This is a genomic window from Lysobacter sp. CFH 32150, from assembly GCF_022758295.1.
Classification (GTDB): domain Bacteria; phylum Pseudomonadota; class Gammaproteobacteria; order Xanthomonadales; family Xanthomonadaceae; genus CFH-32150.
The window spans coordinates 280,246-330,970 of record NZ_JALDWJ010000007.1 but is presented as its reverse complement, the minus strand read 5'-3'; the positions used below and the strand labels follow the sequence as shown (position 1 = coordinate 330,970).

Below are 50,725 nucleotides of genomic sequence, written 5' to 3'. Positions count from 1 at the left end.
CAACCCGGAGGGCCGGGCCTGAGGACGCGCGATGCCGCGTCATCGCTCGGTTGCGTATCGACATACGCGCCCTCGCTCTTCCTTGCCTCGCACACCCTCAGGCCCGGCGCGACCTGCTCGGAGAGCGTTAACAGGCCTTGGTTTCGGCCGTAACCGCTCGCGCCACGGCGGCAACGGTGCGCTACGCTGCGGCCATGAACATCGCAGCCGAGCCCCTGCGCACAGTCGACCTCGCTCCCACCGACGCCTTGCTGCGCGAGGACGTCAACATGCTCGGTGCGCTGGTTGGCGAAATCCTCGCCGAGCAACGCGGGCCGGAATTCCTGGTCGAGGTCGAAAGCCTGCGCCGCGCCGCGATCCGCCGGCGCGAGGCGCAAGCGCCGGTGGCGGAACTTGCTGCCGCCCTCGCCGGCATCGAACTCGACCAGGCAAGCGACCTGGTGCGCGCGTTCGCCACCTATTTCCAGGCGGTGAACCTGGCTGAGCGCGTGCATCGCATCCGCCGCCGCCGCGATTACGAACGCCAGGGTGCGGGTGCGCAGCCCGGCGGCCTGCGCGATGTGATCGGTGCGCTGGTGGAGCAGGGCGTAGGCGCCGACGAACTCGCGGCACTGCTGCCGCGCCTGCGCATCGAGCCGGTATTCACCGCGCATCCGACCGAAGCGGTGCGTCGCGTGCTGTTGAAGAAGGAGCGCGAGATCGTGCGCGGACTGGTCGCCGACATCGACCGCAGCCGCACGCCGGCCGAGCGTCGCGCCGATCGCGAACGCATCCGCCAGACCTTGTCCACGAGCTGGCAGACCGCCGAGGCACCACCGGCCAAGCCGAGCGTGGCCGATGAGTTCAGCCACGTCGGCTACTACCTGTCGGACGTGCTGTATCGCGTGTTGCCGGTGTTCTACGAAGTGTTCGAAGAGGCGCTGCGCGAACACTGCGTCGACGCGCCGGCGTTGCCGGATGTGCTGGGATTCGGCAGTTGGGTGGGCGGTGACATGGACGGCAACCCGAACGTGGGTGCCGACACCATTGCCGCCACGCTCGCCGGTCAACGCAAGCTTGTGCTGGCCGCGTATCAGCGCGATCTGGTGGCGCTCGGTGAAGTGTTGAGCCAGTCCTTGACGCGGGTTGGCGTCTCCGAAGCCTTGCTCGCGCGCATCGATGCCTATCGCAAGCTGTTGCCGGAGGCGGCGGAGAAACTGCGGCCGCGCCACGCCGACATGCCGTATCGCAACCTGCTCAGCCTGATGTGGGGGCGCTTGACGGCGACCACGGACGAGATGCCTGGCGGGTATGCCGATGCCGCTGAGTTCTGCGCTGATCTCACCCTGATCGAGGACAGCCTGCGCGCGCATCGTGGCGCGCGCGCGGGCGGTTTCGCCGTGCAGCGCTTGCGGCGACGCGCGGCGTGTTTTGGTTTTCACCTGGCGAGCCTCGACCTGCGCCAGGATTCGGCTTCCCACGATGCGGCCCTGGCGGCGGTGTTCGATGACGCGCGCTGGTCGCAGCGCAGCGTGGACGAACGCGCAGCGCGACTACATCGGCTGCTCGACGGCAGCGAACCTGCCGCCGTGCCCGATCACGCCGCTGCACGTGCCACGCTGGATGTGTTCCGAACGGTCGCGACTGCGCGACAGCGCTACGGTGCGCGTGCGTTCGGTCCGTACATCATCAGCATGAGTCGCAGCGCTGCCGATGCGTTGGCGGTATTGGCGCTGGCCCGGATTGCCGGGTGCATGGATGCCGACAACCGCGTGCCACTGGATGTCGCGCCGCTGTTCGAGACCGTGGACGATCTCGATGCCGCCGCCGACACCTTGCACGCCTTGTTCGCCGATCCGATTTACCGCGCGCATCTGGCAGCACGCGGCGATCGGCAGGTGGTGATGCTGGGTTATTCCGATAGTGCAAAGGATGGCGGCATCGTCGCTTCGCGCTGGGCGCTGCAACAGACGCAGGTCGCGTTGACTGCCTTGGCGCAGGAGAGCGGGGTGCGCATCGCTTTCTTCCACGGTCGCGGCGGTTCGATCAGCCGCGGCGGCGGCAAGACCGAGCGCGCGGTGATCGCCGCACCACGCGGGTCGGTCGACGGGTTCCTGCGCGTGACCGAGCAGGGCGAGGTGATCCATCGCAAGTACGGCATCCGCGCACTCGCGTTGCGCAACCTGGAACAGACCACGGGCGCGGTGCTGCGCGCGACACTGCGGCCGCGGCCGCCGGAACCTCGCGAGGTGCCGTGGCGCGGCATCGCTACCGAACTGGCCCGCGATGCACGCGCGCACTACCGCGCACTCGTGCACGAGGACCCGGACTTCCCCGCGTATTTCCGCGCGGCGACCCCGATCGACGTGATCGAGCGCCTGCGCATCGGTTCGCGTCCGAGCAAGCGTGCCGGTAGCGGTGATGTCGGGTCGCTGCGTGCCATCCCGTGGGTCTTCGCGTGGTCGCAGAACCGTTCCGGGCTCACCGCCTGGTACGGCGTCGGCACCGCGCTGGAACTCGCATTGCAGCGCCATGGCCGCGAGGCCCTGGCGGAAATGGCGCGCGACTGGCCGTTCTTCGACACGCTGATCGACGACGTCGAGATGGTGCTGGCGAAATCCGACCCGGGCATCTTCGAGCGTTACTCACTGTTGGCCAGCCGGCTGTTGGCCAGCCAGCCGTCACCGGTCGATCTGCACGCGCGCTTCCATCCCGGGATCGCCGCCGAGTTCGAGCGCACGCGCACGGCGGTGCTTGCGATCAAGGGCAGCGACGAATTGCTGGCTGGCGACCTGCGGCTGCGCCAGTCGATCCGCCTGCGCAATCCCTACGTCGATCCGATCAGCCTGCTGCAGGTCGAGTTGCTCGCGCGCTGGCGCGCCGCTGATCGCCCCGACGGTGCCTTGCAGCAGGCGTTGATCGCCACCGTCAACGGCATCGCGGCGGGCATCCAGAACACGGGTTGAGCACGCGGTGGAATGGAGTGCGCCAATTTAGGCGCCTAGCACACGGATACGGTCGATGGTGCAGCGTCGACAGGGGAATTTTCATAGTGCGAACCAGTGCACGTTTCACGGTTGTGAGGGCGCCGTGAACTGAGAGCCAGTCATCGGTTCGGCTCCGGATCGATCCGGATGATGGCCCCCGTCGGATACGCCAGGTCTTTTGGAAGGTGCGCATCCGCTGACGATGCAAGGAGGTGTCGGAACGGATCCCCCCGGATCCAGCCCGGAATGCGCGCAGGCGCACCCGGCGCCGGCCTGGATGGCCGACGGCCCCGTCCCTCCATTACCTGGTAGCCCCGCCAATGCACTACTTGTCCCGCGCGTTCCGCCACGTTGGTCGCTCTACTGCAACCGTGTTGCTTGTTTCCGGCCTGGTCGCCGGCGTCTCGACCGGCGCCAGCGCCGCAGCACCCGCCCATGCCGCCAAAGTCGCGCTGGAAGGCGAACTGGATGTGCTGGTTGAGGACTATGCCGACGGCCACAGCGTCACCCGCCATTTCCTGAAGACCGAACACGGCCGCGTCGAGCTGAAGTTCAGCCGCAAGCCGACCACGCTGCACAGCGGAACCCGCGTGCGCGTGCGTGGCCAGGTGCAGGGTGAGGTGCTCGCATTGGATGGTGCCGAAGCCGGCAGCGTCGAAGCGCTCGTGACCGTGCTGCCCAACACCATGGGCGAACAGAAGGTCGCGGTGATCCTGGTCAACTTCCAGGACGACACCACGCAGCCGAAGGCGGTGGCGGATGTGAACACCCTCGTGTTCACCACCCTCAACAATCACTACAAGGAAAGCTCGTTCGGACAGACCTGGTTCAACGGCCAGGTGTTCGGCTACTACACGATCGCGATGAGCAAGACGGTGTGCGATCCGAGCGGCCTTGCCGCCAAGGCGGATGCGGCCGCGACTGCCGCCGGTGCCAACATCACCAGTTTCAACCGCAGGGTCTACATGTTCCCGCGCAACGCCTGCACGTGGGCCGGTCTTGGCAACGTCGGCGGTAGTTCAACCCGGGCCTGGGCCAACGGCTCGTTCGCGACGCTCACCGTCGGGCACGAAATCGGCCACAACTTCGGCCTGCACCACGCGCACGCCTATGACTGCGACGTGGCCCCGTTGGGCAACACCTGCACCTCGCTGCCGTACGGCGATGGCGCGGACATGATGGGCAACAACAAGGCCGGTCATTTCAGCCCGTTCGCGAAGGAAATGCTGGGCTGGCTCAATGACGGCATTTCGCCGCCGATCCACACCGCCAGCACCAGCGGCCGTTATTCGATCGAACCGTATTCGAGCAGCAGCGTCGGTCCGAAGGCGATCAAGATCCCGCGCGGCACCGATGCCAGCGGCCGGCCGATGTTCTACTACGTCGAATACCGCCAGCCGATCGGCGCGGACGCCACGCTCGGCACCACCGGCAACCTGACCAAAGGCGTGATCATCCGTACCGCCACCGAAGGCGACGGCGAGTCCAGCTACCAGCTCGACATGACGCCGGGTACGTCCACCAGCACCTACACCGAACTCGGCGACGGCGCCCTCGCGGTCGGCCGCAGCTACACGGACGCGACGGCCAAGGTTTCGATCACGCTTGCTTCGGCCGACACCACTGGCGCCACCGTCGACGTCGCCTTGAGCGGCACCACGCCCCCGCCGACCTGCACCCGTGCCGCCCCGACGCTGACGCTGAGCGGCCCGACGGCCGCGGTTGCCGCCGGCAGCCTGGTCACCTACACGCTGAGCCTCACCAACCGGGACAGCAGCGCGTGTGCGGCGACGACGTTCAACCTCGCCCGGAGCGTGCCCACGGGCTGGACCGGCACCTTGACCGCCACCACGCTGAGCCTGAGCCCCGGTACCACCGGCAGCACCACGTTGAAGGTGACGTCGCCGAGCACCGCCACGGCCGCTGGCTATGGCATCGGCGCCGGCAGCAGCAGCACCGTGGGGAGCACCCATACCGCCAATGCCGCGGCCACGTACACCGTCGCTGCAGCGAGCAGCGGCACGCTGACCGGGATCGTCGGCACCAACAAGGCCAGCTACGTGCGGGCCGAGATCGTGTCGTTGATCGCGCTGGTGAAGAACAACGGCGTGCCGGTCAACGGCGCGAGCGTGAAGTTCTCGGTGACCTTGCCGAATGGCAGCATCGCGGTGATCAATGCGACCAGCGGCAGCGATGGTTACGCCCGCAGCAGCTACACCCTGGGCAAGGGCAAGAGCGCGATCGGCAGCTATAAGCTGCGCGCCGACGCCACCAGCGGTAGCAACACCGCGACGGCAAGCACGACATTCAGCGTGCTCTGAAAAAACAGGCAATAAGAACAGGGGCGGTGGAGGCAACTCCATCGCCCTTTTTCTTTGTCGGCGTCAGTGCGCTGCCAGGCTGAAGTCGGTGTAAGCGAAGCGCGCGTCGCGCAACACGCGTTCGCCGGCGGTGAGGGCAAGCGGTTGCGCGAACATCGGCCCGGCATGGACGCAGGTGTGGAATTCGCCGCTCTCGCCGCAAGGATCGACGCCTGTTGGCAAGTCCGCGAGGAGTGCGGCATCGAATTCGCGCCCGCTGAAAGACGCGTCCAGCTGCTGCGTATCGACGCAGCACAGCGTTGCGCGCAGACCGCCAGCAATCATCTCGTGTGCGAGCGCCGTCGTATCGCTGCCGAACAACGGGAACAGCGGCGTCCAGCCGAGCCGCGCGCACAACGCTTCGCGCCATGCGCGCACGTCGGCGAGGAACAGGTCGCCGAACGCGATGCGGTCCAGCGCTGGCCAGCGTTGCCGTGCCGTGCCCAACGCCGCGGCGAATGCAGCTTCATAGGTCGCGTTGTCGCATTGCGGTGGGATCACGGCTTCGATGACCGGAACGCCGGCGGCTTGTGCCTGTGCCTGCAGGATCTCGCGGCGGATGCCGTGCATCGCGATGCGCTCGTATTCAGCCGTGACCGTGGTGAGCAGGCCGACCACGTCGACATCGTCGCGCTGGCGCAGCGCATTCAGCGTCCACGCCGCGTCCTTGCCGCCGCTCCAGGACAGTAGAACCGGTGTACGCATGACGTCCTCAGTGATGGAAATAACCGATTGTGCCGTGTCGGCGTGAACCTGACGGAATGCCAAACGACGCACGGTTTGCAGTTGTGAGGGTGACCCGAACTGGGAACCAGGCCTCGGTCCGGCACCGGGGTGATCGCGATCATGCCCCCGTCGGATGCGCGCGGTTTTTGGGGAGGTGCGCATCCGCTGACGATGCAAGGAGGTATCGGAACGGATCCCCCCGGATCCAGTCCGGAACGCGGTAGCGGTCCGGCACCGGCCTGGATGGCTGGCGTCCTGATCCCTCCACATCGGTAGTGCCGCCAATGCATTTGTCCCGCGCGTTTCGCCACGCAGGTCGTTTTACTGCAAACCTGTTGCTCCTCTCCGGCCTGATGGCCGGTGCCGCCCACGCTGCCAAGCCTGTTGCGCTGGAAGGCGAACTCGACGTACTGGTCGAGGATTACGCCGACGGCCACAGCGTCACCCGCCATTTCCTCAAGACCGAGCACGGTCGCGTCGAACTGAAGTTCAGCCGCAAGCCGACGACGCTGCTCAGCGGCACGCGCGTGCGTGTGCGCGGTGAGGTGCAAGGCGAATATCTCACGCTGGACAGCGCCCAGGCCGGCAGCGTCGAAGCACTCACTACTGTCCTGCCGAACACCTTGGGTGAACAGAAAGTCGCGGTGATCCTGGTCAATTTCCAGGACGACACCACGCAACCGATCACGCCGGCCGCCGCGAACACACTCGTCCTGTCGACCGTCAGTGAACACTATCGTGAAAGCTCGTTCGGCCAGACCTGGTTCAGTGGCCAGACGTTCGGCTACTACACATTGCCGCTGAGTAAGGCCGTGTGCGATCCCGTGAAGTGGTACACCGAAGCCGACAAGGCGGTGGTCGCCGCCGGAGGCGACCTGTCCAGCTACACCCGCCGGATTTATTTCTTCCCGAGAGTCGACACCTGCGGCTGGGATGGGTTGGCCACACAAGGGTTCGGCGGCGTGACCAAGACCTACATCAACGGTGCAGCTGCGGCGACGCTGCGGGTGGTGGGTCATGAGATCGGCCACAACTACGGCCTGAACCACGCACATTCACTGGATTGCGATCTGAGTCCGCTCGGCGACACCTGCCGCGAGTCGTCGTATGGCGACGTCGCCGACATGATGGGCGGCTACCGGTCCGGGCATTTCAGCGCGTTTGCCAAGGAGCAATTGGGCTGGCTCAACGATGGCATTTCGCCGCCGATCCTCACTGCATCCGCCAGCGGCCGCTTTGCCATCGAACCGTATTCTTCTTCCAGCGTCGGGGCGAAGGCGGTCAAGGTGCCGGGTGGTGTCGACAGCCTCGGTAGAACGCGCTGGTATTACCTTGAATACCGCCAGCCGACGGGCTTCGATGTCGTACTCGCGGATGCGGGCAACCTCACCAGTGGTGTGATGGTGCGAGTGGCGAGCGAGGGCGATCGCGATTCGATGTACCAGCTCGACATGCATCCAGGCCTCAGCAATACCACCTCTACCGACATGCTGGATGGCGCGTTGGCCGTCGGTCAGACCTATGTGGATGCGGTGGCCAATGTTTCCTTCACCGTGGTGTCCCTTTCCAGCAGTGCGGCTACCATCGATGTCACCGTTGGCGGTGCGCCGCCTCCGGTCTGCACGCGCGCCGCTCCGTCCCTGTCACTGGCAGGGCCGACCAGTGGCGCGGCGGGCACGACGTTGAACTATTCGATCAGTCTGACCAATCGGGACAGCAGCGGGTGTTCTGCCACGACGTTCAATCTGGCTCGCAGCTTGCCGAGCGGCTGGACTGGCAACCTGTCGGTCAGCAACCTCAGCCTGAGCCCGGGCACCAGCGGCACCGCAACACTGACCGTGACCTCGCCCGCCACGGCCGCGGCTGGCAGTTATGGCCTGGCCGTGGGCACCAGCAGTCCGGCGGGAGCCACGCATACGGCCAGCGCGTCAACCACATACACCGTTGCGGCTCCGGTGATATTGAGCGCGACGATCGGCACCGACAAGACGAGCTATCTGCGCGCGGAGACCGTGTACATGAGTGCACTAGTCCGCAATGGCAGCGGGCCGGTCAGCGGTGCCAGCGTCAAGTTCACCCTAAGTCTGCCGGGCGGCGCTACGACAGTGCTGAATGCCGTTTCCGGTCTCGATGGCTATGCCCGTAGCACCTACAAGCTGGGCAAAGGCAAGGCGGCGATTGGCACCTATCAAGTGCGCGCGGACGCCACCAGCAGCGGGGCTTCCGCCACCGCCAGCACGAGCTTCGGCGTTCGCTGAGCATTCGCCAAAAAAAGCGGGCGATGGGGAGACCCATCGCCCGCGTGATTCCCGGTAAGCGTGCCGGGGTTACATAGCGGTTACGGCTGCGGGCACAGCGGACAATCAGCTTCGTCCGAATCTTGCGCGCTCGTGCCGCTAAGGAAGCCGACGGCTTCAGCCGCTGCCAAGTTGAGGAACGAAGCGGAACCCGGAGTGGTCTGGCCGCCGTTCGTGGTGGTCGGAACGTAGCAATGCGTCACGGTGAAGTCATCGTTAGGCTCCAGGGTCGTTGGCACAGGGTCGTGTGTGATGGAGTCCTCAGTGACCTGCACTGCCGGGTTGGTGCCTTGTGGATCGTCGAACACCTTGAGACTAACCAGCAGTTCGTTGCCGTTGTTCTTCACATTGATCTTGTTGCACACCTTGGGCTGCACGGTCTCGCCATCCACGACCAGTTCCACCGTGTCGCATTCCTTGGTGACGTCGAGCATCGGAGTCGTAGTCAGGCCGCACTCCACGCCGATCACGCTGTCTTCGAGCGGATCGATACCGTTGGATGCACGGGCCGTCGCGCTGTTCAACATCTTGTTACCGGTGTGATCGCACTGGATCGATGCGGTGGCGGTTTGATCCTTGGCCAGGGTTGCGCCAAGGGACACCAGTTGATCCGTGGCCAACCACGTGGCGGAACCAGCCAGCTTGCAGCGCGGGAAGCCACTGCCATTGGCGGAGAGCGTGATGTCCTCCTCGAAGCCCGGGTTACTGACCGTGCCACCCTTCGCCGTCACTCCGATGGTGTACGTGCTGGTGATGAAGGCGCCGCTTGGATGGACAACCGATGCTTCACAGATCTTGGCGATTTCGATATCGCAACCGCCGAATGGCGCGAGCACCAGATCCTTGAGCTGGGCGGTGGTGGACGCGGACGTACGGGTCATGGCCAGCACCGTGGAGAAGCAGGTGTCGACGGGCAGGCCGAGCGCACCCAGGTCGATACCGCCCTCGAGGAAGGTACCGATCGGGAACTTGCCATCCGCCGGGAAGACGTTCGCACCGCCCTGCTTGAAGCGGTAGTCGAGCAGGTTGGCGGGAATCGTCTGGGGCGATGTGTTGGCCGATGCGCAGGCACTGTTGTTTGACGAAGCGACGCCTACATCGCAGAACACCTGTGCTGGATCCCCGGCGCTACTCTTGACCAGTGTCAGTGGGTAGCTCAGGGTCACGCCCGGAATCACCGGATCGGTGGCGTCCGCGACGCCAGTCCATACGAAGATATTGAGGTCCCTGACACCGGCGGTGCCGAAATCGCCGGTGATCAGGATGTCGCCATCCGTATGCTTGCCGGTGAAATTGGGCGCGGAGCCAAAGGCGACGGCTTTTTTCAGGAACCAGAAGCCGATGGCCGAGTCGCCGTTGTTCGCTGCGCGGGTGGCGCCGAAGTAAAGGAGCTTGGTGCCATTGGTCACGTATTCCTTGGCCAGCACATGGACCAGGTCATCCTTGTCGGGGACGGAAGCGTCGCCCCAGCGCCAGTACTGGCTGGTGATGCCGGCCGAGCTGATGTCGCGCTCGTCCTTGGAACCGCCCTGGATGAACGCGGTTTCGGGACCGGCTTCGCCGCTGATGTGGTCTTTCTGAATGATCGGGTTGTTGACGTCCCAGTCTTCACCACCCAGCGGGTCATCGATGGCATTGCCGTCGACTTCGAGCGGGGTGCTGGGACTCAGAGCGATGGCTGACAGTGCGGCCATGACAGCGCCGACCGCGAGGGTCAGGACGAGGAACCGACGCACCGGTCCCGTCGGGGTCTTTGTTGTGGAAGACATGCGAGTACTCCCTAATTCCGCTGCTGTTGAGGGGATGGCGCAGCGCTTCTACAGGCGAGCTGCGGCGCCGGCAGCGTGCGCCGCCGGCCGCCGGTAAAAAATCGCGGTATCGGGTGATGGCAGATGTGGCCGGTTCCCCAGAGCGATGGCGTTCTGGGGGTATCCGGCGAATTAGGGGCGACGGAATCCTCCAATCGCGAGGTCCCGGATATGGCAGCGATGCCGGTACTGGTGATCGGGTTCGACCCGGTCTGGCGCGCGCGAATGCAGCGTTTGCTGGCTACGCGCGGCGAGCTGGACTGGCTGGGCGCGTACGCGCCGAAGCAGCCACGGCGCAGCGGCAACAGCGCGCCGGCGCTGTTGCTGCTGGACGGCGACGACCCGCTGATCGAGCGCGAACGCCGACGCCCGTTGTTGCCGGCGCCGCGACGGCTGTACTTCTATCGCCACCCCAATGTGACGGCGCTGCAGCACTGCATCAGCAGCGAAGCCAATGCCTGCCTGGACAAGCACGCGTCGCCGGATACGGTGATCCGGGCGATCCGCGCCGCCGAGTCAGGCCTGTTCGTGGTCGCGCCGGAGCTGTTGCTGCGGGCCCTGCACGACGGCGGCGACGTACCGATGCCAGCCCCGGCCGATCCGCCGGGCGACTGGTCCGGGCTGACCGAGCGCCAGCGCGAGATCGTGCGCTGGGCCGCGCGCGGGATGAGCAACAAGCAAATCGCGCGCCAACTCGGGATCAGTCCGGAAACGGTGAAAACCCACTTGCACCATGTGTTCGAGCGCGAAGGCATCAGCGGCCGCGTCGCCTTGCTGGCCGCACATCTCGACGACATCGATCTGGTGCCCACTACGTAACGCATTTACCTGTGGGAGCGACGTAAGTCGCGATAAATGGGCGCGCCGATCGCGACTTACGTCGCTCCCACAAAAAGCAAGCGCTATACAAATTCAGGCGGCGGTGACGTCGCGCAGCTCCCACCCGCTGCCGGCGAGCAAGCGCAGCCGGTGCTTGAACACGCTGCCGGGAAGCGACGTGGTGACGATCAGGTCGATGCGCAGGTCGCGCTGGCTGCCGCTGACGCTGGCCTGCGGATCGCTGGCGCCGAGCGCGGCATCAACCTCATCCGGATCCTCCTGCGCCGCGCGCCAGCGCTTGAATAACGCATCGCTCTGCAATGCGGCCTGCAGTTGCGCGGCGAACTCGTCGGCGCCATGCGCGCTGAAGGCGAACGCGGTATCGCTGCCGCGCGCGCGTTGCGGGTCAGGCAGAGTGAGGTAATAGCGAGTGGCCATGCGTTGCTCCTTGCGGGCTCGTGTCCTGTGCCAGCGTAAACGCGACGCGCGTTAGCGTTGCGTCATGGCTGCAGCGGTCAGGTGTCGAACGGCTGAGACTCCGCGGCATAACCTGCCGCCAGGCCACCTTTGCCGATATTGACCGTCGAGGTCAGGCTCATCACGCTTTCGAACAATTCGATGTTGTAGCTCCCGCAAGTCACGCGGAGGTCGTCGTAACCAGGCAGTGCGCGCATCTCCTCAAGTTCGCCGCCGTAGCTCAGGCACACGGTCGGTGTCATCAGGCCATCGCGGACACGCTTGGTCACATGCGCGAACAGTTTCTGCGCCGCCTGATCGAAGCCGCGGACCTTCGCCACCGGGCCTGTGTCGCCGCGATTGCAGTGCAGGATCGGCTTGATGTCGAGTGCGGTACCGAGCGTGGCGCTTAGGAAACTAACGCTGCGGTCGCCGCGCTTGCGGGTGCGTACGCGCAAATAATTCAAGTCGCGCGGAACCAGGAAGCCCTGGGTATGCAGCGCCAGGTGCTCAAGGCGTGCGCGGATCTTTGCCGTGCCTTCGCCGGCATCGCGCAGGCGTACCGCTTCCACCGCGGTGATGCCTTGCGCGGCAAACAGGTTTTGAGTATCGACCACGCGCAATGCGAACGGTGTGTCGTGGCCGGCCTTTGCCCGGATCGCCTTGTATTCGTTGAGGATGGCGAAACTGGCCTGCTGCGTGTTGTCGAAGATGCCACTGCGCGTCTTGGTCGTTGTCATGCAGAACACGTAGTCGTAATCGATCACCAGCCGGCTCAGGAATAGCTCGCGAATTTCCTGCACCGAAAACGGACTGCTCTCGGCATCGGCCAGTGCCTCGTCGTGCGTCCGCAGGAACTGCGCAGTGGCGATGGGATCGCGGAAGTCGGCCATCGAATCGCCGCCCGCGCGGACGGTGGTCGGCAGGATGGTGATGTTGTGCTTGCGCAGATACGACTGCGGCAGATCGCAGGGCGAGTCGACGACGATTCCGATACGCATGGCGGTGTCTCCCTTGCGGCGACCCAGGCGCAGGCGCGCCCGGATGGCATGTGATTACGGTGCGGCTTTCGGCGCCGGCTGGGGCTCGCGCTGGTACAGCAGGTTCATGCGTTCGACCCAGCCGGTTGCGGTCTTTTCGCTGGTGACGACCCGGTAGGCCGTGTCGCCTTCGCGCTGATAACGGGTTTCCATCTCGGTCACGGTGCCATCCTCGCCGACGTGGCGCTCCGGGATCAGCACACCTTTGGCATCGTTGGCGAAATGGCCTTCGGCGACCGCGCCGGTGCTGGTGAAGTAGTGGAAACGCAGGCGCTTGTTCGTCGCGTCCCAGCTGAAGATCGATACGCCCTCGTAGCGCGGCTGCGAACCTTCCACCACATGCGTGGCTTCCACCAGTTTGCCGCCGTACAACGCGCGGTAGCACTGCACGTCCTGCTGCCCGTTCTTGAACTTCGCGCGCCAGCAATGCCCGATCATGTATTCCAGTGGTGCGAAATACGGTTCGAGCGTGATCGCCGGCTGCGCCGCGGCGGCGTTGCTGGCGACCACGGCAACCAGGAGCAGCAGCGATGGAATGCGCATGACAACCTCCTGCTTCAGTGCCACAGACCGAGGATCAACCCGTACAGCACGAACTGTACCGTGTGGTAACCACCGTCGATCAGCCACAACTTGAGACTGCGCTGGGCGAAGGCATAGTTGATGGCGAAACTGGTGGCGACGAACGCTACGCCCACTGCCAAACCCGCATGCAGCGCGACAGGCAACGCCGGCGCCGGCCCGAGATAGACAGCAAACCCGGCGGCGGCGAGCAGGCTGGCGATGAACGCGGTGCCGAACACGCGCGCCGGATGCTTCGGTGCGGCGTTCGGGTCGATGCCGGCTTCGAGGCACCAGGCGTTCTTGAACAACGGGCCATACCAGAGGCCGCCGAGTACGAAGGCGGATACGGCAGCGGCAACGACGGCGAACCAGTTGAGTGCAGGCATCGGTGCCCTCTGTCATGGGCCGCTGTCGCGGCCGGCGATGCGAGCATACGCCTGCCCGCTGGGCTCCCTCCCTTTCGCCAAAGGCGAAGGGGAGGGCTGGGGAGGGGTGCTTTTGACGTTGTAGTTACACCAACATCAAAAGGTTAGTTACACCAACATCAAAAGCACCCCCTCCCAACCTCCCCCTGCGCTGCGCGCAAGGGGAGGGGAAACCAGCGTTCGATCAACGCGCGCCCGATGGATATGCGCGCGGCAGTCCGTTCTCGCCACGCAGGTAACGATCACGCAATTCGCTCTGGCGCGAACGCATCGGCATCGCGTGTCCGTCCATCCAGACCTGTTCGGCGACAGTGCTGACTTCCAACGGATCGCCGCTCCACAGCACCAGGTCGGCGCGCTTGCCCGGCGCGATCGTGCCAATTTCGCCGCCAACGCCGAATGTTTCCGCCGGCACGCGCGTGAGCGCCGCCAGGCCGTCTTCCCACGGCATGCCGTTGGCGACCGCGTTGCCGGCGAGCTGGCGGATCTTGCGCGCGTAGTGCGACGCCTGGTCGAACTGCATGAAGCCGACCTGCACGCCCGCCGCACGCAAGCGCGCCGCGTTCTGCAACGTCGCGCCAAGCTGGTCGAAATCACCCGGCAGGTTGGCGAGCGGATCGACGAACACCGGCACCTTGGCCGCGGCGAGCCGTGACGCGACTTTCCAGGCCTCGGCACCACCGGCAACCACGATGCGCACGTTGTGGCGCTGGCTCCACTTCAGCAACTGGTGGATGTCGGCGGCGCGATGCACGCCGACGACGATCCGGCCCTGTCCATTGAGGTATTTCGCCAGTGCGGCGCGTCCGGCCGGCGTCAGCAGGGCATGCTTCGAATCGCTGGACATGCGACCGCGCGCTTCGGCGACGAGCTGGTCGAGGATCATCCACTGCGCCGCCCGCGACTTGCCGGTCAGGTCGGCCGCACCGGCGCCGATTTGCACGAACAGTGCACGCGGGCCGATCGGATCGATGCTGCCATCGAGCCGCACCACGCCGCCCTGGCCACCGACGATGGAACCGCCCTGCGCGCTACCAGCCGACAGCAACGTGAAACCGATGCCTTCGACCCGCGCGATCGGTACCAGCACCGATTCCGGATTGTAGGCCAGGGTGACATCGAACTCCGGCCGCACCGTCATTTCCTTGCTTTCGGCGCCGAGGGTTTGCGTCCCATCGGTGGTCGCATCTTCCAGCGACACTTCTTCCAGCCCGATATCGGCGATGCCGCCGAACAACGCCGGCGTCAACGCGCGGCCATTGGCTTCGACGACTTGCGCATTGCCCGCCGCCAGGCCACTCCCGACCGCGCTGATGCGGCCGTTGCGCACCAGCACGTCGGCGTTGTGCAGCGTGCCGTGCGCACCTGCGGTGTGGACGGTGGCGTTGCGGATGAGGATGTCTTGTGCGGAGGCGTTTGCGGCCAAGCCGATCAGTAACGCGGCGATGACGCTCTTGCTCGTCATGCCAGCGAAAGCTGGGATCCACTTTGACTTTGATTGTTTGGCGCTCGATGGAGCAAGATCAAAATGGATTCCTGCTTTCGCAGGAATGACGGCGCGGAAGCGGTTCATCGCACACCTCCCTGCAGATCGCCTTGTCCCAGCATGAAATCCGACTTCGGCTGCCGCGACGGATCATTGCGGTCGTACACGCGCGCACCGTCCACGTAGACCTGCTCGGCATGCGCGTACACGCTGAACGGATTGCCGCTCCACAGGACCACGTCGGCCATCTTGCCGGGCTCCAGCGTGCCGGTCTGGTCGAGGATGCCCATCGACTTGGCCGGGTTTGCTGTCACCCAGCGAATCGCGCGTTCCGGCGGGATGTCGATGCCGACCTGGTGCGCATGCGCCATCACCTTCGCAGCTTCCTGATTCAAACGCTGGATGCCTTCGGCCGAATCCGAATGCACGATCGCGCAACTGTTCTGCGGGCGATCGACCAGGGCGATGTTCTCCTGGATACCGTCGAAGGCTTCCATCTTGAAGCCCCACCAGTCGGCCCACAGCGCGCCGCACACGCCTTCGGCGGCCAGCCGGTCGGCGACCTTGTAAGCCTCCACGCCGTGGTGGAACGCGGCGATCTTGAAGCCGAATTCCTTGGCCAGGTCGAGCATGGTCGTCATCTCGTCGGCGCGGTAGCAGTGGATGTGCACCTGGATGTCGCCCTTGATCGCGCCGGCCAGCGTGTCGAGCTTGAGGTCGCGCTTGCCGCCGGTATCGGCGTCGCTGTCGACCGCATCCGACGCGCTTTGCCACCAACGCTTCTTCTTCGGCGCCGCCTTCGCGTCACCATTTTTCTTCATGTACTCGGCGGCATCGATGAACGCGGCGCGATAGCCGGCGATGTTGCCCATGCGCGTCGAAGGGCCGCCTTTCTGGCCGTACACGCGCTTCGGGTTCTCGCCGCAGGCCATCTTCAGGCCCCACGGCGCGCCCGGGAATTTCATCGCCTGGTAGGTCGTCGCCGGTACGTTCTTCAACGTCACGCCGCGGCCGCCGATCAGGTTCGCCGAACCCGGCAGCACCTGCATCGTGGTGATGCCGCCGGCCATCGCGGCGGCGAAACCTGGATCCTGCGGCCACACCGAATGCTCGGCCCACACGTTCGGCGTGGTCGGCGCGGTGGCTTCGTTGCCGTCGCTGTGCGCGCCCATGCCCGGGCTCGGGTACACGCCGAGGTGCGAATGCACGTCGATCAGTCCGGGTGTCACCCACTTGCCGCGGCCATCGACGCGCTGCGCATCGACGGGTGCTTCGAGGGCGCTGCCGATCGCGACGATCCTGCCGTCGCGCAGCAGCACGTCGGCATCGTCGAGGCGCGTGCCGGTGCCGGTCAGCACGGTGGCGTGTTCGATCAGCACCGGCCCGGAGGCCAGCGGCCGATAGGTGCTGGGGTACGGGTCCTGGACGAAGCGGGATTTGGAAGCGGGCGTGCCTGGCGTCGCGGCCTGCGCACTGCCGAACAGCAGCGTCACACCGAGCGCGACGGCGATGGGTCGAAGCATGGAATTCCCCTGGAAACTGGCGGACAACCGCTGCACCGTAGCCCCGTGCCGGGCCGGTGCCAAGCCTGACTTTGGTCATGCCCTATCGTGACAAAATGCGCAAAAGGCGGGACACATGAGGAAAGGCAGCCGATGAAGGACAAGGAACAGATCGTCAACAACTGGCTGCCGCGCTACACCGGCGTGCCGCTGGATGGCTTCGGCGAACACATCCTGCTGACCAACTTCGGTGGCTACCTCGGCCATTTCAGCCGCCTGACCGGCGCTGAGATCGTCGGCCTCGACCGGCCGATGCCCAGCGCCACCTTCGACGGCATCTCCATGATCAACTTCGGCATGGGCAGCCCGAACGCGGCAACACTGATGGACCTGCTCTCCGCGATCATGCCCAAGGCCGTGCTGTTCCTCGGCAAGTGCGGCGGGCTCAAGCGCAAGAATGAACTGGGCGACCTGATCCTGCCGATCGCCGCGATCCGTGGCGAGGGCACCAGCAACGACTACCTGCCGCCGGAGGTCCCGGCGCTGCCTGCGTTCGCGCTGCAGCGCGCCGTCTCGACCATGATCCGCGACCTCGGTCACGACTACTGGACCGGCACCGTCTACACCACCAATCGCCGCGTCTGGGAACACGACGAGAACTTCAAGGAAAAACTGCGGCTGATGCGCTGCATGGCGATCGACATGGAAACCGCCACCGTGTTTTCCGCCGGCTTCGCCAACCACATCCCCTGCGGCGCGCTGCTGCTGGTGTCGGATCAGCCGATGATTCCGGAAGGCATCAAGACCGAGGCGAGCGACGCGAAGGTCAGTGCGGACTTCGTCGAACGGCACATCCAGATCGGGATCGAGGCGCTGCGCTTGATTCGCCGGCATGGGAAGTCGGTAAGGCATCTCAGGTTCGACGAGTAAATTCGAGCAGGAACTGGCTCCAAAAAACCCGCAGAAGCGGAGAGCCATTTGCGTGAAGCCGGAGTCTCGAAATCTGCGATACGCCGGGCGTATCCTCATCGCCTTCCCCCGCACCAGGAGCAGGCATGGCGATCAAGACCTATACCGGCAGCTGCCATTGCGGCAATGTCCGCTTCGAGGCCGACATCGACCTCAGCGCCGGCACCGGCAAGTGCAATTGCTCGATCTGCACCAAGACCCGCAACTGGGGCACCACCGTGAAGCCGGAGGCGTTCCGCCTGCTCAGCGGCGAGAGCGCGACGACGGACTACCAGTTCGGTACCAACAGCATGCATTGGCTGTTCTGCAAGACCTGCGGCGTGCGGCCGTACGGCCAGGGCGACATTCCGGAAGTGGGAGGCGCGTTCTATTCGATCAACGTCGCCTGCCTCGACGACGCCGAACCGCACGAACTGCTCGCAGGGCCGATCCAATACTGCGACGGCCGCAACAACAACTGGGCCGAAGCACCGGCGGAAACCCGCCACCTGTGATGCGCTGAAGCGATGGCCGCCACCACGCTGCTGCAGACCGAGGCGCTGACGGTATACGACTACCGCTGCAGCGCCGGGCCGGACGATGTTCCGTTCGTCGAACGGCACCAGCGGCATTCGGTGTCGTACGTGCGTCGCGGCACGTTCGGCTATCGCTATCGCGGGCAGACGCATGAGCTGGTGGCCGGCGCGGTGCTGGTCGGCCACCGTGGCGACGAGTACATGTGCACGCACGAGCATCACGCCTGCGGCGACGAATGCCTGTCGTTCCAGCTGGCGCCAGCTCTGGTCGAAAGTGAACTGGTCGACAGCATCGACGACCGCGACGAAGCCTGGCGCATCGGCAGCCTGCCGCCGCTGCCGGAGCTGATGGTGCTGGGCGAATTGGCGCAGGCCGTTGCCGATGGCGACAGCGATGTCGGCGTCGACGAGATCGGCCTGTTGTTCGCGGCGCGTTTCCTCGAAGTCGCGTCCGGGCGCAAGCGTGCGCCGCTACGGGCGAGTCCGCGCGATCGCCGGCGAGCGGTCGATGCGGCATTGCGGATCGATGCGAATTCGCACGAGGCGAACGACCTCGACGGCGCCGCGCGTCACGCCGATCTCAGCCCGTTCCATTTCCTGCGCCTGTTCGGCAACGTCGTGGGCGTGACCCCACACCAGTACCTGGTGCGCTCGCGGCTGCGGCATGCCGCGCGGTTGCTCGCCGATCCCGCGCGTCCCATTACCGATATCGCCTTCGAAGTCGGATTCGGCGACCTGTCCAATTTCGTACGCACCTTCCATCGCGCCGCCGGCGTCTCGCCGCGCCGCTTCCGCCAGCTCGCGCAGGGCGACCGCAAGATTCTCCAAGACCGGTTGAACGCGGTGTCCTAACCTCGCTGCGAGCTGGCCGTGATGGCCTGCGCTTCCCATCGAAGGAGACACCATGTACGACCATATCGGTTTGAAAGTGAAAGATCTCGACGCGAGCGTGCGCTTCTACGAAGCCGCGCTCGCGCCGCTTGGCCACGTGCTCGACTCGCGCGACGACAGCGGTGCGGGTTTTGGTCCGCCCGGCGCACCAGCGTTGTGGCTGTATGCGGACAAGAACGCGAAGGGCGCGGCCCACGTCGCTTTCCGTGCCGCCGACCACGCCGCGGTCGATCGTTTCCATACGGCTGGCATCAAGGCCGGCGGAAAGGACAACGGTGCAGCGGGCCCGCGTGCGGATTACAGCCCGACGTATTACGCCGCATTCCTGATCGACCCGGACGGCAACAACGTGGAAGCCGTGCATCTCTGATTTATCGTGCGTGCGTGGCATGCTGCTGTCCTCGCGCGATACGGAGGACAGCAGTCAATGACGATGCGCAAGGAGTTGCTCGATTTCTGGCGCGAAGCCGGTTACGAGAAATGGTTCGGCGGTGGCGCGCCGTTCGATCGCGCGTGCGAATCCCGCTTCCTCGACGCGCACTACCAGGCCGCACGGCGCGAGTTGGAGCACTGGATGGACGGCGCCGACGGTGCGTTGGCGCTGTTGCTGCTGCTCGACCAGATCCCCCGCAACGTGTTCCGCGGCAATGCGCACAGCTACGCGACCGATCCGCTCGCGCGGCATTACGCCGCACGCGCGCTCGATGCGGGTTTCGATCAGCAGGTCGATCCGGTCTTGCGGCTCTTTTTCTATATGCCGCTTGAGCATTCCGAAGACGTCGCAGACCAGGAACGCTCGGTTGCATTGCATCGCTCGTTGCCGGGCGAGGGCGCCGACCAGTGGGCGGTGAAGCACTTCAACGTGATCAAACGCTTCGGCCGGTTTCCGCACCGCAACGCCGCGCTCGGTCGCGCGAATACGCCGGAAGAGCAGGCCTATCTCGACGCCGGCGGCGGCTTCGGCTGACACCCTTCGGGCCCTTCGGCCCTCCGCCCTTCGTAGGAGCGCGCCGGAGCGCACCAAGGGTGGCTCAATATTTCGGGATGGCCGGGTCGGTATCGGACCACGCATCGATGCCGCCGACGATGTTATAGACCTCGCCGAAACCCAGCTGGCGGAAATGCTCCGCCGCCTGCTGGCTGCGGCCACCGTGATGGCAGAGGAACGCCAGGGGCGTTGTTTTCGGCAGCGATTCGAACGGGGCGAGCCCGTCGTCGAAAGTCGCGAACGGGGCATTGACCGATGCCTGCGCGCGTTCTTCGCCCGGACGCACGTCGATCAGCGTCAGCGTGCCCGCCTTCAGGCGCGCGTCGGCTTCGGCCGGCGACAGCGCGCGTACCGGTGCAGGCGCGTTCGGGTTCTCGATCACCAGGCCACGGCCGCGTGCGTCGTCGACCCAGTCGATGGTCAAGCCTTCGGCACGGCGCGCACCGGCGAGGTCGAACTGCACGCGGATGCCTGCGGCTTCGGCGGTGATCGCGCCGCCGTCTTCATGCGCCAGCTGCAGGCGGGTGCGGTACTGCGGATCGATGTCGACCTTGACGAGGACATCGCCGCCCGCGTCTTCGATGGCCTTGCGCAACATCTCGGCCGCGGCCGGCGTGATCGCGATCCGCGGCGGCGTGCGATCCGGTGCCGGCAGGCCGAGGGCGGCATGCAGTTCGCCGGAGTTCGACATCTGTTCGATGATGTCGCTGCCGCCGACCAGTTCGCCAGCGATGTAGAGCTGCGGAATCGTCGGCCAATCGCCGTATTCCTTGATGCCTTCGCGGATTTCCGGATCCGACAGTACGTCGACGTGCGCGTAGTCGACGCCGAGCGCATTCAGCGTGCCCGATGCCTTCGCCGAAAAACCGCATTGCGGTGCGCCTGGTTGCCCCTTCATGAACAGCACGACGTGGTTCGCCGCGAGCAGGGATTCGATGCGGGTGCGTAGGGCGGGGTCGAGCGACATGGGCATATCCGGACAGCGGTAGAGAAGCTGATTTTACGCCCCGTGGCATCATGCAGCGCATGTCGAGCCTGCCCCTGCACCGTCCTCCGCATCGCCCCCATGGCTGGGCCTGGTGGCTGTTGGTCGTGCTACTGGCGGTAGCAGCGGTGTGGTGGCGTTATGGCTGGGAGGTCGGCCTGCCGGTGTTCCTGCTCTCGTTGGCGCCGTTCTGGTGGGCGACGCTGGTGCCGGACTCGCGCCTGTTCAGCCCGGTGCTGCGACGTTTACCGGGCGATGCGCGGCACGTATGGCTGACCATCGACGATGGCCCTTCCACCGACACGCAGGCCATGCTCGACCTGCTCGACGCGCATGCGGCCAAGGCGACGTTCTTCGTCGTCGGTGCCCGCGCACAGGCGCGCCCGGAACTGCTGCGCGAGATCGTGCGACGCGGGCACGGCGTCGGCAACCACAGTGAAACCCACCCGCAGGCCTGGTTCTGGGCGCTGCCGCCGTGGCGCATGCGGACGGAGATCGCGCAGGCACAGGCGATCCTGCGCCAGATCACCGGCGTCACGCCGCGCTGGTTCCGCGCCGTGGTCGGCATGGCCAATCCGTTCGTTGCCGTCGCGTTGAAGGAACATCAGCTCGCGCGCGTGGCTTGGAGTGCGCGTGGGTTCGATGCGATCAGCGCCGATCCGCAGAGCGTGGCCGCGCGCATCGAATCGCAACTCAAGCCCGGGGCGATCGTGTTGCTGCACGAGGGCGCGAAGCACGGGCGCAACGTCGAGGCGTTGGCGTTGCTGTTGCAGCGGCTGGATGCGTTGGGGTATCGCTGCGTGTTGCCGGAAACACTCGAAGGCGACCCTGCCGAGCCTGCCCCTGTAGGAGCGGCTTACAGCCGCGAGCCTCTTGGGGGATGAGCGACAAGCTCGCGGCTGTAAGCCGCTCCTACGAAATCGTGGATTGCGCGGATGCCGTCGGTTTCGTCGCCACGACACGCCAATTGTTGAACGGTGTCCTGCCGTAGAGCGGTGTGAATTCCGATTGCAATCCAGCGGCATCGAACTTCGCCCGTAGCGCGTCGGCGTCCGGATAACGCTTCGGCCCGCTGTTCATCCAGCCGAGCATGCGTGAGAACGCATCGATGCCACGGGTGATCCGCGCGCGCTGGTTGCCGTCGTCGAGGCCGGTGCGGATAACGAGCTTCGCACCGGGTGCGAGCATGGCGATGGCGGCGTCGAGGATCGCGTCCTGCGCCTGCGGTGGTACGAACTGCAGCACGTCGAGGATGGCGACGCTGCCGCGATGCGCGGGCAGGCCGGCGGCTAGGTCGACCACCTCGAACGTGGCATCGCGCAGCCCGGCATTGCGTGCGGCGCGCTGCGCCTGCGCGATCTTGCCGGTGTCGTTGTCGATACCGCGGTAGGGCACGTCCAGGCCGGAGGCGCGCAACGCATGCGCGAGCAGGCCGATGCCGCACCCCAGGTCGAGCAACGGCGCCGCGCTGCCACGCAGTGCATCGACCACGCCCGGATACAGCGGGTCGCTGCGGAGCTTGGCCTTGGCGTAGTAGTAATGCCAGCGGCTGCCGTACCAGCGCAGTGGCAGGAAGGCGTGGGCGATGTGCGCGGCGCTGACGCGATCGAGTGCGCGCGTGGTGCTGTTCATGCCGCGAGCAGCCGCCGTGCGATCGGCAATGCCAATCGTGTCCATTCGGTATACATCGCGGCCGACGGATGCAGGCCATCCGCGGCCAGCATCTCCGGTTCCGCGCCGCGTGTGCGCGAGACCGGGGTGACATCGACGAAAGCAACCGCGTGTTGCGCGCAGATGGCGTGCGCGGCGGCGTTGTGGGCGTCGATCTCGGCGGCGATGTTGGTCCGGTTGCCGGCCTCGAAGCGCGCGAACGGGGTCACGCCCCAATCGGGGATGCTCAGTACCAGCACGCGGTCCGCGCGGCCGTCGGCGAAGCCGATCGCGCGTTCGAGCAGGGTCGCGAATTCGCGCGCATAGTCGTCGACATCGCGGCCGCGGTACTGGTTGTTGACGCCGATCAGCAGCGAAACGAAGCCGTAGGCGCCGAGCGGCTCGGCTCCATCGATCGCCGCGGACAGCTCATCGGTGGTCCAGCCGGTGGTGGCGATGATGCGCGGATCGGAGAGGGGGATGCCTTCCTCGCGCAATGCATGCGCGAGCTGCAGCGGCCAGCGGCCGTCTTCCGCGACGTCTTCGCCGATGGTGTAGCTGTCGCCGAGCGCGAGATACGCGATCTGCGCGCGCGGCAACGGCGACATCTTAGGGCCTGTTAACCCACATGGAGCAGGCCGCGCCGGGCCTGAGGCGGTGCGAGGCAAGGAAGAGCGAGGACGCGTATGTCGATACGCAACCGAGCGATGACGCAGCATCGCGCCGCCTCAGGCCCGGCCCTTCGGGTTGCTCCGCAGTGGCTGCCATGCGGCGCCGCGCGGCTTGACCTTGCAGGCAGCAAGGCGCGGCGCCACGCGACACCACCTGGCAGCCACTGCGGAGCAACGCGACCTGTTCCATGTGGGTTAACAGGCCCTAGGCGACCGCGGAACGGCGGGCGGAATGCGCCTCGGCGCGGCGCGACAGCACGCGATCGATGCGCGTGAACACTTCGCGCAACACCGGCGCTTCCGGCAGCAGGGTGACGCGGAAGTGGTTGCGGTAGGGCACGTTGAAACTGGAGCCGGGCACCAGCAGCACGTCCTCGGTCTCCAGCATCTCCAGCGCGAAGGCGTGGTCGTCGAAGCCGTGTGCGGCATCGCCGACCACAGCCGGGAAGCCGTACAGCGCACCGCTCGGCGCGACCAGCGACAGGTGCTCGCTGGCTTCGCAGCATTCGATCAACGCGCGCCGGGTTTCGTACAGGCGGCCGCCGGGGGTGGTCAACGGGGTGATCGTGTCGGCGCCGTGCAATGCGGCCTCGATCGCGAACTGCCCCGGCACGTTGGCGCACAGGCGCAGCGCTCCGAGCAGGTCCATGGCGTGGTGCAGGTCCCCGCTGGCGAGCGGGTCGCCGCTGAGCACCGCCCAGCCGACGCGCCAGCCGCAGGCGCGGTGCACTTTCGACAAGCCGCCGAAAGTCAGGCAGGGCAGATCACTGGCGAGCGGTGCGATCGGCTGGAACTGCGCGTCGTCGTACAGGACTTCGTCGTAGATCTCGTCGCACATCAGCAGCAGCTTGTGGCGTAGCGCAATCGCGACGATGCGTTCGAGCACGGCGCGCGGATACGTCGCGCCGGTTGGATTGTTCGGATTGATCAGCACGATGGCGCGTGTGCGGCTCGAGACCAGCGCTTCGATTTCGTCCGGATCGGGGACGAAGCCATGGCTCGGCTTGCACTGGTAATACACCGGGCGGCCGTCGTTGAGGATGGTCGCCGCCGACCACAGCGGATAGTCGGGCGAAGGCAGCAGCACTTCGTCGCCGGGATTGAGCAGTGCGCGCAGCGACAGGTCGATCAGTTCGCTGACGCCGTTGCCGACGAACACGCGCTCCGGCGACGCATTCGGCGTACCGCGGGCCTTGTGGAACGCGGCGATGGCTTCGCGCGCGGCCGGCAGGCCCTGCTGGTGGGTATAGGGGTCGGTGCTGGCGATGTGGTCCGCGATCGCGCGCTGCAGGTGTTCGGGCGCGCGGAAACCGAAGGCGCCCGGATTGCCGATGTTGAGCTTGATCTGCCTGCGACCCTGGGCTTCGAGCTCCCGGGCTCGGCGTGCCAGCTCTCCGCGGATTTCGTAGCGGACTTCGGACAGGCGTTCGCGGGTCTTGAGGCTCGGAAAGGACATCGGCGTAGCGCAGGACGTGAATGGCTCGCCAGACTAGCGGAAATCGGCCGGATTTTCCGTGTTTTTGAGCCCGATCCAGACGGGAAAACTGCTCGGGGCGGGGCAACGGAGCGTCATGGCCGGGCTTCCGTCGAAAAAGCAGGGCTAGAATGCGGCCATGACGGCATTCCACCTCGCATGACACCCCTGCGCGCGATCGGCTGGCCCTTTGCGGGCGAGCCGGACGACGAGGCTTGGCGCGAAGCCATTGCAGCGCACCCGCAGGCGCGGTTGGCCCGGGTCACCGAGCAGCACCGCTCCGGCTATATCGTCGCTGAAGGTCCGGATGAGGGTTACGCCGCCGAATCGCCGCCGGAATGGCAGCGCGCCCCCAGTTACAAGAAGGGGATGATCCCGACTGAGCAACGCGCCGCGGTCGGCGACTGGGTGCTGGTGGAAGGCCAACCGCCCAGGAGCGCGCGCATCGTCGCGCTGCTGCCACGCCGCAGTGCGATCAAGCGCGGCGCCGCCGGCGAGCACTACAAGCAGCAGCTGATCGCCGCCAACATCGACAATGTGTTCGTGGTCTGCGGCCTCGATGCCGACTTCAATCCGCGCCGGATCGAGCGTTATCTCCTGCTCGTGCGTGGCGGTGGCGTCGAGCCGGTGGTGGTACTGACCAAAGCCGACAAGGCGAACGATGTCGACGATGCACTCGCGGCGCTGGCCGAGATCGCCACCCAAGGCGTCGCTGTCGTCGCAGTGAACGCCAAGGACCGCGCCAGCGTGGCCGCGCTCGAGCCCTGGCTCGCGCCCGGCCGCAGCATCGTGCTGGTCGGTTCTTCCGGCGCCGGCAAATCGACGCTGACCAACACCCTGCTCGGCACCGAGAAGATGAAGATCGGCGAAGTGCGCGCCAGCGACGAGCGCGGCCGCCACACCACGACCCATCGCGCGCTGATCCCGCTGCCGAGCGGCGCCTGCATGATCGACACGCCGGGCATGCGCGAGCTCAAGCCCACCGGCGAGGAAGACGTCGCCGAGAACTTCAGCGACATCGAAGCCTTGGCCGAGCAGTGCAAGTTCCGTGATTGCAAGCACGAACGCGAACCCGGCTGCGCGGTGCGTGCCGCGATCGCAGCCGGCACACTGGCGCCCGAGCGCTATGCCAACTACCTGAAGCTCCGCGACGAAGTCGCCGGCGCCGCCAACAAGCTCGCGACGCGGCTTGCGCAGAAGGCGGAGGAGAAGGTCGGGGGCAAGGCGCTCAATAAACGGCTGGATGAGAAATATGGGCGGCATTGAACTTGTCTCCTCCCCCTGCTTGCAGGGGGAGGCTGGGGTGAGACGGCATGCTTGCGAACCACTGGTTCGCATGCCGTCGAACGCCCGACGGCTATGCCGGCGGGCCGGGGAAGGGTGTGAGGCGCGTAGCGCCGAGCATTCGTCGATGACGATTCAACCCCTCACCAACCCGTCCGGCCTCGCGCAAAGCGCGAGGCGTTCGTCGCCTCACGACCTGCCAATAAGGCAGGTCGTAAGCGAGGCTCCTCACCCCCTCCGTTCGGAGGGGAGGGAGTAACAGCCATGCCCGACCTCGCGCCCGACATCCTCCATCACGCCGCACTCGACGCGCGCATGGTCAGGGCGGTGCGCGGACTCAGGCTGCTCAACCTGGTGAGCTGGCCGGCCAGCGAGCAGCAGCGGTTCCTCGCCGACTACGCACGTGGCGAACTGGCGCTGCCACAACACGAATACCCCAAGCACGATTTTTCCGCCGCCCGGCGCGAACTCGACGCGATCATCGCCGCCGCCGATGCCGAGCATCCGCTGGGCCGTTACGTCGGCGAAACCGCGCGCAGCTGGTCGATCGCGGCCGAGTTGCTGGAGGCGCTCGGTACGCCGGAGGTCACCACGCATTCGGTGCGCCTGTTCGGTCGCCCCGATGAGCCGCTTCCCGGCAACGGCCCGACCACGCGCGAGGCCGCGCGCCATTTCATCGACATCGCCGGCGAGCTCGATCGCGAACTGCTGGCGCCATCGGAATGCGTGGCGATCTCGGCGACTGCGCTCAAGCTGCAACTGCAATCCGATCTCGACGACTTCTTCGACGCGCGCGTCATAGAAGTCGTGCTCGACCCCGACCTGATCGCGAAAGCCGCGGCCGGCGCCACCCGCATCCGCCTGCGCTCGGGTGCGGCATTCAGCGATTACGACCGCCACCAGCTGGTGCAGCACGAGGCCTTCGTGCATTCGCTGACCGCGCTCAACGGCCGCGAGCAGCCGCAGTTGCAGAGCCTGTCGCTGTCCTCGCCGCGCACCACCGCCACGCAGGAAGGACTGGCGACCTTCGCCGAACAGATCACCGGCAGCATCGACATCGAACGCATGAAGCGCATCAGCCTGCGCATCGAGGCGGTGGCGATGGCGCTAAACGGTGCCGACTTCATCGAGGTGTTCCGTTATTTCATCGATGCCGGACAGAGCGCGACCGACAGCTTCACGTCCGCGCAGCGCGTGTTCCGTGGCGTACCGACGACGGGCGGTTCCGCGTTCACCAAGGATGCGGTGTACCTGCGCGGCCTGATCAGCGTGCACACCTTCTTCCGCTGGGCGCTGCGCCAGCGCAAGTTGCGACTGTGCCGTTTGCTGTTCGCCGGCAAGATGACGCTCGGCGATGTGCAGCGGTTCGAACCGCTCTATGACGCCGGCGTGATCGTGCCGCCGCGCTGGTTGCCGCACTGGGTGCAGCGCGCGAATGGCCTGGCGGGGATGCTGGCGTTCTCGCTGTTCGCCAACCGCATCCGCCTCGACCAGATCGTTTCGTCCGAAGCCGCGTTCGAGCTTTAGCGCAACGCTTGCAGGTGGCCGTCGGCAAGGATCACGTAATCCGCCGGTTCCCCTGCACCGACCAACTGCACCCGATCACCGATCGGTATGCCGCGATAGCTCGGAATCTCATGGGTCAGGCGCTGGAAGATCCATTCCTTGGCTCCCGGGACGGGGCGCAGGCGCACCACGCCGTCGTGGTCGCGCACAGCAGCTGCGAGTGCGGGTGAAAACACGGCCTGCACCTCGCCCACATGGCGCATCAGCCGCATTACGTTGGCCCCGTGCAGCACGCTCAACAGCGCGAAGGCGCCGATGGCGACGCGTCCCCAGCGCGTGGTGCGGGGCCAGGCCGCAGCGATGCACATCGCTCCCACTGCGGCGAAGGCATAGGCGTAGTGGGTCCAGCTACGTCCCATCGGCAGGACCGGCAACAACGCGGCCACGCCGCCGAGCACGAACACGGCGGCATAGCGGCGGCCCGCTTTCCAAAGCGCGGCAAACAAGCCGAGCCACAGCACCGTCGCGATGACGATGTGCGCACCGATGCCATGCAGGAACGTGGTGAAGGCTTCGAGCAGCGGGATGATGGGTGGGAAAAGTTGGTACTCGACCCATCGCAGCGGCGCATTCGCCAGGCTCAGCGTGTATTGCACGCCTTCGCGCGGCGCATGCAGCAACGCATTCCAGCGCAGCGCGAGGTAGGCCGCAGCGATGGCACCCGCTGCCAGCGTCGCTGCCGCCCAGGTCGGCTTGCGGCCATCGAACCACCAGGCCACCGCCAGCAACGGCGGAATCGCGAACGCAGCTTCCTTGCCCAGCAAACCGATGGCCGTCAGCGTCGCAGCCACCAGGGCAGCGATCACGACACTGCGCGTGTGCATCGTCAGCAACCCGATCAGCAGGGCGCAACTCAACCAGGCCAGATCCCCCAGCGTGCCGACCCAGCCGTGCACGTACACCGCGTACGGACTCAGCGCGAAAGCCAGCGCGCCCGCGACCGCCGGCCGAGTGCCGACGCCGAAGCCACGCCCGACCGCGTACAGCAGCGCGACATTGCCGGCGCCCCAGGCCGCCAGAACGGCATGGAAGGCCTGTGGCTGTGCGAACAGGTGCCGCGACAGCCACGCCCACAGGTTGAAGGTGAGCGGGCGGTACTGGAACGCGTCGATACCGAGCCACGGGAACGCCTGACCGCGTTCGGCGAAGACCGCCCATTGCAACTCATCGTGGCTGAAATAACCCGGATTGAGGATCAGCGGCAGCGATGCCAGCAGTGCCATGGCGAAAACCAGCACGGCTTGCACCGGTACAGCGCCGGGCAACGTCGCCAGGCGACGCGAAGATGGTTGCATGCGGAACCTCCGAGTACCCGCCATTCTCTGCGATTTCCCACAATCCAGTGGCGCCTGCGCGCTGTCATGGCCGCGCCGGTACAATCGACGACCCACCCGCACCCGTGCCGACGATGTCCGATAACTCGCCGACCAGCGACGATCTCAAACAGGCCGCGCTCGACTATCACCGCCTGGAACCCAAGGGCAAGATCAGGGTCACCGCGACCAAGCCGATGGTGACTCAGCGCGACCTCGCCCTGGCGTATTCGCCGGGCGTGGCGTATGCCTGCGAAGCGATCGCCCGGGACCCGAACCTGGCCAGCGAGTACACCGCGCGCGGCAACCTGGTCGCGGTGATCAGCAACGGCACCGCGGTGCTGGGACTCGGCGACATCGGCCCGCTCGCCGGCAAGCCGGTCATGGAAGGCAAGGGTGTGCTGTTCCAGAAGTTCGCCGGCATCGACGTGTTCGACATCGAGATCAACGAGCACGATCCGGACAAGCTGGTCGAGATCATCGCCTCGCTCGAACCGACCTTCGGCGGCATCAACCTCGAGGACATCAAGGCGCCTGAGTGCTTCATCGTCGAGCGCAAGCTGCGCGAGCGGATGAAGATCCCGGTGTTCCACGACGACCAGCATGGCACCGCGATCATCGTCGGTGCCGCCGTGCTCAACGCGCTGGAAGTCGCCGGCAAGAAGATCGACGAAGTGAAGCTGGCCACCTCGGGCGCAGGTGCCGCCGGCATCGCCTGCCTCGACATGCTGGTCGCACTCGGCATGAAGGCGGAGAACATCCTCGCGGTCGATCGCGAAGGCGTGTTGTACACCGGTCGCGCGCACCTGGATCCCGACAAGGCACGTTATGCGCGCGATACGAACAAGCGCACGCTGGCCGACATCGTCGACGGCGCCGACATCTTCCTCGGCCTGTCCGCCGGCGGCGTGCTGAAGAAAGAAATGGTCGCCTCGATGGCGCCCAATCCGATCATCCTCGCGCTCGCCAATCCGTATCCCGAGATCCTGCCCGAAGACGCAAAGGCAGTGCGGCCCGACTGCATCATCGCCACCGGCCGTTCGGACTATCCGAACCAGGTCAACAACGCGTTGTGCTTCCCCTACATCTTCCGCGGCGCGCTCGACGTCGGTGCCACCGGCATCAACGAAGCGATGAAACTCGCCTGCGTGCGCGCGATCGCGACGCTGGCCAAGCGCGAAGCCAGCGACCTCGGCAGCGCGTACAGCGGCGACGCGCCGAAGTTCGGCCCCGAGTACCTGATCCCACGCCCGTTCGATCCGCGTTTGCTGGTGATGCTGGCGCCTGCGGTGGCGAAAGCCGCGATGGAATCGGGCATCGCCACGCGCCCGATCGATGACTTCGCCGCGTACGAAGAGAAGCTCGGCCAGTACATCTACCGCACCAGCCTGATCATGAAGCCGGTCTACGACCGCGCCCGCAGCGACCGCAAGCGCGTGGTCTATGCCGAAGGTGAGGAAGAAACTGTGCTGCGCGCGGTGCAGACCGTGGTCGACGAGCAACTGGCGTACCCGATCCTGATCGGTCGCCCGGACGTCATCGAGACGCGCATCCACCGTCTCGGTCTGCGCATGCGTGCCGGTGAAGATTTCGAGTTGACCAACATCAACGACGACCCGCGCTTCAACGATTACTGGCAGCAATACCACGCGCTCACCGAGCGGCGCGGCGTGACGCCTGCGGCCGCCAAGAACCTGCTGCGTTCGCGGCCGACGCTGATCGCCGCGCTGATGGTCGAACGCGGCGAAGCCGACGCGATGATCTGCGGCCTGGTCGGGCGCTTCCACAAGAAGCTCGGCTACCTGCGCAGCGTGTTCGACTTCGATCGCGGCGTGCACGGCACCGCGGCGATGAGCTGCGTGATCAACGACCAGGGTGCATGGTTCTTCCTTGACACCCACGTCCAGGTCGATCCCAGCGCCGAGCAGATCGCCGAGGCGACGATGCAGGCGACCTATCGCCTGAAATTGTTCGGTGTCGAGCCGAAGGTCGCGCTGCTGTCGCATTCCAACTTCGGCAGCCACGACAACGCCTCGGCGGCGAAGATGCGCAAGGTGCGCGAGATCATCCAGGCGCGCGTGCCCAAGCTCGAAATGGATGGCGAGATGCAGGCCGACACTGCCTGGGACGATGAACTGCGCCACCGCATCTTCCCCAACACCACGCTCAAGGGCCGCGCGAATTTGTACGTGCTGCCCAACCTCGATGCCGCCAACATCACCTACAACATGGTGCGGGTGATGACCGACGGCGTCGCCATCGGCCCGATCCTGATGGGCCTGGACCAGCCCGCGCACATCCTCACGCCGGCATCGACGCCGCGCCGCGTGGTCAATATGACCGCGCTCGCTGCGGTGGATGCGCAGATCCGCAAGGCGCAGAAGAAGGCGCGCGAATGATGCGCGCCGGGTCGCGATGAACACCGAAGCACTGCCAACCCGCCTGCCCACCGTGAACCTGATCGTCTGGGACAACGGCGTCGGCCTGTCCCGCGACCTGCGCCTGCTGGCGGCTGCGTTGCGGGCCGCCGGTTTCGACGTGCACCTCAGTCCGATCGGCCGCGGCAAGCTGCGCAAGTGGTTCCGGCCGTTGTGGATGCGCGGCAAGCTGCTGTCGCAGCGCCTGCGCGATGGCGGCGCATTGCGTTTCGACGCCAACATCATGCTCGAGCACGTGCGCCCCGAGGACATGCCGGCGGCCACGCGCAACTTCTTCATCCCGAACCCGGAATGGTGCCTGCCCACGGACGTCGCGTTGCTCGATCGCGTCGATGCGGTGCTGACCAAGACCGCGCACGCCGCGGACATCTTCGCCGCGCGCGGGTGCCGGGTCGCGCCGATCGGGTTCACCAGCGAAGATCGCCACGATCCCGCCACCCCGCGCGAACGCACGTTCTTCCACCTCGCCGGGCGCAGCAAGAACAAGGGCACCAAGCGCCTGATCGATCTCTGGTCGCGGCATCCGGAATGGCCGCTGCTGACGATCGTGCAAAGCCCGCGCGAAGCCGTGCCAATCGATCCGCCGGTGGCGAACATCGTCCATCGCGTCGACTACATCGACGACGCCGAACTGCGCGCGCTTCAGAACCGCAACTGGTTCCATCTGTGCACGTCGGAGACCGAAGGTTTTGGCCACTACCTGGTCGAGGCGATGAGCGTCGGGGCGGTGACGGTGACCACCGACGCACCGCCGATGAACGAGCTCATCACTGCCGAACGCGGCGTGCTGGTCGGTTACGGCAGCTCGGGAACGCAGTTCCTCGCCAACACGTATTACTTCGACGAAGCCGCGATGGAAGCCGCCGTCGAACGCCTGCTGGCGATGCCGGACGACGAACTGCAGCGCCTCGGCAGCAACGCGCGGGCCTGGTTCCTGCGCAACGATCGCGAGTTCAGCGACCGCCTGAGGCAGGCGCTGACGCCGCTGTTCGACTGAGCTCGCGCAAGTCGGCGGGCGGTACCGCGTATTCGGTTGCGTAACGGCTGACACCGGCTTCGCAACGGGTCGACTTCAGGCGCGCGGTTTCCTCGAGGATGCGGTTGTTCGGCATCGACATGTCTTCCGGATCCACCGGCGCGCGCGACGTGTGTTGCAGGTGCACCGCGAGCCCCGCGAACTTCAGCCGGCGACGCCGCAAGCCGGTGTTGCGCAGACGCAGGTCGATCTCCAGGTCCTCGCTGCCATAACCTTCCATGCGTTCGTCGAAACCGTTGACGCGGATCAGGTCGTCGCGCCAGACGCTCATGTTGCAACTCATCACAGTGACGCCGGCATTGCGCGAGCGCGCCTTGCGCCGCGCCAGCCACGGGAGGCGGAACGCATGCCGGCGTTCGTCGCCATGCTGCGCGGTGAAATCCGCGTCCATCCACGGCGAAAACATCGGGCGTTTGCCGGACAACAAGCGTGCGGTGTAGTCCGCCGTCGCCTGCACCCGGCCACCCTGCAGGAAGCTGCCGGCTTCGGCGAGCGCCAGGTGATCGGCGACGAACTCCGGATGTAGCACCATGTCGCCGTCGATCATGATCACGTAATCGCCGCGGCTGGCGGCGATGCCGCGATTGCGGCTGCTGGCCGCGCGGAAGCCGGTGTCTTCCTGCCAGACATGCCGCAGTGCAGTGGGGAAATTCTTCGCCTGCCGTTCCAGCATCTCGCGTGTGTCGGCGCGCGAGCCGTCGTCGGCGATGATCACTTCATCCGGCAGTTGCGACTGCCGGCGCACGCTGTCCAGCACCGCGGCCAGTGCTTCCTTCCAGTTGTAGGTGGTGACGAGCAGGCTGCTGCGCATGCGCTCAGCCGTTTACGGCGCGCGCTGCCGCGTCCGCCTTGGCGCGCGCGACATGGGCATCGAGGCCGCGTTCGCAACGTGTCGCCTTCGTCGCCAGCGTCTGGTTGAAGAAACGATCGTTGGGCAACACTTCCGTCGGCGGCACGCCATCGGGCCAGCGCGTGTTGTGCCACAGATGGATCGCAAGCCCGGCGAAGCGCAGCGGCCGGCGCACGATGCCCGCATGCTTCAGGCGCCAGGCGATGTCGTCGTCCTCGCGGCCCCAGCCTTCGTAGTTGTCGTCGAAGCCATTGACCAGGTCCAGGTCCTTGCGCCACATGCCCATGTTGCAGCCCATCACCTGGCCGCCCTCGGCCGTGCGCGATTTGTGCGCAGCGAGCCAGGGCAAACGCAATGCATGCTTGCGTTTGAACTTGCCGGGCATGAACGGTGAGAACCGCGGCTTGCCACCAGCCAGCAACCGTGTGGATTCCTCCGGCGAAGCATTCAAGCGGCCGCCTTGCAGGTGGATGCCCGGCCGGATCAGCGCGAGGTGGTCGGCGACGAACTCCGGATGCAGGATCACGTCGCCATCGAGGAAGATCACGTAGTCGCCGCTGCTCGCGGCGATGCCGAGGTTGCGTATGCGGGCGAGACGGAAGCCGGTGTCTTCCTGCCACACATGGATCAGCGGCACCGGGAAATCCTTCGCCATCGCGCGGATCATCGCGCCGGTGTCCTCGCGCGAACCGTCATCGGCGACGATCACTTCGAGCGGCAGGACGCGCTGCGCGGCGATGCTGCGCAGGGTCAGGGCCAGCGCTTCCTTCCAGTTATACGTGGAGACGATCAGGCTGACGGTAGTCATGTCGCGGAAAGCATGGGGGATGCCGGATTTTACCCGCGTTGCCGAATGATCAGGCACTACGTGGCGCCATGGCATCATCACCGTTCATACCCCGGTTGGTCACCATGTCCCCGCAAGTCTCCGTCATCGTCCCCAACTACAACCACGCGCAGTACCTGGTGCAGCGTATCGAGTCGGTGCTGGCCCAGACCTGCCAGGACTTCGAGCTGATCCTGCTCGACGACTGCTCGCCGGACAACAGCCGCGAAGTCCTCGAGCGCTACCGCACGCACCCCAGGGTCGCGCACATCGTCTACAACGAGGCCAACAGCGGCAGCACCTTCAAGCAGTGGGACAAGGGCATCGCCCTGGCCCGTGGCGAGTACATCTGGATCGCCGAAAGCGACGACTGGTGCGAGCCGACCTTGCTGGAAACCCTGCTCGACGGCATCCATCGCGACCAGGACTGCGTCCTCAGCTATTGCCAGACCTACTTCATCAACCCGCAGGACGGCATCAACTGGCAGTCGCAGCACCGCGCACTGTCCGAAGTCGTCGACGGCCCCGACTTCATCCGCCAGTACCTGGTCAGCACGTCGATCTACAACGCCAGCATGGCGTTGTGGAAAAAGGACTGTTACCCGCGCGTCTCGCGCGACTTCACCCAATATCGTTTTTGCGGCGACTGGCTGTTCTGGATCGGCCTCGCGCGGCTGGGTAAGGTGCACATCAGCGGCAAGCTGTTGAATTACTACCGCCAGCACAGCAACAACGTCAGCACCGGTGTCTACAAGAGCGGGTTGAGCTTCGTCGAAGAGTTGCGGGTGCTCAACATCATGTACACCGATCGGCTGATCGGCGATCGCGAGTACAGCGCCGCGTTCAAGAAGAAGTACCGCGAGTACTGGCCGGTGCGCGAGCAGCTGGATCCCGCGCTCAACCAGCAGATCCACGCGCTGTTCCAGCACCCGCTGTCGCCGAAGACGAACCTGCTCGCCATCAAGGCCGGCGCATTGTGGAAGCAGATTCGCCCCGGCAAGTCGCGCTGAGGCTGCAAGCCTGTGGGAGCGACGCACATGCCCCTTCAACCCTGTGGGAGCGACGTAAGTCGCGATGCTCTTCCCCCATGTACCTCAAACCCAAACCGCATCCCAAAACGGATAGTCCCCCACATGCCCCGCCAATCCCGCCCGCACCGGATTCATCACCAGGTACCGGGCCGCATCCGCCAGCGACTCCTCAGTCCGCAGCGCATGATCGTGATACCCCTTCTCCCACACACGTCCGATCGCCGGATGCGCCGCGCTCACACACCGCGCAGTGTTCGCCTTCAACCGCTGCACGAGGCCGGACAGATCATCCCTTGCCCCCAGTTCGATCAGCCCATGCCAGTGATCCGGCATCAACACCCACGCAAGTAGGCGCGCGTCGACCCATAGACGCGTGTCCTCCACCACGCGAGCAGCACACATCGCAACGTCCGCGTCGGCGAAATGCGGCGTGCGCCGGGCGGTGGTGAAAGTGACGAGGTAGTGCTGGCCGGCGATCGAGGTCCTGCCGCGTCGCAGGGCTGCAGAACCGGGGGTGGGGGAGGTGGTTGTGTCCATGGCGGTAGCGTTGACCGGTGGAGCAGTCGAGGCCATCAGGGATTGGCGTCGGCGAGGGTAGGGAATTGCTGGTGGGGCAATCGCGACTTACGTCGCTCCCACAAACGCAGGTCCCGGTGCTCTTGTGGGAGCGACGTAAGTCGCGATTGCAACCCCCAATGAAACCTATCCCCACCCAACCCCCCACCCACCCCCATTAGTTACGCAAGAAAACATGCCCCAGTCCCGTCATACCGCCCTGTTAGAATTCCGGCTCTAATCCAACGACACGGGCGCAGCCAGCGGGCTGCGCGGAGCCCCCACGCATGAATTGGCTGAACGATCTGCTGCAGAACGACCCCGACCCCACCGAGACCCGCGAGTGGGTCGAATCCCTCAAGGCGGTCATCGACAACGAAGGCGCCACCCGCGCGCACCAGTTGCTCGAGAACATGGTCGAACTCACCCGCCGCGCCGGCGCGCACCTGCCGTTCGCGCCGACCACCGAATACATCAACACCATTCCCGCGCACCTCGAAGCGAAGTCGCCCGGCGACGCCGCGCTCGAGTGGCGCATCCGTTCGATCATCCGCTGGAACGCGCTCGCGATGGTCGTGCGCGCCAATCGCAAGCCCGGCGACCTCGGCGGCCACATCGCCAGCTTCGCCTCGGCGGCAACCCTCTATGACGTCGGCTTCAACCATTTCTGGCGCGCGCCCAGCGATGACCATCCGGGCGACCTGCTGTACATCCAGGGCCATTCCTCGCCCGGCATCTACGCGCGTTCCTTCCTCGAAGGCCGCCTCAACGAATCGCAGCTCGACAACTTCCGCATGGAAGTCGACGGCCGCGGCATCAGCTCCTATCCGCATCCGTGGCTGATGCCCGACTACTGGCAGACGCCGACCGTGTCGATGGGCCTGGGCCCGATCGCCGCCATCTACCAGGCGCGCAACTGGAAATACCTCGAAGGCCGCGGCCTGATGCCGAAGACCGATCGCAAGGTGTGGTGCTTCCTCGGCGACGGCGAAACCGATGAGCCCGAAAGCCTCGGCGCGATTTCCGTCGCCGGCCGCGAAGGCCTCGACAACCTCGTCTTCGTCATCAACTGCAACCTGCAGCGCCTCGACGGCCCGGTGCGCGGCAACGGCAAGATCATCCAGGAACTGGAAGGCAGCTTCCGCGGCGCCGGCTGGAACGTGCTGAAGGTGGTCTGGGGCAGCTACTGGGATCCGCTCCTCGCGCGCGACACCAGCGGCATGCTGAAGAAGCTGATGATGGAAACCGTCGACGGCGAGTATCAGAACTGCAAGGCCTTCGGCGGCAAGTACACGCGCGACAATTTCTTCGGCAAGTATCCGGAAACCGCCGCGCTCGTCGCCAACATGTCCGACGACGACATCTGGCGCCTCAACCGCGGCGGTCACGATCCGCACAAGGTCTACGCCGCCTACGACGCCGCGATGAAGACCACCGGCCAGCCCACCGTCATCCTCGCCAAGACGGTGAAGGGCTACGGCATGGGCGCCGCGGGCGAAGCGTTGAATCCCACGCACCAGACCAAGAAGCTCGACGACGAAGCCGTCCGCATCTTCCGCGACCGCTTCAACATCCCGGTCACCGATGCGCAGCTCGCCGACGGCGCGGTGCCGTTCTACCACCCGGGCGACAAGTCGCCGGAAATCGAATACCTGCACGAGCGCCGCAAGGCCCTCGGCGGCTTCCTGCCGCAGCGTCGCCGCAAGAGCACCCAGACGCTCGAAGCGCCGAAGCTCGAGGTGTTCGACCGCCTGCTCAAGAGCAGCGGCGACCGCGAGATCAGCACCACCATGGCCTTCGTGCAGAGCCTGAGCATCGTCCTGCGCGACAAGCAGGTCGGCCCGCGCTGCGTGCCCATCGTCGCCGACGAAGCGCGCACCTTCGGCATGGAAGGCATGTTCCGCCAGCTCGGCATCTACGCGCCGCAAGGGCAGAAGTACAAGCCGGTCGACCGCGACCAGCTCATGTACTACCGCGAAGACGCCGCCGGCCAGGTGTTGGAAGAAGGCATCACCGAGTGCGGCGCGTTCTCGTCGTGGATGGCGGCGGCGACCAGCTACAGCACCAACGATCTGCCGATGCTGCCGTTCTACATCTACTACTCGATGTTCGGCTTCCAGCGCATCGGCGACAGCGCCTGGCAGGCCGCCGACATGCGCGCGCGGGGCTTCCTGCTCGGTGCCACCGCCGGCCGCACCACGTTGAATGGTGAAGGCCTGCAGCACGAAGACGGCCATTCGCACCTGCTCGCCGGCGCGATTCCCAACTGCCGCGCCTACGATCCGACCTTCGCTTTCGAAGTCGCCGTCATCCTGCAGCACGGCATGCAGCGCATGCTCGAAGAGCAGCGCGACGAGTACTACTACATCACCCTGATGAACGAGAACTACGCCCACCCGGACATGCCGGAAGGCGCGGCGGACGGCATCATCAAGGGCATGTACCTGTTGCAGGGCAACGGCAAGCCGAAGAAGAGCGAGCTGCGCGTGCAGCTGCTCGGCAGCGGCACCATCCTGCGCGAAGCGATCGCCGCGGCCGAACTGCTCGACAAGGATTTCGGCGTCACCGCCGACATCTGGTCCTGCCCCAGCTTCACCGAGCTGCGTCGCGACGGCTTCGACGCCGAACGCTGGAACCGCCTCAACCCCGAAGCGAAGACCCCGCGCAAGGCCTACGTCACCGAACTGCTCGAAGGCCGCCAGGGCCCGGCCATCGCCGCGACCGATTACGTGCGCGCCTTCGCCGACCAGATCCGCGCCTTCGTCCCGATGCACTACACCGTGCTCGGCACCGACGGCTTCGGCCGCAGCGACACGCGTGCGAACCTGCGTCGCCACTTCGAAGTCGACCGCTTCCACATCGCCCATGCCGCGATTGCGGCACTGGCGGCGGAAGGGAAGATGACCGGCAAGGATGTGGCGCGGGCGATCAAGCAGTACAAGATCGATAGTGAGAAGCCGAATCCCGTGACTGTCTAGGCTTCATTCTCCCTATCCGTCTTGTCTCCTATGGTTGACAAGCCTGCGGCCGTTCGGTACCGTCGTCCGCAATGGAGATTCGTCGCACTTCGGAGTTTGACCGGCGACTGAAACGGCTGACGGACGCAGTCGCGCAAGCGCGCATTGCCCTGGCAGTTCAAAGGATGGAAGACGGCAATCTCGGCGACTCCAAGTCGGTCGGAGGCGGCGTGATCGAAGCGCGCATCCACTATGGGCCTGGTTACCGGGTCTACTACACGCGGCGCGGTGCGGAAATCATCGTGTTGTTGCTGTGCGGCGACAAGAGCAGCCAGCCGACCGACATCAAGCACGCCAGGGAAATGGCAAAGAACATTTGACCGTCGTAGCCCGGGCAGGGGACAAGATCATGGCCATCAAGACATCCAAGTTCGACGCAGCGGATTACCTCACCTCGCAAGCAGCGATCGATGCCTATCTCGAAGCCGCGCTCGAAGAGAACGATCCAGCCTTCTTCCAGAAGGCCCTGGGTACCGTCGCCCGGGCGCAAGGCATGCAAGACATCGCCGGCAAATCGCAAACGACCCGCGCAGGGCTTTACAAGGCGCTGAGCAGCGAAGGGAACCCGGAATTTGCCACGGTCATGCGCGTCGTCAATGCGCTTGGCTATCGATTGGCTATCGTGCAGAAAAAGAAAAAAGCGGGAACCGCCAAGAGCAAGATGGTGACACCGAAGCGAGTGGCCAAAACTGCAGCGAAGCGTGTTACCGCAAGTCGTTGATCAACCGGAGCGGTGATCGCAACGCGCTATGAGCCCGATCACCCAACTCGGACGCGGCCGCTTCTACGGCGACTATCGCGCGCAATGCCAGGTCGGCGATCTGGCGTTGGCCGAATTGCGGCCGACCGTGCCCGAGCACGAGATCGTGACCCACACGCATGAGGATGCGCATTTCCTGTTGCTGCTCGAAGGGGCCTACCTGAGCAGCGCGCGCGGAATGCCCGGGGTGTGCGCGACCCGCGCGCTGGTGCTCAATCCCCCGGGCACCACGCATCGCGATTGCTTTCGCGGGCTCGACGGGCGTTTTTTCACGTTGTCGATTCCCGGCGAAGCCTGGCGCGCCGTCACCGAAGAACGCGACCTGCCGCAGGATGCGTTGAAGCTGTCGCCCTCGGCGCTGATCCGCGCGACCCGGTTGTGGCAGGAACTGCGGCAATGGGACGGCGCATCGCCGCTTGTCGTCGAAGCCGCGTTCGAGGAATTGCTGGACGCCGCCGCGACGGAACACCAGCTTGCGCACAAGGGCGGCCCCGCCTGGCTCGAGCGCGCGCGCGAACAGCTCCACGACGACTGGATGCACACACCGCGGCTCGGCGAACTGGCCCGCACCGTCGATGTCCATCCGGTCTACCTGGCGCGCGCCTTCCGCCGCAGCTATGGCTGTTCCCCCGGCGAATACCTGCGGCGCTGCCGGATGGAACAAGCCGTCGCCATGCTGCACGACCGTCGCATCGCCATCGCCGACATCGCGGCGGCATGCGGCTTCGTCGATCAAAGCCATTTCACCCACGCGTTCCGACGCGCCTACCGCTACACCCCGGCGCAGTACCGCGCGCTGGCCTGACCGTCGTTCGCAACAGGCGCAGCGTCAGCCGCACGCGCCAGGTTCAAAACATACAAGGCAATGTCCGGGTCGGCTGCTAGGGTGTGCGCATCCCACTGGAGCCACGCATGCGACTTCCCAACAGCCTCACCTTCCTGACCGCGCTGGTCTGCGGCATCGCGCCGATCGCAGCAAGCGCGGCAGACGACGCCACGCGATTCGACGAGCTCACGCAAAAGGTCGAGGCCGGCGAGTTTAAGGACATCACCAGCGTCCTGATCGCCAAGGACGGCAAGCTCGTGTACGAACACTATTTCGATGAGGGCGGCGCCGAAGCGCGGCGCAACACCCGGTCCGCGACCAAGACCATCGCCGGCATGCTCACTGGCCTGGCCATCGCCGATGGCAAGCTGCCGAATGCGCAGGCGCCCATGCTGCCGTACCTCCACTACACGCAGCCCATCGAGAACGACGATCCGCGCAAAGCCAGGATCACGTTCGAAGACCTGATGACGATGTCGTCGCTGCTCGAATGCCACGACGAGAACCAGTATTCGCGCGGCAACGAGGAGCGCATGTACCTGGTCGAGGACTGGGTCAAGTTCTACCTCGACCTGCCCATCCAGGGGTTTCCCGCATGGATGCCGAAGCCGGCAGACGCCCCGTACGGACGCAACTTCCGCTACTGCACCGCCGGCGTCACCACCCTCGGCGCCGCACTGCAGGGCGCCACCGGCGAACGCCTCGACGCCTACGCGCAACGCCGCCTGTTCGCGCCGCTCGGCATCGACAAACCCGAATGGCAATTCTCGCCGCTGGGCGTGCCGCAAGCCGGCGGCGGCCTCGGTCTACGCAGCCGCGACCTGCTCGCACTGGGGCAGCTGTACCTGGACGGCGGCAAGCATCAGGGCAAGCAACTGATCCCCGCCGCCTGGGTGCAGGCATCGACGCAGCCGCACGCACGCGTCGACGACGGCATCGAGTACGGCTACCTGTGGTGGCTGATGCAGTTCCCGGTGAAGGACAAGACGTGGAAATCGTTCGCGATGAACGGCTCCGGCGGCAACAGCGTGCAGGTGTTCCCCGCCGAACGGTTGGTGGTCGTCATCACCACCACCAACTACAACGTCCAGCAGCCGCATAAGTTGACGGCGAAGTTGTTGATGGAGCAGGTGCTTCCAAAATTCTGACTCCTAGGGCTCTCAAGCCTGTCAGGGGCGGGTCATCGCAGCGATTGACTAGGGGGCATGACGATAGAGCAATCTGCCCCCTGAGTGAGAAAGCCGAATCCGGTCGGGGTGTAGGCTCTGCCTCCGGGAGACTGGTAGTCTCGTGTAACGAGACTGCTAGAGCGCAAAATAGAGACGTATGCCTAGAGTCAATCCATCCATTTTGGTTTGGGCGCGGGAGACAGCCGGTCTGTCTCCTGAGGAAGCTGCGCGCAAGATCGGTATTGTTACTGCGCGAGGCATAGAAGCTGCTGATCGTCTGAGTGCGTTGGAATCGGGCGAAATAGAACCGACGCGACCACTCCTACTGAAAATGGCGAAGCAGTACCGCCGTCCTTTGCTTTCGTTTTACTTGTCGGAAGTACCCGCAAGAGGGGACAGGGGGCAAGACTTCAGGACTTTGCCTGAAGGTCGTGACGAAAGCTCAGACGCATTGGTTGATGCACTGTTGCGCGATGTTCGTGCACGCCAACAAATGGTTCGCGCAACCCTGGAAGAGGACGCGTCCACTTTGCGTTTCATTGACTCCAGTAACATTGCTGATGGCGTTACTGCAGTGGCTAATAAAATCCAACAAACGCTATCGTTCGACCGAGATGAATTTCGTAGGCAACCAAACCCCGAGACGGCTTTCGCAGTACTGAGAGAGTTGGTTGAGGATCAGGGCATTTTTGTTCTGTTGATAGGAAATTTGGGTAGCCATCACACGGCACTTGAGCCAGAAGTCTTCCGGGGATTTGCACTCGCCGACCAGATCGCTCCTTTCGTTGTCATCAATGACCAAGATGCAAAGGCAGCATGGTCATTTACCTTGCTTCACGAACTTGCACATTTGTGGCTGGGGCAAACGGGAATCAGTGGCGCTAACCCGGCATCAACGATTGAAAGGTTCTGCAACGATGTTGCTAGTGAAATACTTCTGCCAGTTGAGGATTTACAGGTTATCGACCTGCCCCCACTGGCAGGGGCGGATGTAGTAAGTGCAGAGATCGCCAGATTTGCGCGGCCTCGAAACCTGAGCTATTCGATGGTTGCGTATAGGCTCTTTACTGCTAGGCGCATTTCGCGAGAGATGTGGGAACAGTTGCGGGTGCGCTTCCGTGATTTATGGCGAAGAGAACGGTTACGAGCGCGCGCGCAGGCACGCGAAGACGACAGTAGTGGACCCAGTTACTACGTTGTTCGAAGGCATAGGCTTGGAAACGCGCTTATCGGCTTGGTAAGGCAACAACTAGATGATGGAGAGTTGACGCCGTCGAAAGCCGCGAAGATCTTGGGCGTCAAGCCACGCAATGTCGAGCCGCTAGTTAACGACATGCGTTCGTTGCTACAAAGGGGAGCGTAGTGATCTACCTCCTCGATGCGAGCGTGCTGATCACTGCGCACACGACTTATTACCCAATCGACCGAGTTCCAGAGTTCTGGGATTGGCTCCAGCATCAAGCGCGTCTTGGAAAAATCAAAGTTCCGCAAGAAATATTTGAAGAGATCAAAGACGGGCCGGAAGAGGAAGGTCGCGATCTTCTTTTTGATTGGATCACTTCTGAAGAAGTGAAGAATGATTTGTTGCTGGCAGAGGAAGCGGACCCGGTGCTAGTGGCTCAGGTTGTGAATGATGGGTATGCGAATAATCTCAGCGATAGCGAGATCGAACAGATTGGTCGTGATCCGTTTCTTATCTCATACGCGTTGTCGGATCGTCACAATCGTTGTGTTGTCACTACCGAGGTTTCAAAGCCTAGTAAGCAAAGGCAGAACAAGCATATCCCGGATGTCTGCCAGGGTTTTGGCCTTACCTGCATCAATACGTTTTCTCTTTCGCGGGAACTCAATTTTTCAACGGCATGGCGAGCTGCGCCCTGATACTGCTTGATATCCAAGCGGAGATTTCATCTGACACCATGCAGTCTTTGTTCTTGATTCAGGGCAGGATCAATCGAGGTGGATGATGCGGACGGGTCTAGTCTTTATGGTGGGCGCAGCTTTTGGCTTCCTAATTGCTGTATTCCTACGTCTGCCCCTGTTGCGACCCTTGGAGCAAAACGCGGCAGAAGTGGCCGCCGCTCTTGGTTCTACCGTCCTGGCGGTTGCCGGTGCATTCTGGCTGTGGCAGCACCAGACAATTAAGCGCCAACGCGAACTGATTCCGATCACCATGCGAATATTCAGTCCGCTTCATCTTGCGCTGTCACAGATACGGCATCTCATCGACCATTCGTCAGCGACGCGAATGCTCATGATCAAAGACAAGATAGTCGAGTCCCCTCCGGACGAGGAAGTCTGGGCATATCAGGCCGAACGCCTCCCGAGGGCAATTGACGCTGCCGAAGTGGAGGCCCGCACGGCGTTAGAGCACTGGGCGAGCATGAATGAACTCATCCTCGGTGTTGAGGCGAACAAAGTGCCAGATGTTCTAGAGCTTCATCGAATAGCTTTCGCCGCGATCAATCGCCTGCCGGAGTTAAAAAAACAAGCCATTCCCAAGTACATCGATCATCAGCCGCCAGGGATTGATCCGCTCGATCTCTCATTGCTTAGTTATGGGATCGGTCGGATGGCCAGAAGCCTGAATGTGCTTGACGGGGGCTGCCGGGACACGTCGGGTTTCGACAATATCGAATCCCCGCGTGAACAAATGATTGAACACATATCCAAGCCAGTCCACTAAAGACGCTGAAGCGCAGACCTCTTTCTTGGATCACGCAATTTATGCTCACAATCAATCAGTTTCTAAAAGAGAAAGACCGATTGTTGTTCCTCCCATTTGTCATTGTTCTGGGTATTTTTGCTGCATTCGCGATCTCACTATTGGCGGCGATTTGGCCAATAGACTTGGTATCGCTCGCGAATGGAGGGTTGTTCGGCGATAGTTTTGGCGCCCTAAATGCACTGTTTTCTGGGCTGGGATTTGCCGGTGTGCTTGTGACTCTTATGTACCAGCAACGGCAGTTGAAGATTCAGCAAGAGGAACTCAATAGCACGCAGGCTGAACTACGTCGTCAGTCTGCGTTATTCGATCAGCAGAAATTTGACGATTCCTTCTTTCAGCTGTTGGGCTTGGTGCGAGAAAATCTGAACTCGCTGATGCATCGAAATGCGGAAACAAAAGAGGAGATTCGTGGAATTGACCTATTGGCGGCTCGGCTTAAGCGCTTGCGCGATCATCTGAAGCAGCTAAATTTAGGTGAATTCCCCGCCACAGAGCCATATCGCGTCATTTATTTCTGGTCGCTCTCAAAGGGCATTCAAAATGGGCTGGGGAGACAGGCGCGGTATGTTGAAACTGTCTCTTGTCTCGTTCGTTGGATTGCCGAACATTGTCCTCGGGATGCCGATCCTCAGCCATATTGGGACATGGCAGCTGCGCAGTTGACTGTTTATGAAGCCAGCTATCTCTGCTACCAGACGATGGTCTCTTCGGAAGATCACCCTTTGCGACGTTACTTCGACTTGGAGAACTCTTTCTTCCGTCGTCTCGCGAGTTGCGGAATTAACGTCGCACATGTCAAAGCCTTGTTGTGGCTCGTTGGTTCGGATACCAACATGATGCATCCGAAGTTTCCTCCAGTCATTTCAGTTATACGAGTGAAAGATGCAAAGAGGGCGATCAGGACAGAAATGAAGGCTAAAGCCGAAGAGCAAAGAGAATAAAAAGGTCAGTCCGCGTAGGGCGCAATAGCCAAAGGGAATTGCGCCGTATGGGATATCGAAAAAAGGAGTCAGAGAACATTTGTGTTTGAAACGGAAATTTTCTCTGGACCCGTTAACGCCGATCAAGGCCGCCAACGTTTCGCCGCCACTTGGTGGCCTTAATCGGGTACGCCTTCGTGCAGCACTTCGTCGACCTGTATGGCCACGCCCTCATGATCGAGTTTGGCTTTGGCGATGGTGACGCGCGGATGCATGACCTTCTTTAGAAGCAGCACAAAATCATCCCGTGCGCGCAGGCCAACAATCACGCGTCGAATCCTGCCGTCAATCTCGTAGTACTTATCAGGGCCGATGATTCGATACTCCTGCTCATACGCCCAGTGAGTTGTCTTGTATGAAAGAACCTGCTCAGGGGTTGCGCCCGCAAGTATCGTCATACCGAGCTTTGGCAGATCGTCCACGTACTCCACTCGTCGAACACGGTTCTCAGCATCTGTGAAGTCGATCTCGATGGCGACCCCAAAATGACTCTCGGCATAGAGCGACCACATGCGCACGTCTGTGGATGTGGCCGATAGGCTGCAAACTTTCGTCCCACCCGGAACAAGCAATTCGCCCACATTGTGATAATTCACCCGCCCGGGGTGTCGCAATGGATATGGATTGAAGTTGCCATGCGCGAAGTTCGCGATATTCGTGTAGTGCGTGATACTGCGAAACTGCCCCTCAAAAGGATCGTTTAGCAGCGAGTACTCTTGGCAGAAAAGGCGCTCGTGAACGGCAATATCGAGCAAGTGCAGAAGCTCGCTCGCACCCTTGTACTTGTAAAGAAGCATCGACCACCGTCCACGAGGCTGTTAGCTCGCCTTATTCTTGCGGCGCTGCGTGGGTTTTGCCAGCACTCGTTCAGTCGCCCCGCGAGACCCACGCGTCGTGTCGCACCCGCCTACCTCCAACTTGGTGGGAAATAAGGGGACGGAGGTAGTTACGAATAAGGGGTCAGAGAACATTAGCGCTTAGAACGCCTATGTTCTCCGACCCCTTAAACGGTGATTTCTCTTTTTCACCATAAAGGGATCTGAGCTCTTTCTTCTAATTTACCCGGCGCCCTTTAGGCTGACGGAAACAAGGGGACGGAGGTAATTAAGCGGGAGCTACTTCCGAAACAAAGGGGACGGAGGTAATTAAGCAGGCCTAATTACCTCCGTCCCTTTGCTCCTTTGCAGAAGAGCGGACGTGGGCACCAGCCTCAGGCGGTCGGCCCGATCAGATAGGTGGAGTTGAAGGAATCGACGCGAATCAAGTCGATGCGCGCCACCTCCCGGTCGTCAAACAGCAGCACCGAGTCGAACAGCACCAGTTCGAATTTTGGCGAGGGCACGGAAGGCAGGAACGAAAGCTGGAGCCGGTCGTTCGACGTCCACGGGATGTGGTCCTCTGATGATTGCGCCCTGGAGTAATCGCGTTCGAGCTTCAGCGACTTTGACGTGGGGTCCACGATCGTCCTCGCCGCCTGGGTTCCCGGCTCGTTCCCGTGCATGATCGAGAGGCTCACGTCGCAGGCGCCGGTCATCAACAGCGATTTCGAAGTGAAGGTGATCTTGGAAACGCTCCGGGGCATCGGCTGGGGCGCCGCATTGCGCAGCGTCTGGAGCGCTTTCACGTAGGCACCCATCGAATGACCAGTGTTCAGGATTTGCGGAAAGTACGGGTTGTCCGAGTACTTCGGGTGTTGCCCTGAAAGGGATTGGGCGTAGAACAGAGGAACCAGGCCGCAAAATCTCTCGAGCTGTTCATTGGCCCAGTAGATGCCCAGGAATTCGTTGGGCAACTCATATACGGAACCGTCCACCTTGCGCTGCCGTTGGGCCAGGGTCCGTGTGAACAGCGCGAGCGCATCCGAGAAGCCCTGGTCTCCCACGTTGGGCGCCGCGAAGGTACACAGGTAGACCTCGGTGATGAAGCTGAGTGCGCGTGAGTACTTGTCGAACTGTGGATCATCCGGCGCCACGTTCGCCAACTCGCCGATCAAGTCCGCGAAGCACAGCTGCGCCAGCGCGCCGCCCAGGCTGTGGCCGGTGATGTACAACGACCAGGCTCCGGGGTGGATCGTCGAATAGGTTGTGATGGCATCCAGCTCGGTGCGCACGGAAACGCGGCCGGCGGTCCAGCCCAGCAGGAATCCCTGCGCGGCGTGGGCATTCATCGAAGCAAAGGCCGTCCAGTCAATCGGAGTCTTTGCAAGGAGCATGTTGTTGATCAACCAGTCTGTCAGGCCATCTTGTGAAAACGGTCGGTCGGACCCCTTGAAGGCCAGCACGAGTTCGCGGCTGGCGTGATTGATGAACGCGTAGTAGAAGAGGTTTGGAACGCCGGAGAGCTTTGAAGCGAATGCACCGGGAAACGCGTTCCATTCGGGCCCGAAATCGGCCCGGAGGCGATCCAGGACGTCTTGCAGGGGCGCCTCGCTTAGGTAAGCGAGGTCGCTGGCTTTGGCCAGGAAGTAGTCCCTTTCCAAACCCGTTAGTTGGGTGGCTGCCATCTCCGACTCCTTGGTTGCGCCGCGTTATTGGGAACACGCGAATCATCGGAGCGTCCGGACAGCCCACGTAGGGCGTAATAAGCGAAGCGCATTGCGCCGCATTGATCTGCGGAGTCACCTCATTCGGCGCATTACGCCGTCGGCTAATGCGCCCTACGAGCTCTTGGCCTGCCGGCCGTTTCGATCTCCCCACCGTGTGGGAGGAGGAGGGAGGAGGGGCGGGTTCATATGCGCATGCGGCCGCTTCTTCCCGCCACTGGCGTTCGGAAAGAGGGGGTTCCTTTCGGGAGGTGAGCGCATGGCCATCGAACAACGCCGCACGCAACGCCGGGCGGTTTCCGGGGCGGTCATGATCACGCCCAATGGCTCTGGGCATAGGGCGGAAATATTCGATATCTCCGCAGGTGGCGCGCGAGTGGGGCTGCCCGACCATTGGACGCCTGCCGCCGGGGCTTCGCTGAGCGTGTTCTTCCTGGACGACCCCGACTGTCCAATCATGCTGCAGGGGCATGTGACGCGTGTGGCCGCCAATCATCTTGGCCTGGAGTTCGAGCCCGCACAGGAAAGACGCATCTCCGAGTTGCTGCAGATTTTTCGTTGATGACAGCCAGCGTAGCCCGGGTAAGCGCAGCGCACCCGGGTGCTCTTCGGAATAAAGGGGACGGAGGTCATTAAGCGGGGGTCATTTCCCTCCGTTCCTTCGTTCACAAAGCGGCCTAAGATCGCGGACAGGCGAACCCGCCACGTCCAGAAGGACTCCGTCCATGACACCGGAACTCGCCTCGCTCATCGCCGCCGCAGTGGTGTGGGTCTTCGTGCATATCGGGATCGCCGGCACCACGCTGCGCGATCGATTCGTCCGGGTGTTGGGCGAACGCGGTTTCCGCGGCGCGTTCTCGCTGGTCTCCGTCGCCAATATCGTCTGGCTCGGCCTGGCCTGGGGCGCGGCGGGGCCGGTGCGCGTGCTGTGGCAGGCGCCGGGCTGGCTGGTGGTGCTGTGCATCCTACTGTTGATCCCGGCCACAGTGCTGCTGGTCTGTGCGTTGACGGTGCCCAATCCCACGTCGGTCGCAGGTGCCCGCGCGCTGATGTCCGAGACGCCGGCGATCGGCATCCTGCGCGTGACGCGCTATCCGATGCTGTGGTCGTTCGCGCTGTGGGCGGCCGCGCACATGATCGTCATCGGCACGCTGGGTGGCGCGATCTTCACCGGCGCCTTTCTCGCCGTGGCCGTCGCCGGCATGTTCAGCCTCGACGCCAAATACGCCAGGCGCGCGCCCGAGCCATGGGCCGCGTTCGCCCGCGTCACTTCGATCCTGCCGTTCGCGGCGATCCGCCAGGGCCGCAACCACTTCGCCTTCGCCGAGATCGGGCTATGGCGCATGGTCGTCGGCGTGCTGCTCTGGTTCATGCTGATCGCATTGCATCGGCCGGTCTACGACGTGAATCCGTGGCGGTTTCTCGGGGCCGGATGATGAAAGAGGGTCAGAGCACATTTGTGATTTGCACTTGAATACAAAAGTTTCTCTGACGCCTTCTGGGCGCGGCCTGACGTACAACGAGATGCTGGCGCACCGCTTCGCCCAGTATGCTTGCGCGATGACTCCACGCACCGTCACCGCCGCCCGCTACGTCACGCCCCTACGCGAGGGCGGTTCCATGCCCGCCGTGATCGAAGCCGATGACGATGGCCTGTACGTGCTCAAGTTCCGCGGCGCCGGACAGGGCCCAAAGGCGCTGGTGGCGGAATGGATCGCCGGCAGCCTCGCCCGTGTGCTGGGCTTGCCTGTGCCGGAGATCGTGTTCGTCGAACTCGATCCCGACCTCGCCCGCACCGAGCCCGACCCCGAGATCCAGGACCTGATCCGCGCCAGCGCCGGCCTCAATCTCGCATTGGACTACCTGCCCGGCGCCATCAACTTCGATCCGGTCGTCGAGCAACCCGACGCGATGCTGGCTTCGCGCATCGTGTGGTTCGATGCCTACATCAGCAACGTCGATCGCAGTGCGCGCAATCCCAATCTGATGATGTGGCACAACCGGCTCTACCTGATCGACCACGGTGCAGCGCTGTACTTCCATCACGGCTGGAACGGCACCGATGCCGACCCCGGCCGCGGATTTCCGCTGATCCGCGAGCATGTGCTGCTGCCATGGGCCGGTGGCATCGGCGATGTCGATGCGGCGATGGCCGCGACGCTCACGCCGGAGGTGATCTCCGGCATCGTCGCCAGTGTTCCCGACGCGTGGCTGCAAGGCCCCGATGCCTTCGCCGATGCCGCTACTCAGCGCGCGGCCTACACCGACTATCTCGTGCAGCGACTGGCGCAGCCGCGACGCTTTGCGCAGGAGGCCACCGATGCGCGCGCATGACAGCTACGACTATGCGGTGATCCGCGTGGTGCCGCGCGTGGAGCGCGAGGAGTTCGTCAACGTCGGCATCATCCTCTCGTGCGAGGCAACGCGTTACCTCGACGCGCGCGTCGAGCTCGATGAAGCCCGCGTGCGCGCGCTCGACCCGGCCATCGATCTCGATGCCGTGCGCCGCCATCTCGCCAGCTTTCCCGCCATCTGCCGCGGCGGTCCCGACAGCGGCCCCATCGGCCAACTACCGCTGCGCGCGCGCTTCCATTGGCTCACGGCCAAACGCAGCGCGATCATCCAGACCTCCCCGGTGCATACCGGCCGGTGCACGGACATGGCCGCGACGATGGAACATCTGCTCGACCGCATGGTGCGGGTGCCGCGATCGCAGCAAAAGGGGAGCGGTCCGGCAGGCGCGTCGGAGGGGCTACTGCCGGCACGCCCGCTGCGTTAGCCTTGCGGCGTTCCAAAAGCAGGATTGAATGGATGAAAGCCACCGTCGTCGGTCTCGTGACGCCGCATCTGCTGCGCATTGTCGACCTCGCCAACGAAGCAGAGAAGGGCGTGAACGTGGACTGGCATCTGCGCGATGCCGTGGCCAAGACGATGGGCGAGCTGGGCGACCAGCACAACGCGCCGGCGTTGGTGGCGTCGTATATCGAGGGGCTGGAGGCCGCTGCAGGCCAAGCGGCGAGGATCCGCGCGGCATACATCCGCGTCCTGCAGGCCGCGACCGCGGCTGCGCGCAATCTCAGGCGCGATTGAAGGACAAACCGGAAGAATGGTGCCAGAGGCACTTTCGAAAAGCGTCTCTGACACCGCGCGGATTCGCCGGCCTACCTTCTCGAAGGTTCGACGCGGAAGTAGATGCCGCAATGATCCGACCA

Annotated in this window: 47 protein-coding genes and 1 pseudogene (1 of these 48 cut by a window edge); 29 read left to right on the top strand and 19 right to left on the bottom strand. The window is 64.3% G+C overall.

The window, feature by feature from the left end; all coding sequences use genetic code 11:
- The first annotated feature begins 194 nt into the window (after positions 1-194).
- Both ppc and MO486_RS11520 read left to right on the top strand, forming a co-directional pair.
- Positions 195-2,945, top strand: coding sequence for a phosphoenolpyruvate carboxylase (gene ppc / locus MO486_RS11525; protein ID WP_242907669.1), 2,751 nt, complete (start codon positions 195-197; stop codon positions 2,943-2,945).
- A 392-nt stretch (positions 2,946-3,337) separates the two neighbouring features.
- Complete coding sequence (locus MO486_RS11520) at positions 3,338-5,287, top strand: NEW3 domain-containing protein (protein ID WP_242907667.1); 1,950 nt, start codon at positions 3,338-3,340, stop codon at positions 5,285-5,287.
- 63 nt (positions 5,288-5,350) lie between these two features.
- Here MO486_RS11520 and MO486_RS11515 read toward each other — a convergent pair whose 3' ends face one another.
- Positions 5,351-6,031 carry an adenine nucleotide alpha hydrolase gene (locus tag MO486_RS11515; protein WP_242907665.1) on the bottom strand — a complete coding sequence of 227 codons (681 nt, stop codon included), beginning with the start codon at positions 6,029-6,031 and terminating at the stop codon, positions 5,351-5,353.
- A 305-nt stretch (positions 6,032-6,336) separates the two neighbouring features.
- Here MO486_RS11515 and MO486_RS11510 point away from each other — a divergent pair, with 305 nt between their 5' ends.
- Complete coding sequence (locus MO486_RS11510; RefSeq protein ID WP_242907663.1) at positions 6,337-8,310, top strand: NEW3 domain-containing protein; 1,974 nt, start codon at positions 6,337-6,339, stop codon at positions 8,308-8,310.
- A gap of 80 nt (positions 8,311-8,390) precedes the next feature.
- Here MO486_RS11510 and MO486_RS11505 read toward each other — a convergent pair whose 3' ends face one another.
- Complete coding sequence (locus MO486_RS11505) at positions 8,391-10,118, bottom strand: hypothetical protein (RefSeq protein WP_242907661.1); 1,728 nt, start codon at positions 10,116-10,118, stop codon at positions 8,391-8,393.
- A gap of 210 nt (positions 10,119-10,328) precedes the next feature.
- On the opposite strand from MO486_RS11505, the gene MO486_RS11500 reads away from it, so the two are divergent.
- Entirely contained in the window at positions 10,329-10,976 is a 648-nt protein-coding gene (locus MO486_RS11500; protein ID WP_242907659.1) for a response regulator transcription factor, read from the top strand.
- A gap of 93 nt (positions 10,977-11,069) precedes the next feature.
- Here MO486_RS11500 and MO486_RS11495 read toward each other — a convergent pair whose 3' ends face one another.
- From MO486_RS11495 to MO486_RS11470, 6 genes are all read right to left on the bottom strand, one after another.
- The gene (locus tag MO486_RS11495; RefSeq protein ID WP_242907657.1) at positions 11,070-11,414 is read right to left on the bottom strand and encodes a hypothetical protein; all 345 of its coding nucleotides are present in this window, start codon (positions 11,412-11,414) and stop codon (positions 11,070-11,072) included.
- Positions 11,415-11,491: 77 nt separating this feature from the next.
- Complete coding sequence (locus tag MO486_RS11490) at positions 11,492-12,433, bottom strand: DegV family protein (RefSeq protein WP_242907655.1); 942 nt, start codon at positions 12,431-12,433, stop codon at positions 11,492-11,494.
- A 54-nt stretch (positions 12,434-12,487) separates the two neighbouring features.
- The gene (locus MO486_RS11485; RefSeq protein ID WP_242907653.1) at positions 12,488-13,015 is read right to left on the bottom strand and encodes a hypothetical protein; all 528 of its coding nucleotides are present in this window, start codon (positions 13,013-13,015) and stop codon (positions 12,488-12,490) included.
- 14 nt (positions 13,016-13,029) lie between these two features.
- Positions 13,030-13,422 carry a DUF1761 domain-containing protein gene (locus MO486_RS11480; protein WP_242907651.1) on the bottom strand — a complete coding sequence of 131 codons (393 nt, stop codon included), beginning with the start codon at positions 13,420-13,422 and terminating at the stop codon, positions 13,030-13,032.
- Between the two features lie 223 nt (positions 13,423-13,645).
- The gene (locus MO486_RS11475; RefSeq protein WP_242907649.1) at positions 13,646-14,926 is read right to left on the bottom strand and encodes an amidohydrolase family protein; all 1,281 of its coding nucleotides are present in this window, start codon (positions 14,924-14,926) and stop codon (positions 13,646-13,648) included.
- Positions 14,927-15,030: 104 nt separating this feature from the next.
- The gene (locus MO486_RS11470; RefSeq protein WP_242907646.1) at positions 15,031-16,470 is read right to left on the bottom strand and encodes an amidohydrolase; all 1,440 of its coding nucleotides are present in this window, start codon (positions 16,468-16,470) and stop codon (positions 15,031-15,033) included.
- 132 nt (positions 16,471-16,602) lie between these two features.
- Between MO486_RS11470 and MO486_RS11465 the strand changes: the two genes are divergently transcribed.
- The 5 genes from MO486_RS11465 (at position 16,603) to MO486_RS11445 (ending at position 19,791) form a co-directional block, all read left to right on the top strand.
- The gene (locus tag MO486_RS11465; protein WP_242907644.1) at positions 16,603-17,379 is read left to right on the top strand and encodes an AMP nucleosidase; all 777 of its coding nucleotides are present in this window, start codon (positions 16,603-16,605) and stop codon (positions 17,377-17,379) included.
- A gap of 125 nt (positions 17,380-17,504) precedes the next feature.
- Complete coding sequence (locus MO486_RS11460) at positions 17,505-17,912, top strand: GFA family protein (RefSeq protein WP_242907642.1); 408 nt, start codon at positions 17,505-17,507, stop codon at positions 17,910-17,912.
- Between the two features lie 12 nt (positions 17,913-17,924).
- Positions 17,925-18,785 carry a helix-turn-helix transcriptional regulator gene (locus tag MO486_RS11455; protein WP_242907640.1) on the top strand — a complete coding sequence of 287 codons (861 nt, stop codon included), beginning with the start codon at positions 17,925-17,927 and terminating at the stop codon, positions 18,783-18,785.
- Positions 18,786-18,837: 52 nt separating this feature from the next.
- Positions 18,838-19,194, top strand: a complete 357-nt coding sequence (locus tag MO486_RS11450) for a VOC family protein (RefSeq protein WP_242907638.1) — start codon at positions 18,838-18,840, stop codon at positions 19,192-19,194.
- 57 nt (positions 19,195-19,251) lie between these two features.
- Complete coding sequence (locus tag MO486_RS11445; RefSeq protein ID WP_242907636.1) at positions 19,252-19,791, top strand: DUF924 family protein; 540 nt, start codon at positions 19,252-19,254, stop codon at positions 19,789-19,791.
- 64 nt (positions 19,792-19,855) lie between these two features.
- On the opposite strand, the gene grxD is transcribed toward MO486_RS11445, so the two are convergent.
- Positions 19,856-20,779, bottom strand: coding sequence for a Grx4 family monothiol glutaredoxin (gene grxD, locus MO486_RS11440; RefSeq protein WP_242907634.1), 924 nt, complete (start codon positions 20,777-20,779; stop codon positions 19,856-19,858).
- A 59-nt stretch (positions 20,780-20,838) separates the two neighbouring features.
- Between grxD and MO486_RS11435 the strand changes: the two are divergent.
- Positions 20,839-21,546, top strand: a pseudogene (locus tag MO486_RS11435) (polysaccharide deacetylase family protein); the annotation flags it as partial.
- Between the two features lie 163 nt (positions 21,547-21,709).
- On the opposite strand, the gene MO486_RS11430 reads toward MO486_RS11435, so the two are convergent.
- From MO486_RS11430 to MO486_RS11420, 3 genes are all read right to left on the bottom strand, one after another.
- Positions 21,710-22,429, bottom strand: a complete 720-nt coding sequence (locus MO486_RS11430; RefSeq protein WP_242907632.1) for a class I SAM-dependent methyltransferase — start codon at positions 22,427-22,429, stop codon at positions 21,710-21,712.
- Positions 22,426-23,055 (bottom strand): SGNH/GDSL hydrolase family protein, encoded by a 630-nt coding sequence (locus tag MO486_RS11425; protein ID WP_242907630.1) that lies wholly within the window; start codon positions 23,053-23,055, stop codon positions 22,426-22,428. The genes MO486_RS11430 and MO486_RS11425 overlap by 4 nt, the downstream gene beginning before the upstream one ends.
- 268 nt (positions 23,056-23,323) lie before the next feature.
- Positions 23,324-24,574, bottom strand: coding sequence for an aminotransferase class I/II-fold pyridoxal phosphate-dependent enzyme (locus MO486_RS11420; protein ID WP_242907628.1), 1,251 nt, complete (start codon positions 24,572-24,574; stop codon positions 23,324-23,326).
- 177 nt (positions 24,575-24,751) lie between these two features.
- Between MO486_RS11420 and rsgA the strand changes: the two genes are divergently transcribed.
- Together rsgA and MO486_RS11410 are read left to right on the top strand one after the other, a co-directional pair.
- Positions 24,752-25,858, top strand: a complete 1,107-nt coding sequence (rsgA, locus tag MO486_RS11415) for a ribosome small subunit-dependent GTPase A (protein WP_242907626.1) — start codon at positions 24,752-24,754, stop codon at positions 25,856-25,858.
- Between the two features lie 282 nt (positions 25,859-26,140).
- A complete protein-coding gene (locus tag MO486_RS11410) occupies positions 26,141-27,403 on the top strand; it encodes a flavohemoglobin expression-modulating QEGLA motif protein (RefSeq protein WP_242907618.1) in 1,263 nt (420 codons plus the stop codon).
- Here the strand turns inward: MO486_RS11410 and MO486_RS11405 are convergent.
- Positions 27,400-28,737, bottom strand: coding sequence for a hypothetical protein (locus tag MO486_RS11405; protein WP_242907616.1), 1,338 nt, complete (start codon positions 28,735-28,737; stop codon positions 27,400-27,402). The genes MO486_RS11410 and MO486_RS11405 overlap by 4 nt on opposite strands.
- 113 nt (positions 28,738-28,850) lie before the next feature.
- On the opposite strand from MO486_RS11405, the gene MO486_RS11400 reads away from it, so the two are divergent.
- Both MO486_RS11400 and MO486_RS11395 read left to right on the top strand, forming a co-directional pair.
- Positions 28,851-31,154, top strand: coding sequence for an NADP-dependent malic enzyme (locus tag MO486_RS11400; RefSeq protein ID WP_242907614.1), 2,304 nt, complete (start codon positions 28,851-28,853; stop codon positions 31,152-31,154).
- A 16-nt stretch (positions 31,155-31,170) separates the two neighbouring features.
- Positions 31,171-32,190: a glycosyltransferase gene (locus MO486_RS11395; protein ID WP_242907612.1), complete on the top strand. Its 1,020-nt coding sequence runs from the start codon at positions 31,171-31,173 to the stop codon at positions 32,188-32,190.
- On the opposite strand, the gene MO486_RS11390 is transcribed toward MO486_RS11395, so the two are convergent.
- Positions 32,147-33,040 carry a glycosyltransferase family 2 protein gene (locus tag MO486_RS11390; protein ID WP_242907610.1) on the bottom strand — a complete coding sequence of 298 codons (894 nt, stop codon included), beginning with the start codon at positions 33,038-33,040 and terminating at the stop codon, positions 32,147-32,149. The two genes, MO486_RS11395 and MO486_RS11390, sit on opposite strands and share 44 nt — an antisense overlap.
- A gap of 4 nt (positions 33,041-33,044) precedes the next feature.
- Positions 33,045-33,887, bottom strand: coding sequence for a glycosyltransferase family 2 protein (locus tag MO486_RS11385; protein ID WP_242907608.1), 843 nt, complete (start codon positions 33,885-33,887; stop codon positions 33,045-33,047).
- A gap of 104 nt (positions 33,888-33,991) precedes the next feature.
- Between MO486_RS11385 and MO486_RS11380 the strand changes: the two genes are divergently transcribed.
- Positions 33,992-34,915 (top strand): glycosyltransferase family 2 protein, encoded by a 924-nt coding sequence (locus tag MO486_RS11380; protein ID WP_242907606.1) that lies wholly within the window; start codon positions 33,992-33,994, stop codon positions 34,913-34,915.
- Positions 34,916-34,999: 84 nt separating this feature from the next.
- Here the strand turns inward: MO486_RS11380 and MO486_RS11375 are convergent, their stop codons facing one another.
- On the bottom strand, positions 35,000-35,473 hold the full coding sequence (locus MO486_RS11375; protein WP_242907598.1) for a transposase: 474 nt from the start codon (positions 35,471-35,473) through the stop codon (positions 35,000-35,002).
- A gap of 305 nt (positions 35,474-35,778) precedes the next feature.
- Between MO486_RS11375 and aceE the strand changes: the two genes are divergently transcribed.
- The 9 genes from aceE to MO486_RS11330 all read left to right on the top strand — a co-directional run bounded on the left by aceE (position 35,779) and on the right by MO486_RS11330 (position 44,932).
- Positions 35,779-38,469 (top strand): pyruvate dehydrogenase (acetyl-transferring), homodimeric type, encoded by a 2,691-nt coding sequence (gene aceE, locus MO486_RS11370; protein WP_242907596.1) that lies wholly within the window; start codon positions 35,779-35,781, stop codon positions 38,467-38,469.
- 71 nt (positions 38,470-38,540) lie between these two features.
- Positions 38,541-38,828 carry a type II toxin-antitoxin system RelE/ParE family toxin gene (locus tag MO486_RS11365; RefSeq protein WP_242907594.1) on the top strand — a complete coding sequence of 96 codons (288 nt, stop codon included), beginning with the start codon at positions 38,541-38,543 and terminating at the stop codon, positions 38,826-38,828.
- Positions 38,829-38,857: 29 nt separating this feature from the next.
- The gene (locus MO486_RS11360; protein ID WP_242907592.1) at positions 38,858-39,229 is read left to right on the top strand and encodes an addiction module antidote protein; all 372 of its coding nucleotides are present in this window, start codon (positions 38,858-38,860) and stop codon (positions 39,227-39,229) included.
- A 28-nt stretch (positions 39,230-39,257) separates the two neighbouring features.
- Positions 39,258-40,073: an AraC family transcriptional regulator gene (locus MO486_RS11355; protein WP_242907583.1), complete on the top strand. Its 816-nt coding sequence runs from the start codon at positions 39,258-39,260 to the stop codon at positions 40,071-40,073.
- Between the two features lie 107 nt (positions 40,074-40,180).
- Positions 40,181-41,242: a serine hydrolase gene (locus tag MO486_RS11350; protein WP_242907581.1), complete on the top strand. Its 1,062-nt coding sequence runs from the start codon at positions 40,181-40,183 to the stop codon at positions 41,240-41,242.
- 178 nt (positions 41,243-41,420) lie between these two features.
- A complete protein-coding gene (locus tag MO486_RS11345; protein ID WP_242907579.1) occupies positions 41,421-42,626 on the top strand; it encodes an XRE family transcriptional regulator in 1,206 nt (401 codons plus the stop codon).
- On the top strand, positions 42,626-43,144 hold the full coding sequence (locus MO486_RS11340; RefSeq protein ID WP_242907577.1) for a DUF4411 family protein: 519 nt from the start codon (positions 42,626-42,628) through the stop codon (positions 43,142-43,144). The genes MO486_RS11345 and MO486_RS11340 overlap by 1 nt, the downstream gene beginning before the upstream one ends.
- Positions 43,145-43,229: 85 nt before the next feature.
- Positions 43,230-43,949, top strand: coding sequence for a hypothetical protein (locus tag MO486_RS11335; protein ID WP_242907575.1), 720 nt, complete (start codon positions 43,230-43,232; stop codon positions 43,947-43,949).
- A 41-nt stretch (positions 43,950-43,990) separates the two neighbouring features.
- Positions 43,991-44,932 (top strand): hypothetical protein, encoded by a 942-nt coding sequence (locus tag MO486_RS11330; protein ID WP_242907572.1) that lies wholly within the window; start codon positions 43,991-43,993, stop codon positions 44,930-44,932.
- A 158-nt stretch (positions 44,933-45,090) separates the two neighbouring features.
- On the opposite strand, the gene MO486_RS11325 is transcribed toward MO486_RS11330, so the two are convergent.
- Together MO486_RS11325 and MO486_RS11320 are read right to left on the bottom strand one after the other, a co-directional pair.
- Complete coding sequence (locus MO486_RS11325) at positions 45,091-45,768, bottom strand: DUF2971 domain-containing protein (protein ID WP_242907570.1); 678 nt, start codon at positions 45,766-45,768, stop codon at positions 45,091-45,093.
- A 413-nt stretch (positions 45,769-46,181) separates the two neighbouring features.
- Entirely contained in the window at positions 46,182-47,474 is a 1,293-nt protein-coding gene (locus MO486_RS11320; RefSeq protein WP_242907568.1) for a lipase family protein, read from the bottom strand.
- A gap of 298 nt (positions 47,475-47,772) precedes the next feature.
- On the opposite strand from MO486_RS11320, the gene MO486_RS11315 reads away from it, so the two are divergent.
- The 5 genes from MO486_RS11315 to MO486_RS11295 all read left to right on the top strand — a co-directional run bounded on the left by MO486_RS11315 (position 47,773) and on the right by MO486_RS11295 (position 50,603).
- Positions 47,773-48,075 (top strand): PilZ domain-containing protein, encoded by a 303-nt coding sequence (locus MO486_RS11315; RefSeq protein WP_242907566.1) that lies wholly within the window; start codon positions 47,773-47,775, stop codon positions 48,073-48,075.
- Positions 48,076-48,238: 163 nt separating this feature from the next.
- Positions 48,239-48,949: an NnrU family protein gene (locus MO486_RS11310; RefSeq protein ID WP_242907565.1), complete on the top strand. Its 711-nt coding sequence runs from the start codon at positions 48,239-48,241 to the stop codon at positions 48,947-48,949.
- 124 nt (positions 48,950-49,073) lie between these two features.
- On the top strand, positions 49,074-49,847 hold the full coding sequence (locus MO486_RS11305; protein WP_242907564.1) for a HipA family kinase: 774 nt from the start codon (positions 49,074-49,076) through the stop codon (positions 49,845-49,847).
- Positions 49,834-50,292, top strand: coding sequence for a DUF3037 domain-containing protein (locus tag MO486_RS11300; protein ID WP_242907563.1), 459 nt, complete (start codon positions 49,834-49,836; stop codon positions 50,290-50,292). Before MO486_RS11305 ends, MO486_RS11300 begins: the two co-directional genes overlap by 14 nt.
- A gap of 32 nt (positions 50,293-50,324) precedes the next feature.
- Positions 50,325-50,603, top strand: a complete 279-nt coding sequence (locus MO486_RS11295) for a hypothetical protein (protein WP_242907562.1) — start codon at positions 50,325-50,327, stop codon at positions 50,601-50,603.
- Positions 50,604-50,674: 71 nt separating this feature from the next.
- Here MO486_RS11295 and MO486_RS11290 read toward each other — a convergent pair whose 3' ends face one another.
- On the bottom strand, positions 50,675-50,725 hold the 3' end of the coding sequence (locus MO486_RS11290) for a hypothetical protein (RefSeq protein WP_242907560.1). It continues 1,212 nt past the right edge of the window; 51 of the gene's 1,263 nt are visible here — the last part of the coding sequence; its start codon lies off the right edge, out of view; it ends in the stop codon at positions 50,675-50,677.

Excerpts from the sequence above, each read along its gene's own strand:
- MO486_RS11365 (WP_242907594.1), top strand. The coding sequence starts at position 38,541 with ATGGAGATTCGTCGCACTTCGGAGTTTGACCGGCGACTGAAACGGCTG.
- MO486_RS11315 (WP_242907566.1), top strand. The coding sequence starts at position 47,773 with ATGGCCATCGAACAACGCCGCACGCAACGCCGGGCGGTTTCCGGGGCG.
- MO486_RS11295 (WP_242907562.1), top strand. The coding sequence starts at position 50,325 with ATGAAAGCCACCGTCGTCGGTCTCGTGACGCCGCATCTGCTGCGCATT.
- MO486_RS11455 (WP_242907640.1), top strand. The coding sequence starts at position 17,925 with ATGGCCGCCACCACGCTGCTGCAGACCGAGGCGCTGACGGTATACGAC.
- MO486_RS11460 (WP_242907642.1), top strand. The coding sequence starts at position 17,505 with ATGGCGATCAAGACCTATACCGGCAGCTGCCATTGCGGCAATGTCCGC.
- MO486_RS11300 (WP_242907563.1), top strand. The coding sequence starts at position 49,834 with ATGCGCGCGCATGACAGCTACGACTATGCGGTGATCCGCGTGGTGCCG.
- MO486_RS11335 (WP_242907575.1), top strand. The coding sequence starts at position 43,230 with ATGCGGACGGGTCTAGTCTTTATGGTGGGCGCAGCTTTTGGCTTCCTA.
- MO486_RS11510 (WP_242907663.1), top strand. The coding sequence starts at position 6,337 with ATGCATTTGTCCCGCGCGTTTCGCCACGCAGGTCGTTTTACTGCAAAC.
- MO486_RS11360 (WP_242907592.1), top strand. The coding sequence starts at position 38,858 with ATGGCCATCAAGACATCCAAGTTCGACGCAGCGGATTACCTCACCTCG.
- MO486_RS11385 (WP_242907608.1), bottom strand. The coding sequence starts at position 33,887 with ATGACTACCGTCAGCCTGATCGTCTCCACGTATAACTGGAAGGAAGCG.
- MO486_RS11330 (WP_242907572.1), top strand. The coding sequence starts at position 43,991 with ATGCTCACAATCAATCAGTTTCTAAAAGAGAAAGACCGATTGTTGTTC.
- MO486_RS11350 (WP_242907581.1), top strand. The coding sequence starts at position 40,181 with ATGCGACTTCCCAACAGCCTCACCTTCCTGACCGCGCTGGTCTGCGGC.
- MO486_RS11515 (WP_242907665.1), bottom strand. The coding sequence starts at position 6,031 with ATGCGTACACCGGTTCTACTGTCCTGGAGCGGCGGCAAGGACGCGGCG.
- MO486_RS11500 (WP_242907659.1), top strand. The coding sequence starts at position 10,329 with ATGGCAGCGATGCCGGTACTGGTGATCGGGTTCGACCCGGTCTGGCGC.
- MO486_RS11465 (WP_242907644.1), top strand. The coding sequence starts at position 16,603 with ATGAAGGACAAGGAACAGATCGTCAACAACTGGCTGCCGCGCTACACC.
- MO486_RS11305 (WP_242907564.1), top strand. The coding sequence starts at position 49,074 with ATGACTCCACGCACCGTCACCGCCGCCCGCTACGTCACGCCCCTACGC.
- MO486_RS11470 (WP_242907646.1), bottom strand. The coding sequence starts at position 16,470 with ATGCTTCGACCCATCGCCGTCGCGCTCGGTGTGACGCTGCTGTTCGGC.
- MO486_RS11495 (WP_242907657.1), bottom strand. The coding sequence starts at position 11,414 with ATGGCCACTCGCTATTACCTCACTCTGCCTGACCCGCAACGCGCGCGC.
- MO486_RS11480 (WP_242907651.1), bottom strand. The coding sequence starts at position 13,422 with ATGCCTGCACTCAACTGGTTCGCCGTCGTTGCCGCTGCCGTATCCGCC.
- MO486_RS11375 (WP_242907598.1), bottom strand. The coding sequence starts at position 35,473 with ATGGACACAACCACCTCCCCCACCCCCGGTTCTGCAGCCCTGCGACGC.
- MO486_RS11390 (WP_242907610.1), bottom strand. The coding sequence starts at position 33,040 with ATGCGCAGCAGCCTGCTCGTCACCACCTACAACTGGAAGGAAGCACTG.
- MO486_RS11400 (WP_242907614.1), top strand. The coding sequence starts at position 28,851 with ATGTCCGATAACTCGCCGACCAGCGACGATCTCAAACAGGCCGCGCTC.
- MO486_RS11425 (WP_242907630.1), bottom strand. The coding sequence starts at position 23,055 with ATGTCGCCGTTGCCGCGCGCGCAGATCGCGTATCTCGCGCTCGGCGAC.
- MO486_RS11355 (WP_242907583.1), top strand. The coding sequence starts at position 39,258 with ATGAGCCCGATCACCCAACTCGGACGCGGCCGCTTCTACGGCGACTAT.
- MO486_RS11490 (WP_242907655.1), bottom strand. The coding sequence starts at position 12,433 with ATGCGTATCGGAATCGTCGTCGACTCGCCCTGCGATCTGCCGCAGTCG.
- MO486_RS11505 (WP_242907661.1), bottom strand. The coding sequence starts at position 10,118 with ATGTCTTCCACAACAAAGACCCCGACGGGACCGGTGCGTCGGTTCCTC.
- MO486_RS11320 (WP_242907568.1), bottom strand. The coding sequence starts at position 47,474 with ATGGCAGCCACCCAACTAACGGGTTTGGAAAGGGACTACTTCCTGGCC.
- MO486_RS11450 (WP_242907638.1), top strand. The coding sequence starts at position 18,838 with ATGTACGACCATATCGGTTTGAAAGTGAAAGATCTCGACGCGAGCGTG.
- MO486_RS11420 (WP_242907628.1), bottom strand. The coding sequence starts at position 24,574 with ATGTCCTTTCCGAGCCTCAAGACCCGCGAACGCCTGTCCGAAGTCCGC.
- MO486_RS11405 (WP_242907616.1), bottom strand. The coding sequence starts at position 28,737 with ATGCAACCATCTTCGCGTCGCCTGGCGACGTTGCCCGGCGCTGTACCG.
- MO486_RS11395 (WP_242907612.1), top strand. The coding sequence starts at position 31,171 with ATGAACACCGAAGCACTGCCAACCCGCCTGCCCACCGTGAACCTGATC.
- MO486_RS11325 (WP_242907570.1), bottom strand. The coding sequence starts at position 45,768 with ATGCTTCTTTACAAGTACAAGGGTGCGAGCGAGCTTCTGCACTTGCTC.
- aceE (WP_242907596.1), top strand. The coding sequence starts at position 35,779 with ATGAATTGGCTGAACGATCTGCTGCAGAACGACCCCGACCCCACCGAG.
- rsgA (WP_242907626.1), top strand. The coding sequence starts at position 24,752 with ATGACACCCCTGCGCGCGATCGGCTGGCCCTTTGCGGGCGAGCCGGAC.
- MO486_RS11410 (WP_242907618.1), top strand. The coding sequence starts at position 26,141 with ATGCCCGACCTCGCGCCCGACATCCTCCATCACGCCGCACTCGACGCG.
- MO486_RS11475 (WP_242907649.1), bottom strand. The coding sequence starts at position 14,926 with ATGACGAGCAAGAGCGTCATCGCCGCGTTACTGATCGGCTTGGCCGCA.
- ppc (WP_242907669.1), top strand. The coding sequence starts at position 195 with ATGAACATCGCAGCCGAGCCCCTGCGCACAGTCGACCTCGCTCCCACC.
- MO486_RS11445 (WP_242907636.1), top strand. The coding sequence starts at position 19,252 with ATGACGATGCGCAAGGAGTTGCTCGATTTCTGGCGCGAAGCCGGTTAC.
- MO486_RS11380 (WP_242907606.1), top strand. The coding sequence starts at position 33,992 with ATGTCCCCGCAAGTCTCCGTCATCGTCCCCAACTACAACCACGCGCAG.
- MO486_RS11345 (WP_242907579.1), top strand. The coding sequence starts at position 41,421 with ATGCCTAGAGTCAATCCATCCATTTTGGTTTGGGCGCGGGAGACAGCC.
- MO486_RS11310 (WP_242907565.1), top strand. The coding sequence starts at position 48,239 with ATGACACCGGAACTCGCCTCGCTCATCGCCGCCGCAGTGGTGTGGGTC.
- MO486_RS11485 (WP_242907653.1), bottom strand. The coding sequence starts at position 13,015 with ATGCGCATTCCATCGCTGCTGCTCCTGGTTGCCGTGGTCGCCAGCAAC.
- MO486_RS11430 (WP_242907632.1), bottom strand. The coding sequence starts at position 22,429 with ATGAACAGCACCACGCGCGCACTCGATCGCGTCAGCGCCGCGCACATC.
- grxD (WP_242907634.1), bottom strand. The coding sequence starts at position 20,779 with ATGTCGCTCGACCCCGCCCTACGCACCCGCATCGAATCCCTGCTCGCG.